Consider the following 54,817-nt stretch of genomic DNA (forward strand, 5'->3'; position numbering starts at 1 on the left):
TTGGCCTCGAAATAGGCGTCCAGGGTCCCCACGTCGCGCCAGTACAGGTTGGGGCCGGTCTGGCCGGGAATCGGGTTCTTGTGGAAGTCATAGGCCATCACGGTATAGCCGTCGGACAGCGCACGCGGAATCACGTCGCCGCCGAAGTCGAAGCCTTCCTCACCGTCGCCCATGCTGGTAACCAGCAGTTCTTCCAGGGCGCGGCGCGAGAAGATGTAGTTGCCCATGCTGGTCAGGCTGGTGCCGGGCTGCCCCGGAATGCTGGGGGGGTCCTTGGGCTTTTCCAGAAAGTCCGTGACCTTCCACTGCTCGTCCACATGCATGATGCCGAACTGGTGGGCCTGTTCCTGCGGCATGGGGTAGGCGGCGATGGTGATGTCGGCGCGGGTGTCGATGTGGGTCTGGATCATGTGCTCAACGTTCATCTTGTAGATGTGATCGCCCGAGAAGATCGCCACGTAGTCGGCCTTGTTGTTGTCCAGCAGGTGCAGGTTCTGATACACCGCGTCCGCCGTGCCGCGGTACCACACCGGTCCCAGTTCCTCGATGCGGTACATCTGCGCCGGCACCAGCGTGATGAAGTAGTCGCTGAGGAAGGTGCCGAAGCGCCAGCCGCGCTGGATGTGCTCGGTCAGGCTCTGGGCCTTGTACTGGGTCAGCACGTAGATGCCGAACAACCCCGAGTTGATGAAGTTGTTGATGGCGAAGTCAATGATGCGGTACTTGCTGCCGAAGGGCACGGCGGGCTTGGAGCGCTTCTGCGTCAGCGGGGCCAGTCGCGAACCCTGCCCCCCGGCCAGAATCATGCCTAGTACACGTGGTTTCATGTCTTACCCCCTGTTGAAAAAACGGTAAAGCAGGAAGGGTCTCCTTCCCAGAATAGCGGTCCCCGGATGGGGCTGAGCTGGCCTTGATCTCGCCCTCCACTCTACCCGTGCCGCACCGGACTCTTCTGCCCCGGTCTAATTAACATTCAGCTTATGGGCGGCCGTCACGTCCCCGCGCAGGCGCGTTTCGGCCTCGGGCGGGGTCAGGATGGTGGCCCCCAGCTGGCTGCGCATGGCAGTCAGCTGCCGCTTGGCGTACTGCCGTGAGGCCAGCACGATGCGTGCCGTCGCCTCCGGTTCCCCCAATGCCCCGGTGTGGACCGCCCAGGCCTCGCGGTAGCCCAGGGCCTGCCACGCGGTGGGACGCGGCAGCGTGGCGGGATCCAGGCGGGCGGCCAGCCACGCAGCCTCCCCTGCCCAGCCTGCGGCGAACATGGCCTGCACGCGCCGCGTCATGCGGACTTCCAGTTCCGGACCGGGGCGGGTGAAGGCGCTCACGGCGTACTGAAAGCGTGGCGGGCGGCTCCCGAACGAGCCGGGATACTGCCCGGTGCGGCGATAGACCTCGGTGGCGCGCACGACCCGGCGGGGGTTGCGCTCCATGCGGGCCGCCTCTGCCGGATCGCGGGCGGCGATGTCGGCCAGCAGGGCGTCCAACCCGCGCTGCGCCAGTTCGGCCTCCACGGCGGCGCGCACCTGTGGATCGGCAGGGGGGGTCAGCGGCAGGCCACGCAGCAGGGCAGCCAGATAGAACGTCGTGCCGCCCACCACCAGCGGCACGCGCCCACGCTCCAGCACACCCCCAATGGCGGCCTCGGCCTGCTGCACGTAACGGGCCACGTCGTAGCCCTCGCTCACCCCAGCCACGTCCAGCAGGTGGTGGGGTGCGGCCTGCTGCTCGGTGGGGGTGGGCTTGGCCGTGCCGATGTCCAGGCCCCGGTACACCGTGAAGGCGTCGGCCGAGACCAGCTCCAGACCAAGCTCCAGCGCCAGTTGCAGCGCCAGCGCCGATTTCCCGGCGGCGGTGGGGGCGGTCAGCAGGGGAATGCGCAGGGCAGGCGGCGGGGGCATCCCTCCCACTTTAGGCGCTGGTGTCCCCCGCAGCGCGGATGCTAGCGTGGACCGCATGAATGAGCCGGTCCTGGCACGCCTGCAACACCTGATGACCCTGCGGGAGGAAGTCGAGACCCTGGGGGCCGGGCCCTGGACGCCCGCCGCCGACTGGGCCGACGGCGACGCCCACCTGACGCTGTACCTGGACGTGCCGGGCATTGACCCTGAACGTCTGGAAATGCACGAGGACGGCGGCCTGCTGACCGTGGCGGGCGAACGTGCCGCGCCGCAGGGCTTGCTGAGCGCCGAACGTCCGGCCGGGGTCTTCCGCCGGGTGCTGTCCTTCCCGCGCGAGGTGCTGCCGCAGACCGGTGAGGCGCAACTGGCAGGCGGCGTGCTGACCGTACGCTTCCAGAAGAAACACCCCACGATTGATGTCCGGGCCGATGTTCAGGACATGAGGGACCGGTAGGACTAGGCGGGTCCAGCCCTCTCTCTTGCCCCCACGTGGCCGCCCCGGCGGCCGGCGCGTTGCCAAAGCTGTCACCCCCGGCCCCGGCTTTCGGGCTAAAATGGAGGCCTTATGAAATCCACACGGTCCCTTCTTCTGAGCGCCGCCCTGCTGGGAACGGCGTCCGCTGCGCCCATTACCATCACGGTGCTGCACACCGATGACCTGCACGGGCACCTGGAGCCCACCAAGATCGGCGAGAACATGTACGGCGGCTACGCCCGCCAGACCACCCTGATCAAGCAGTTCGGCGCGCAGGACCCCAACCCGCTGATCCTGTCGGGCGGCGACACCTTCCAGGGCACGCTGTTCTACAACGTGTACAAGGGGCTGGCCGACGTGCTGTTCATGAACTACCAGCGCTACGACGCGATGGCGGTGGGCAACCACGAGTTCGACGACGGCCCGGCGGCGCTGGCCAAGTTCGTGGACAAGGCCAAATTTCCCGTGCTGGCGGCCAACATTGACGTCAGCACCGAGCCGCTGCTCAAGGACCGCATCAAGCCCTACGCCATCCTGAACGTGGGCGGCGAGAAGGTCGGCGTGATCGGCGCAGTTACCCCCGATCTGCCGCTGATCAGCAGCCCCGGCGACAACGTCAAGATGCTGGACCTGATGAAAAGCCTTCAGGCCAGCGCAGACGTTCTCAAGGGCCAGGGCATCAACAAGATCTTCCTGGTCTCGCACCTGGGCTACACCCTGGAACAGGAAGTGGCCAAAACGGTTTCGGGCATCGACGTGATCGTGGGCGGGCACTCGCACACGCTGCTGGGCACCTTCAACAACAAGGACTTTCCGGCCAGCGAGGGGCCGTACCCCACCGTGGCCAACAACCCCGACGGCAACAAGACGCTGCTGGTCGCCGCCTGGGAATGGGGCAAGGTGCTGGGCCGCCTGCAGGTCAAGTTCGATGACGCCGGGGCCGTGCAGTCCTGGGAGGGCAACCCCATCCCCGTGTCCGCCGACATTGCCGAGGACGACACCGCCCGGCGCATGGTCGCCACCCTGACCGTGCCGATTGCCAGCCTGCGCCGGCAGGTTGTAGGAAATGCGCCGATCGGCCTGAACGGCAGCCGCGAGGTGGTCCGCAAGCGCGAGAGCGGCATGGCCAACGTGCTGGCCGACGCGGCGCTGGCCGCCGGCAAGCAGGCCGGGGCGCAGCTGGCCCTGGTCAACGGTGGGGGCGTGCGCGCCAGCATCGACGCTGGCCCCATCACCTTCGACGAGGCCATCACCGTGCAGCCCTTCGGCAACTCGCTGAGTCTGCTGGACCTGACCGGCGCGCAGATTCGCGCCGCGCTGGAACACGGCGTCGCCACCTGGAGCGAGAACAAAGGCCAGTTCCTGCACGTGTCCAAGGGCATGAGCTACACCTTTGACCTGTCCAAGCCTGCCGGCAGCCGCGTGACCGCCGTGACCCTGGACGGTCAGCCGCTGGACAACGCCAAGACCTACAAGGTGGCCACCAACAACTTCACGGCGGGCGGCGGCGACGGCTTCACCATGTTCAAGGGCGCCCCGCGCCTGGACACCGGCAAGCTGGACGTGGACATCCTGGTGGATTTCCTGAAGGCCAACCCCAATCTGCGGGCCGAGCCGGAAGGCCGCATCGTGCTGCTGAACGAGCCCAAGTAAGCCCTGAGCCTGACCCCTACCCATACAGACACAGACTCCCCCTCCTGCCAGCTGTGGCGAAGGGGGAGTTTTTGTGGGTGAAGCAACGTAAACCAGCTTGCCGGTGTCCAGGCGTGGGCCTATCCGCCCACCGCGCCCCGCAGTTCCCACCACGCGCAGGGCAGCATCAGCAGCTTGCGGGTGCCGCTGACATAGGCGCGACGGCGGAAGTTGTCGTAGCCGGCACGCTCCAGATCGTCCAGAATGCCCTCGTAGGCGCGGGCAGCAGTGGCGACGGCCAGCCGGGCACTGCCATGCAGGCAGGGAATGCCGGCGCGTCCCTCGGCGTACCAGTCGCGGGCCAGGGCGCACAGGTGGGCCATCAGGGCGCGGTACTCGGGGGTGACCACGCCGCGTTCCAGATCGGCGCGGCTCACGCCGTATTCGGCCAGCAGGCTCTGGGGCAGATAGACCCGCCCGCGCCCCAGGTCCTCGCCCACGTCGCGCAGGATGTTGGTCAATTGCATCGCCTGTCCCAGCATCAGGGCGTGATGCAGGGTCTTCTCGCCGCCGCTGTAGCCGCTGACCGGGGCAATCATGAACCCGATCACCCCGGCCACCCGCCGGCAGTACAGCGTCAGGTCGTCCATGTCGCGGTAGACGTGATCATTCAGGTCCATCCGCAGGCCCTCGTGCAGCTCCGCGAAGGCCGACAGCGGAATCGGGTAGGTGTGGGCGGCCCAGGCCAGCGCCGTGTCCACTGGGTCAGCCCCGGACCGCCCGGCAAACACATTCTGAATGCGGCCCCACCACGCGTCCAGCTCCGCCCCCACCGTCTGGGCGGTCGACTCGTCGACAATGTCGTCTCCGCCCCGGCAGGCCGCGTACACCGCCCAGACCGCCTGCCTCTGCCGCAGCGGAAACAGCCGCGATCCCAGGTAAAAGGTCTTGCTGTGCTCCCGCGTGACCTCCCGGCAATGGGCCATGGCCTGCGCCGGGGCAGGGTGACGGGAGGAGGGCAGGGAGGCATTGAACATCGGCATCATCCTTGTGGTGGGGCGCTGACTTCTGGCGGGGCTCTACGTTTCTGGCGAGGCTCTATGCGCGAGTCTAGGGGGTCCGTGAAGGCCAGACATCACACATTCTTACAGACTGTCGCCCATTCAGGGCGGGCACGGCAGCAAAAGACGAGACCAATCCTTTACACAGCCCCTCTTGACAAAGCGTCTGTTGTGGTCTCCCCTTTGAGTTCAGGCGCCGTCCTCGGTCACCCTCCGCCCCGTTTAACGTACCGCCCGAACCGCACCGCGCCGACACCCAGGCCATCGGTCAGGTCCAGGCCAGGCAACTGGCGCGCCACCCAGGCCGGATCGGGAAAGTTCAGGCCGCCCAGCGTGGGAACGGACAGCAGGCGCTGCAGGAGGCCGCCGGTGCGCGGCACGTACATCAGCCACAGCTGGCCGCCGGGGCGCAGCACGCGCGCCAGTTCGGACAGAAACCGCGCCGGGTCATGCGTCTCGTTCAGGGTGGCCCCCACCGCCACGCCGTCGAAGCTTCCATCCGGCAGACCGCTGTCTTCCAGATTCATCAGCGCCCAGTCGATGTTCGGGCTGTTCTCGCGGCGCTGGGCCTCGCTCAGCATCGGGGCGCTGAGGTCGGCGGCCAGCACCCGGCAGTCGGCCGCCGCCAGCACGCCCGCGTAGAAACCCGCGCTGGTTCCCGCGTCCAGCCAGTCCTGACCCGGTTGCGGGCGGCACAGTGCCCGGAACAGCCGGGCTTCCCGCGCCAGGCCAAAGGGGGTGCCGCTCAGCAGACCCAGCGACCGGGCGCGCCACAGAGCGTAACCACGCGCTGTCAATTCCAGCGTATTGCTGTGCTGGGCCGCGGTCAGGGCCGGCTGTGTGGGCGGGACGGGGTTCAGGTTTCCTTGCATCTGGGGCTTTTGTGGCACAGAAGTCATTATGCTGGGCGATATCTGGCCTGTCTGTTCACGTTGCTCAGGCGTGGGGCCGCTCCCCGGAGGGAATGCATGGAAGAACGCAAGAGTATGGGAGGGGCCATCGTCGACGTGTTCGATGCGGGCGTAACCCTCGTGAAATCCGAGATCAACGCGCTGGTCCGGAAGGTCAGCGACATCGCCAAGGCCAAGGGCATCGGTGTGGTGCTGCTGCTGGCCGCCACCGGTCCGCTAATTCTGGCGCTGATTTTCCTGATTCTGGCAGTGTTCTACGGCCTGATGCGCCTCGGGCTAGGGGCCTGGGCCGCCGCGCTGCTGATCGCCCTGTTCAGCTTTGTGGTCACCGGCGCGATGATCATGCTGGGCATCCGCAAACTGGGGGCGGAGGTCGAGACCGACGAGCCCCCGGTGCGCCGGAGTGGCCCCATGACCGAAGACGAGCGTCTGGAAGCGCAGTATCAGGCTGAACAGGCCGAGAAGGCTGCCCGTGAGCGCCGCGCCGCGCAGACTGCCTCAGCGCCGGCAACCCAGGTGCAGGCAGGCCAGAGCCGCGTCGCTGGCGGCGCCGCCAGCACCCCCACCAGCACCACGGTCATCTCGCCCAGCCCCACGCCACGCAGCGCAGCCGGAGCGTCTGGCCTGGGCGCATCAGACCTTGCCCAGGATCAGGATTCGCGCCAGCCGGCCCGCCGGACCTCGGTGGAAGTGCCGCGCGACACGGACCTCTACGCCGGCGGCGAGAACCGTGTGGTCGGCGAGGGCGGCCGGCAGGCCACCGTGCGCGTCGAGGGCGGCACCTCCACTGTGCCGGTGTACGAGAGCGAACCCGACGGCTCGGCCCGCATGTACGGCGGCTCGCTGAACGAGAAGCTGGACACCGGCGAGGTGCCCAGCGCCAACCGCGCCGAGATCGGCGCCCACCGCGACGCCCACCACGATCCGCTGCTGCAACAGCCTGTGGTGCTGGACGACGCTCCCGGCATCAGCGTCAGCACCACGCCCACCTACCATGACGACATCAAGAAAGGCGGAGGACATTCCTGATGGCTGACCATGACTTCAAGGACAACCTGACCGAGCGCGAGGCCGCCCGCGAGCGCCTGAAAGAAAGCCTGGACGTGCTGGCCGAACGCGCCAACCTGCAGGTGCAGATGCAGAAGGAACCGGTCAAGATGCTGGGCGGCGCATCTGCCGTGGGCGCGGTGATCGGCCTGCTGATCGGCACGCAGATCAAGCGCACGAAGAAGATCTACGTGGACGCCGGCAGTCCGGTCAAGCACCAGAAGGCGCTGGTCAAGGCCCAGAAGAGCCAGACGGGCGGAGGAGTGGGCGGCGCCCTGGTTGCCACCCTGGGCACTCTGGCGATCAGGACCCTGTCGGACCGCATGCTGACGCCCAAGCTGGAACAGCTGGCGAACAACATGCTGGAAAAGTCGGGGGAAACTCCCAGATCTGCGGCGCAGCCCAGGGCCATGCAGCAGTCGTCGGCTGGCCCATCACTGGGCAAGAGCGCAGCCCCCACAGCGGCGTCGGGCAGCGGCCCCCGCCCGGTGGGCACGGCGTCGACCAATCCCAGCGCCACCTCGTCGTTCCTCAAGCCCACCCCCACCGGGCAGGCCGAGAGCCACAACGCGCAGGCCGGCGCGGTGGGCAGTGCCCCGCCCGTCGCGGCCAGCCCCAGTCACCCCGGCGTGGTGCCCACCCCAAAAAGTGTGGTGGAGGCCAAGGCCCAGGGCAGCGCCATCGCCCCCGAGGAAAAGGGCAACCCCAACCTGCGCTGAAATTCCCACAGCCGACAGCCCACCGCGCAATGGTGGGCTGTTTTTTGATCTGGCCGGGCCGGGTCTGCTAGCCTCGGCGACATGACGGCCACCCGCAGCACCCGCCAGCGCGACGTGATCGCCCAGGTGCTGGGACGTGCGCCAGGACCGCTGGCCGTGACTGAGATCTTCGAACTGGCCCAGGGCGATCTGCCGGGCCTGGGCATTGCCACGGTGTACCGCACCCTGAAGCTGCTGACCGGGCAGGGCCAGATTCACCCGGTCACGCTGGACGGCGAGACGCTCTACGAGGCGTCGGGCAAGGGCCACCACCACCACTTTTCCTGCAACCACTGCGGGCGGGTCTTCACGCTACACACCTGCCCCGTCACGCTGCCCAGCGGCACCGTGTACCCCGGCGGCTTCGTGGTGGAGGCGCATGAGGTCACGCTGTACGGCCAGTGCCCGGACTGCGCCGGAAGCCAACCGGGCTAGGGCGACTGGCTCCGGGGATAAGAATCAGGCCGCAGCAGCGCCAGCAGACGCCGCAGCACCTCGGCATTGACGCCCGCCCCCGCATAGGGATTGAGATTTTTAGCCCGGCAAACCCGGTTGGTAGAGTGGGTTGCGGTGTGGGGGCTGGGGTTCGCCGCCACAAACCGTGAGCAGAGATAAGCTAAGGAGTAGGGCGCCGATTATCATTTTTCCCATACAAATCTTTGGGCAGCGCACTTACCACTTGCGGAGCCACACAACAGGTCAAACCAGCTGGAGGAACCGGGAACAGCCGCGCACTTCGGGCAAGGAAACGCGGGAAGTATGGTGCTCCCTAGCTACCACAGGGCCAGCAAATGCGGACGGTCCGGCTTTATCAAAATCTCACGCGACGGGCAGAGGCGCCGGGCACAACCGCCCGGCCCTGTCTACCTCCCGGCTTGACCTGCGCCCCTGGCAGCCGTTAACCTTTGTTCAGCTCCCGCGTGGAGCCACCCACTTCAGAGCGCCCGAGAGACCTGGCTCGTTGACGGCGCGGCAACCGGACCCCATTGCGTCACGGTGCCAAGGCCAGCCCCCCCGATATGCGGCTCAACGATGAGCGCCGCTGCTGGGCGGGACCAAGCGGGAAGGCCGACGCGGATGACGATATTCGCCCCTTCTCATCACCACAAGGAGAAGGGGCGCTGCCGTACTGGCGGCCCCCACCCAGCCCCCATGGGAGGCCACCCCGTATGCCCCAGAAGTTTGAAACACTGCAAGTCCACGCCGGCCAGAAGCCCGATCCCACCACCGGTTCGCAGGCTGTGCCGATCTACCCCACCAACAGCTACGTGTTCGAGTCACCCCAGCACGCCGCCGATCTGTTCGGGTTGCGTGCCTTTGGCAACATCTACAGCCGCATCATGAACCCCACCAACGCGGTGCTCGAGGAGCGCATTGCGGCCCTGGAAGGCGGCGTGGCGGCGCTGTCGGTGTCCAGCGGGCACGCCGCGCAACTGGTGGCCATCCTGAACGTGGCGCAGGCCGGGGACAACATCGTGTCCACGCCCAACCTGTACGGCGGCACGGTCAACCAGTTCCGCGTGACCCTCAGGCGGCTCGGCATCGAGGTCCGCTTTACCGGCAAGGACGAGCGCCCCGAGGAGTTCGCTGCCCTGATTGACGACCAGACCCGCGCCGTGTACCTGGAAACCATCGGCAACCCGGCGCTGAACATTCCCGATTTCGAGGCGATTGCGGCCGTCGCCCACGCACGCGGCGTGGCGGTGTTCGTGGACAACACCTTCGGCGCGGGCGGATACTACTGCCAACCGCTCACACACGGCGCGAACGTAATCGTGGCATCGGCCAGCAAATGGATCGGCGGCCACGGCAACGGCATCGGCGGCGTCATCGTGGACGGCGGCAACTTCGACTGGGGCAACGGGCGCTACCCGCTGATGACCGAGCCCAGCCCCAGCTACCACGGCCTGAAGTTCTGGGACACCTTCGGCGAGGGCAACCCGCTGGGGCTGCCCAATGTCGCCTTCATCACCCGCGCCCGCACCGAGGGCCTGCGTGACCTGGGTACCACGCTGGCCCCGCAGCAGGCATGGCAGTTTATCCAGGGCCTGGAAACGCTGTCGCTGCGGGCCGAAAGGCAGGCACAGAACGCGCAGGCGCTGGCGCAGTGGCTCTCGGCCCACCCCGACGTGACCCGCGTGACCTACCCTGGCCTGGGCAACCACAAGCACTACGACCGTGCCCAGCACTACCTGCCGCGCGGCGCGGGCGGCGTGCTGACCTTTGAACTGTCGGGCGGACGGGAGGCGGGCGAGGCGTTTATCCGCAGCGTGCAGCTCGCGCAGCACGTCGCCAACGTGGGCGACACCCGCACGCTGGTGATTCACCCGGCCAGCACCACCCACAGCCAGCTGGACGTGGAATCACAGACGGCGGCGGGCGTGACGCCGGGGCTGGTGCGCGTGTCGCTGGGCATCGAGCACATCGACGACATTCAGGAGGACTTCGCGCAGGCGCTGGCTGCCGCCCTGGTGGAAGCGCAGGAGGACGCGCCCCGGGAGGAGGTGTGACTGCCCTGCCACGCACCCTGTCTCCCCTGCCGCTGCCCCCCGAAGACTCGCGATGTTGCGATGGTGACCTGAAGGTCAAGACGGCGACGCTGTTCCGCACCGCACCCTTGCTGCTGGACTGCGGGCGGCCCCTGTCGGACGTGCGGGTGGCCTACCACACCTACGGCGAGGCGCAGGAGGAGGCCACGCTGGTGCTACACGCCCTGACCGGCAACAGCGCTGTGCACGAGTGGTGGCCGGATTTTCTGGGCGCGGGGCGGCCCCTGGACCCCACGCGGGACTTTGTCGTCTGTGCCAACGTGCTGGGCGGTTGCGCCGGAACGGACGGCCCGGCCCAGTGGCAGGGAACCGGCCTGGGGGACCTTGCCATTTCTCTGCGCGACATGGCCCGCGTGGGGCGGGCGCTGCTGGAACACCTGGGCGTGCGCCGGGTGCGCGTGATCGGCGCGAGCATGGGCGGGCTGCTGGCCTACGCGTGGCTGCTGGAATGCCCAGATCTGGTGGCGCGGGCCGTGGTGATCGGTGCGCCGGTGCGCCACTCGCCGTGGGCGGTGGGCCTGAACAGCGCCGCCCGCGCCGCCATCCGCGCGGCCCCCGGCGGCGAGGGCCTCAAGGTGGCCCGCCAGATTGCCATGCTGTCGTACCGCAGCCCTGAGAGTCTGGCCCAGACTCAGGCGGGACAGCGCAGGCCGGGGGTTCACGCCGTCACCTCTTATCTGGAGTACCAGGGCGAGAAACTGCTGGCCCGCTTCTGCGAACGCAGCTACGTGGCCCTGACCGGCGCGATGGACAACTTTCAGCCGGGCGACGCCGAGCTGGCCGCCGTCCGCGTGCCGGTGCTGGCGGTGGGCATCTCCAGCGACGTGCTGTACCCGGCGGCCGAGGTCCGGGCCGCGACCGACGCGCTGCCGAATGCCACGTACTGGGAACTGAGCAGCATCCACGGCCACGACGCCTTTCTGATGGATGCGGGCGAGTTGCCACAGCGGGTGGACGCCTTTCTGCGGGGAGAGGCGGAGTTCGGGCTCCACCCCTCTGGGTGATGAGGGGTCAGCCCCACTGCGCCAAGCGGGAGGGGCAATATCTTTTCAGACGCTGCCCCTCCCCTGCCCCAGAACCGCCTTACCGCAGGCTTTTTACACCGGGTGGTGGCCTCCCACGGCGAGAGGGTGCTGCCCGTGCTGGGCAGCGCCTTGCCCAGATCGCGGTCAGTCACAATGCCCACCCGCCGGGTGCCGTCCACCACCGGCAGGCGGCGTTTACCGCAGGATTTCATCGGGTGTGCCGCGTCCAGCAGCGACAGTGAGGACGGCACGACAACGGCGCGGACCCCTGCGACGCCCCCCTCATGTATCCCCCACCGCCCGGAGGCGTGCTTTACTTCCGGCATGCAACTTGTGGATCAGCTGGAGCACACTGACCTCTCACTGGCCTTCACGGGAACGGGTGCGGACTGGCCCGACCGCCTGACCCGTGGCCTGGACGCGGGCGAGGTGCGGCTGGTGTCGCGCGGTGCCGGCGGTGACGCGGCGCTGGCCCTGGCTCCCGCATCCGCGCAGGACGCCCGCGACCTGGGCATGGCGCTGGCGAAACTGGCCCGCGAGCTGAAGGCCGGGACCGTGAAGGTGGCCGCCACGGGCCACGCCGCCCCCCTGGCTGCCGCCGCGCTGGCCGCCGGCTGGCAGGACCGCCGCTATAAGGGCGGGGACAGCCCGAAGGCAGACATGCAGCTTCAGGTGGACGGATTGGACGCTGCCGCCTCGGCACGCCTGCGGGGCATGGCGGCGGGCGTGACGTTTGCCCGCGAACTGGTCAGCGCCCCCGCCAACCACCTCAACCCGGCCAGCATGGCGCGTGAGGCGCAGACGCTCTCCGCGCACGGCGTGGAGGTGGAGGCCTGGGACGGCCCCACCATTGAGGCGCGGGGCATGGGCCTGCTGGCGGCGGTGGCGGCGGGCAGCGTGACCGGCCCTCGCCTGATTCGCCTGACCCTGCCCGCGCGCGGCGAGACAACGCGGGTCATTGCCCTGGTGGGCAAGGGCATCACCTTCGACACCGGGGGCTACAGCCTCAAGACCGGCGCCGGCATGTACGGCATGAAAAACGACATGGGCGGCGCGGGCGCGGTCCTGGGGGCCATGCGCGCCCTGGCCGAGCTGCGCGGCAGCATTCCGGACGGCACCGAGGTCCGCGCCTATGTGGCCGCCGCCGAGAACATGGTGGGGCCGCACGCCATGCGACCCGGCGACGTGTACCGCGCCGCCAACGGCAAGACCGTGGAAGTCACCAACACCGACGCCGAGGGCCGCCTGGTGCTGGCCGACGCCCTGGCTGTGGCCTGCGACGAGGGGGCCACCGAGCTGGTCGATCTGGCGACCCTGACCGGCGTGAAGGTGGCCGCCCTGGGCAACGACATGGCCGCCCTGTTCTGTTCCGACGCGGATCTGGCCGCGCGCCTGAAGGCCGGCGCGGAGGCCGCCGGGGAACTGCTGTGGGAACTGCCGCTGCACCAGCCGTACCTGAAGTCCTACCGCAAGAACACCATCGCGGACCTGAAGAACAGCGACATGGTGCCGGCCGGAGGCAGCATCAAGGCGGCCCTGTTCCTCCAGCAGTTCGTGACCCGTCCGTGGGCGCATCTGGACATCGCCGGCAATGCCGCGAAAGAAGACGTGGCAACCGGCTGGGGCGTGGGCACGCTGGTGGAATACGTGCTGGCCGGCCAGACGCAGGGCTGAGCGCACCGCCGCCGGCCCTACATCGCCGGGTCGAGCTTGCCGCGCAGCAGCAGCCGCATGCGCTGGCCCAGGCGTTTGTAGACCGGGGGCGAGTGGCGCTTGCCGAAGTCGCGGGCGGCCTCCTCGCTGCCCACGTCGTGGCCGTACTGCTGGGTCAGAAAGTAACGGTGGTCCATGGTCCACAGGTACAGGTCCGCCTCGGTGCGGCCCGGAAAGCGGAACATGACGTGGTGCAGGTCCAGGTTTTCCACAATCCGCAGGTACAGGCGGGTGTACCAGCTGAGTACCGCCTCCTCCCAGGTCACGGGCGGCAGGCCCGCACGCTCCGGCTTGCGGTCCAGAAAATACTGGCGGGTGCGGATGTGGTCCAGCAGCTTGTCGTAGCGGCCCGGCGTGGTGAACAGGATCTCGCGGTGGCCCGGCACCAGCATATCGAGCCCGGTGTCCCGCAGGAACTGCGCGTACTCACCCTTGATGATCAGGTCGACCAGGGTGTCGCTTTCCTCGGGCGGCACGGTCACGTTCAGCTCGATGACGTGTGCGTCGATGTACGCCTGCCCCTGACGGCGGGCCACCGAGACGCGGTGGTTGCCGTCCTTGACGAAGTACAGCTCCCCCACCTTGTACACCTGAATGGGCGGCAATTCCTTGCCCTGGAGCTGCGCGCTACGGACACCGATCCAGCGCTCGTCCAGGTGCTTTTCCTTGGGCAGGTAGTGGCGGTCAAATTCGCGGTAGCGGTCCACCGAGCCGATGATCTGGTCCACTTGAATGGCCTGCACGCCTAGGCTGTGTTCACCCAGCGGGGCCAGATGCTTCATCCACTCGAAGGGCAGCAGCTCATTGGGCTGGCGGCGCAAGATCGCCACCAGATCGCGCACGTCGCTCATCAGGCGGGCGCGTTCCACCTCGCCACGCGCCGTGCTGCGGGTCCTGGACATGGTCTGCGGTGAACCGGAGTCTGAAGAAAACATAGGGCTGGCACTCTCCTGGCGCGCGGGGCGCAAGTGGCCGGGGCCTTGAAGCGTCGGGGAATGGAGGAACCCCGGAAACGTACCGCCAGAATACCGCAGCCGCCCGTGAGAGCGGTACGGGCAAGGGTCCCGGCCGCGCCTGCCGGGGAGGTGGCTCAGCCACAACAGGAGTGCGCCTCCAGACGCGGCCCCGGTGACGCGCTAGAATACCCCCATGACCGTCTTCCTTACGCCCACCTAGCGAGAGTCGAGGACGTCCGTTTTGACCCCTACACTCTCAACGCAAGCGGCGCTGCTCCACAGGCTGCCGCAGGAGCCACCCATGACCACCACCGAACCCAACCCCAGCCCGGGTCAGACCCCTCCTGCGGCTCAGGCCGCCGCCGTCCCGGACGCCGTGCTGGAGGCTGAGATCGCCCGCCGCCGGACCTTTGCCATCATCTCGCACCCGGACGCCGGGAAAACCACCATCACCGAAAAGCTGCTGCTGTACGGCGGCGCGATCCTGGAGGCCGGGTCCGTGACGGCCAAGGAAGGGCGCGCCCACACCAAATCCGACTGGATGAGCATCGAGCAGCAGCGCGGGATCTCCATTTCCAGCTCGGCGCTGACTTTCGAGTACGAGGGGCGGCACATTAATCTGCTGGACACCCCCGGCCACCAGGATTTTTCCGAGGACACCTACCGCACCCTGACCGCCGCCGACAGCGCCCTGATGGTGCTGGACGCGGCCCGTGGCGTGCAGATGCAGACCGAGAAACTGTTCGCGGTGTGCCGCAACCGCCACGTGCCGATCCTGACCTTCGTGAACAAGATGGACCGCCCGGCGCTGGACCCCTTTGATCTGCTGCAGCAGCTGGAAAACGTCCTTCAGATCACGGCAGTGCCGCTGACGTGGCCCATCGGCGACGGCCCGGATTTCAAGGGCGTCTACGACCTGCAGACCGGGCAGGTGCTGGCCTTCGAGCGCACCTCCGGCGGCAAGCATCGCGCCCCGATGCAGACGGCAGGCCTGGACGATCCGCGCCTGATCGGGCTGGTAGGCGCCGATCTGGCCGCCAAGCTCAAGGAGGACGTGGAGCTGATCGAGGCCGCCATGCCCGAATTTGATCCGGCGGGCTTCCTGTCGGGTGAACTGACCCCAGTGTTCTTCGGCAGCGCCATGAATAACTTCGGCGTCGAGCATTTCCTGAGCAACTTCGTGGAACTTGCGCCCCCGCCCGGTCCCACCCAGACGACGCTGGGCGAGCGCGACCCGGACGCTCCGTTTGCGGGATTCATCTTCAAGCTCCAGGCCAACATGAGCAAGCACCACCGCGACCGCACGGCCTTCATGCGCGTGATGAGCGGTCATTTCGTGCGTGGTATGGACGTGACCCATACTCGCAGCGGGCGCAAGCTGCGGCTGTCACAGGCGCACACCCTGTTTGCCCAGGACCGCGAGAAGGTGGAAGAGGCCTATCCCGGCGACATCGTGGGGCTGGTCAACCCCGGCGTGTTCCAGATCGGCGACGTGATCAGCCTGGAGGCGAAGGTGGCGCTGCCGGGCTTCCCACGGTTCACCCCTGAGACCTTTGCCACGCTGACCCTCAAGGACGTGGGCAAGCGCAAGGCATTCATGAAGGGCCTGACCCAGCTGGCCGAGGAAGGGGTGGTGCAGGTCTTTTTCCCCACCGATGGGGCGCGTGATCCGTACCTGGGCGCGGTCGGCCCCCTCCAGTTTGAGGTCTTCCAGGCCCGCTTGCAGGAGGAATACGGTGTGGATGTGGAGCTGAACATCACCGGCTATGGGCTGGTGCGCTGGCTGGCTGGGGACGCCGGATCGGTGGCCCGCTTTGCCCGCCATGTTGAGGACGATCAGGGCCGCCCGGTGATGCTGTTCCGCAGCAAGTACGATCTGGAATACACCGCCGAGCAGCACCCGGAGATTGAGTTCCTGCCGTTGCCTAAAGACCTGACACGGGTGTAGTTCGGACACCTGGGCTGAGAGTCTGAGAGTCACGGGCGAATCAGCCGGGTCTACCAGCACACCAACCTGTCGCCACTTCTCGTTTTCCCGACTCTTTGATCAGAGTCTCGGCACACACGGGAAGGTCCCCTGTGGACGCTCACCAACGTAAGTCCTGGCGTGGGCACGATTACGCCTGGACACGCCTGCCCTACAGTCTGCGTTTTCAGGACGGCGCGGTGACGGCCAGCACAGGCTGTCATCCCCTGGAAGACAGCTTTCAGGGACGCGGTCAGGCCATACGGTTCAGAAACATCGACACTGAACCTAAGCATCCCCGCCTCGATCACGCGCTGGGTCTGCGCGAGGATTTCACGACGCTGCTGCCCAGGCCACGCGCTACCCCATGCAGGGCGGGCGGCCCACGATCTATGCCGGGAAGGGCAGGCTGAATTTCAGGGGGCAGTGGCTACCCACCAGGCATTATTCCGGGCCGTACTGGTGTTCGGTGGGCAACGCCACCCCATCGTGTACGGCCTGGGCAATCCGTGCCGCCTGCGGGAAGTCCACCGCCGCGTACCAGCCTTCCTCCAGCCCCTGCGGCGTCTGGCGGTACACGCACAGGCTGGGGCCGTAACTGCACGAGCCCAGGCACCCGCTCTCGGTCAGGCGGATGCTGCCGCCCGTCTTGTAGTACGCCAGTGAGGCGCGTTCCAGGTGATTCCACAGCGCCTTGTACAGCAGCGCTGAGCCGCGTGCCTGACAGTTCGGCCCCTGGCAGACCAGGATGTGACCGGAGGTTTTGAAATACTTGGGGGCCATAACTTTCAATCCTCCGGGATGACCAGCAGGCGGTCTGCATCCCGCACCACTCTTGCGCGCACGCCGTAGGCGGCCAGCAGGTTCCCCGGCGTCAGCACCGTTTCAGGCGGGCCTGCCGACAGCACTTTCCCCTGGTGCAGCAGCAGCAGCCAGTCGGCCCGCGCCGCCAGATTCAGGTCGTGCAGCACGGCCACCACACCCAGGCCACCGGCCACCTCGCAGCGCAGGTAACGGATCACTTCCAGGGCGTAGGCCAGGTCCAGGTGGTTGGTGGGTTCGTCCAGCAGCAGGAAGCGCGGCTGCCCGGCCAGGGCGCGGGCCAGCGCCACCCGCTGCCGCTCGCCGCCGGACAGTTCAGTCACTTTGCGTGCCTCGAAGCGGCGGGTGTCGGTGCGGTCCAGGGCGCTGTCCACCGCCGCCTCGTCCGCGTCGGTCCAGGGACGGGTGGGCAGCAGGCCGAAGCGCCACTCGCCCGCGCCGCGCCCTAATGCCACCACATCGCGGACCCGCGTGGCGTCGGGCAGGCCCTCGCTCTGGGCCAGGTAGGCCAGCGCCCGCGAACGTTCCGGGCGGCTCCAACCCTGCAGCGGACGCCCGAACAGGCACACCTCGCCGGATTCGGGCCTGTTCAGGCCCAGCAGCGCCCGCAGCAGGGTGGACTTGCCCGCGCCGTTGGGACCGATCACCGCCGAGAAGACCCCGGTCTCAAAGCGGGCACTCACCCCACGCACCGCAGGGAAAGTTCCGGCGTGGACATGCAGATTGACGGCCTCCAGGGTGTCGGCGGGTGCAGTGGGGAGCCCTGGAGATTGCGGCAGTGTCCTCATATGTCCTTCTCCCGGCGCAGCAGCCACAGGAAGAAGGGGCCGCCCAGCAGCGTGGTCACGATGCCCACCTGTGACAGCGGCGAGGTGCGGGCCAGCAGGTCCGCGTAGACCAGCAATGCGCCGCCCAGCAGCGCCGAGAGCGGCAGCAGGATGCGGTGACTCGCCCCAAAGGCCAGCCGGACCATGTGCGGCACGATCAATCCCACGAAGCCGATCACGCCCACATAGGCCACCGCCCCGGCCGTGGCGACGCTGGCGGCGATCACCACGATCAGGCGCAGGCGTTCCACCGGCACGCCCAGCGAGCGGGCGGTCAGGTCTCCGAGTTGCAGGGTGTCCAGCGCGCGGGCCAGCAGCAGCAGCACGCCGCAGCCCAGGCCAGCATAGGGCAGCACGGTCAGCACGTCGCGCCAGCCGCTGAAGCCCAGATCGCCCAGGGTGTAGGCCAGCACCTGCCGGGCGCGGTCCTCGCCGCGCAGGATCAGGGCAGTGGTGGCGGCACTCAGGACGCTGCCCACCACCACCCCGGCCAGAATCAGGCGGGTGGGTGGGAAACGGCGGCCCTCACGCGCCAGCGACAGCGTGGCGGCCACCGCCAGCAGCGCCGCAAAGAGCGCCGACACCGGAATCAGAGGGCGCGGCCAGTTCAGCACGATCGCCAGGGTGGCCCCCAGCGCCGAGCCGCTGGCCACGCCCAGCAGGTACGGATCGGCCAGCGGGTTGCGGAACACGCCCTGAAATGCGCCGCCACACACCGACAGGCTGGCCCCCACCAGCACGCCCATCATCACGCGCGGCAGGCGGATCTGCCACACGATCACGTCGTTGCTGCCCAGTTCCGCCCCGGTGAACTGGCTGGCGAGACCGCGCCACAGCGCCCCCAGCACCTCGCCCGGCGCAATGGTCACGCTGCCCAGCCCGGTGCCCAGCACGATGGCCGACAGCAGCAGCAGGAGCAGAAGCAGGGTGCGCGGCCACACCCAGCGCGGTTCAGCAGCCAGGGCAGCAGCCGGCAGCGCCTCAGCGCGCGGGGCGTCCCGCTGCGCGTCACTTCCCATCTCCCCTCACCTCCCCCGTCCTGGCGCGGCAGAACATACGGTGACCTGCACCCTCCACCCGAACGGCCAGGACCTACTTGAACAGTTCCGGATGAATGAGCCTGGCCAGCCCGGCCAGCGCCTGCGGCATGCGCGGGCCCGGGCGCGAGAAGATCGTGTCCAGTTCCTTGGGCAGCGCCATTGCCTTGCCGGCCTTGACCGCCGTCATGCTGCCCCAGCCGGGCCGGGCCGCTGCCACCTTCGCGTCCACGCCCAGAATGAGCTGCGGGTTGGCCTTCACGATGAACTCGGGGTCCACCTTGGGAAAGTCGCCCATGCTGGCCGGAATGATGTTCCGCCCGCCTGCCTTGGTCAGCAGCACGCCCATGAAGGAGTTGGGGCCGATGCTGTACGGCGTGGGATCCACCTCAACGTAGACGCTGGGCTTCTTCACCGCATTCTTGGTCAGAATCTCGGTACGGGCGATGTCGCGGCGCATCTGCGTGACCAGATTTTTGGCCTGTGCTTCCCGGTTGACGATCCGGCCCAGCACCAGGGTCTTGGCAAACACTTCCTCATAGGTTTCGGGATTCACGGCAACCACAGTGATGCCCGCCTGGGTCAGCGGCTCCACAATCTTGCCGTACCTGCTGACCAGCACCAGATCGGGCTTCAGGGCCACAATGGCCTCGATCCTGGGATCGTACAGCCCGCCCATCTTCGGCAGGGTGGTGACCTTCTGCGGGTAGTCGCTGTAATCGTCGACGCCCACCAGCTTGTCGCAGGCCCCAATCGCGCATAGCGTTTCGCTGTCGCTGGGCAGCATGCTCACGATGCGCTTCGGCTCGGCCCTGAGGGTCACCTTGCGGTTCAGGTCATCGGTCAGGGTCAGCGGGTAGGTGGTGGCGGCGGCCAGGCCCGTCAGGGCCAGCGTCAGGGTCAGCGTGCGGGTCAGGATGGGTTTCATGTTGGCTCCTTGGCCTAGCCCCACGCACAGAAAAACCGCCCCGGAACTTGGGGCGGAAAGCAGAAGCGTCCGTCACGGTGGGCCACCCGACACAGAGGGCCACGCACGGGCGTTCCCTCCTTTCCGCGAGAGGTCAGCCGCACGTTCCCGTGGGTGGGAACGTGGACGGGCCAGGTGTTCGGACTCTCCGCCCCCGGAGTCCATCAGAGGGCGGCTTACCGTTGCGCGACAGTGCCGGAATGTGCCTGGAGGCTGAAGTCTCCTGCGGCAGTCACCGGCTTTCCCCACGCCCGTCGGCCCGAGTATACGGCAGGGCACAGGGGCACAGCGAGGCGCGTTGGTTGCGGCCCGGCTCAGGCGCCGCCCCATGACCAGCGGTGACCAGCCCTTCCCTATCTGACGCCGCTGTAGCCGCCTGAGCAGGCCGCGCCGCGCTCGGGGGCCGTCGGTCCCTGCTCGTACTTGTCCAGAAAGGGCTTCAGGCGGGCGTCGTCCGGACTCTCCACCTTGATCTGCGCACCCCAGGCACTCGCGGCGATGGGCGTGTCCATGCCCGCGTAAGGGCTGAGCAGCGTGTAGGGGCGGCCGTCGACCAGGGCCCTGAGTTGCGCCACCCCCGCCGCGTCCAGATCGGGACGGTAGGTGATCCACACGGCGCCGTGTTCTAGGCTGTGCACGGCGTATTCGCGGTACAGCTCCTGGCTGTAGACGCCGCAGTTCTGCCACAGCGCGTTGTGGGCCCCCCCGGCGGGCGGGTTCTCGGCGTACACCAGCGAGCCGCTGCGGTGATCGCCCGCCGCGTAGGTGAAGGTCTGAAGGCCCTCCAGCTTGGTGCTGTTGCCGCAGGCGGTCAGGGTCAGGAGAAGGAAAGAAAACAGGGCGCGTTTCATCGCTGACCAGCATAGCGGCGCCATGTTAAGGATTAATGGCCGCCCTTGACCTCTGCGCCGGTCGGTTCAGGGTCCGGCACAAGACCCGGCGGGCGGCCCCCGCTGAAGCCGCTGCCTCGCAGGTCCACCATCTGCCGGTCCGGCACGATGTCTCCCTTCAGGCCGAGCGAGGCGAGGACCGGCAGAAAGGCCTGCATCACGGGAACCTCGCCGTGAACCAGCCAGACATGGGGGGTTCCAGCCGTCTCCAGAAAGGCCAGCAGATCGTCCTGATCGGCGTGGGCGGAAAAGCCGCCGATGGTGTGGACCCTGGCCCGCACGGCGATGTCCTCGCCCATGATGGGCACCGTCTCGGCCCCGGCCACGATGCGCCCGCCCAGGCTGAGCGGCGACTGGTACGACACGATGATCAGGCTGGTCCCCGGTTTCCACAGGTGGTGGCGCAGGTGGTGCTGGATGCGCCCGCCGGTCATCATGCCGTTGCCTGCCAGGATGACGGCTGGGCCGTCGTAGCGGTTGATGCGCTGCGACTCGTCGCCGGTCAGGACCACGTGCAGCGTGCTGGGCGCAAACGGGTCCTCGCCGGAGCGCAGGGCGTCACGGACCTCCGGGATCAGCTCGTCGCCGAACTCGAAGTACGCGCGGGTGGCGCGGGCGGCCATCGGGGAATCCAGAAACACCGGAATGCGCGGCACCTCGCCGGACTCCATCAGCTTCCGCAGGGTAGAGAGAATGGCCTGCGAACGTTCGATGGCAAAGCTGGGAATCAGGATCTTGCCGCCGGCCCGCACCGCCTGCCGCAGGGCGGCGCTGAACTCGGCCAGGGTGGCGGGCCACGCGCGGTGGCGGCGGTTGGCGTAGGTCGTCTCAAGGACCACCGCGTCGGCCTGCGGCGGGGGCGTGAAGTCGGGTTGCAGACCGCTCTCACGGTGGCCCAGATCGCCGCTCATGAGCAGCCGCCCGTCTGCCGATTCCAGCAGCAGATACGCGCTGCCCAGGATGTGCCCGGCCCGCCCGGGGGTGACGCGCAGGCCCGCCAGCGTGACCGTCTGCCCAAATTCCAGCACCGGGCGCAGCAGGGCCAGGGTTCGGTGAACGTCCTCCTCGTCGTACAGCGGCGGCAGAACCTCCTCCTCGCGGGCCTGCCTGCGGGCGCGGCGCAGGTCCTGGCGGTAGCCCTCCACCTGCAACCGGGCCGAATCCAGCAGCACGGTCCCGGCCAGCGCGGCAGTGGGCGGCGTGCAGTACACCGGCCCCCGGTAGCCCCGGTTCACCAGCAGCGGCAGGCGGCCCACGTGGTCCAGGTGCGCGTGGGTCAGGATCACCGCGTCCAGGTCCGCCGGGTCAAAGGGGTAGGGCTCGTGATTGCGGACCTCCAGCGCCTCGCCGCCCTGAAACAGTCCGCAGTCGATCAGGATGCGCCGCCCGCCGTCCAGGGTCAGCAGGTGCATGCTGCCCGTGACCGTACAGGCCGCGCCGAAACTCTGGAGTCGCATGGGGGATTTTAGCGTGGGGATGGGGGCAGGAAATACTTCTGGTGTCTGCCCTGAACGCTGCCCTAGAACAGTTCGTCCAGCACGCGGTAGTACGCCAGCCTGTCCGGATCGACCAGGTCGCGCCCGTACAGGTCCAGAAACTGCTCGGCGTAACCGGGGCTGAGGTTGCGGCCCAGGCTGCGGTGGGTCAGGGCCAGATCGGCGTGGCGGTCCGCAATGCCGGCGCGGCCCACGTCGATCAGGCCGTCGATGAACTCGCCGTTCACGATGACGTTGGGCAGGCAGGCGTCGCCGTGGGTGACCACCAGATCCTCTGTGTCAGGGCGGGTGCGGGCCAGCTCGTTGAAGACGCTGACCGCCGTGCGGCCCTGGCGTTCGCGGTCAAAATCGCTCTCGTCGACCACCCCCGCCGCCACCCGCTCGCGGGCGCGGGCCAGGGCCACGCTCAGGGACATGTTGAAGGGGCACTCGCGCAGCGGCAGGGCGTGCAGCTCACGCAGGGCGCGGGCCAGCAGGTTCACCAGCCGGTCCGGGTGAAACAGCACGTCGGGGTGCGAGGCGTCCAGGCCCGGCACACGGGTCATGGCGAGGTATTCCAGACCACCTTCCACCTCGTACCCCACCACACGCGGCACCGGCACGCGGCCCGCAAACCAGCGCAGGCGTTCGCGCTCCTGCTGCAGGGTGGCGGGAAACTGCAGCCCCGGGGGCTGGGGGCCTGAGGACGGGAGGCCGCCCCGCGCCTGCACCTTGACCACGAACCGCTGCGACTTCCACACGCCCGCCCCGCTTTCGCCGGTCGTGACGCGCTCCCAGCGGGCGGCAGGCAGCACGCGGCGCAGTGCAGGGGGAAGGCTCAGACTTTCGCGGGCGTCAGCAGGCACGGGGGGCAGGATAGAACATGCAGTCGCGGCCCGGCCGGACACTGCATCATGGGCGCGTGACCTCCACCCGACCGAAAGACCGTCCCCGCGCCGCACAGCCGCGCCCGCAACGCCAGACCGACTGGTTTTCCGCCGTCATCGGGCGCACGCGCTTTGTGGTGCTGATCGCGGTGGTGGCGGTGCTGCTGGTGTCGTTCAGCCTGTTTCTGCAGGGCACGGTCCTGGCCGTCTCGACGCTGTACGACTCCTGGCACGACACCTTTACCAGCGGCATTCAGAGCCAGCGCGGCAGCCTGGCGGTGGAGTTCCTGGAGATCGTGTCCACCATGCTCAAGGCGGTGGTGTTCTACCTGATCGGGGTGGGCCTGTACTCGCTGTTCATCTCGCCGCTGAACCTGACCAGCGCCCTGGGCGTAGAAAGTCTGGCGGACCTGGAACAGAAGATCATCTCGGTGATCGTGGTGATTTTGGGCGTGACCTTTCTGGAGCATTTCGTGCGCTGGCAAGACCCCCAGGAAACGCTGTACTTCGCGGGGTCTCTGGCGCTGGCCGGCGGAGCGCTGATCTTCTTCCAGCGGGTCCACCACGGCCAGGGCAGTGACCTGCAGCAGCCCGAGGCCAAGCTGCGCGCCCGCCGCGAGCTGTTCGAACACGACGACGAGCAGCGCCACATCGAGGAAGAGGACGTGCAGCGGGCCGCGGAGGTCACCGAGGGCAAGGCCAAGGGCCAGGTGCAGGCCGACGCCGGGGCAGAGGGCTAGGGTCAACCTCATCGTTCCGCCGCATTCAGTCTCTGCCGCGACGATTTGAAGCCCGGTCCAGCCGACGGACCTGCCAATAGAGAGAGGCGCGACTTCTCCAGCGCCCGCGCCGCGTAGACTGCGGTCAATGAGAGTTGGCCTGTTAAATTCCCCCGCCTCGCGCCTCCGGGCGTACTGGGCGGCGTACCTTAAAGAACTGGACGTGGAGGCCGTGACGCCGGCCGTGGACGACGCAGAGGCCCTGGCGCTGGGCCAGCAGAGCCTGCCGGACGAGCCGACCACCGTGCAGCTGGCGCTGGGCCGCATCCTGGCGCTGGAGGCCGTGGACGCCGTGCTGGTCCCACAGTGGCCCGCCGTGTCGGGCGACGCCTGGAGTGAGGCCCTGACCGAGCTGCTGCCCCGGCGCATCAGCGGGCTGCCCACGCTGATCGCGGTGCCGGACAGCGGCGGTCCCGAACTGGAAGGCCACGCGGCCGAGGTGGGGCTGCGCGTCTCACACAACGGCGGCGCGGTGCGCGGGGCGCTGGCCAAGGTCCGCCCGCTGGCCGCCGAACCCCGGGTCAATATGCCCGCGCTGGGCCGCGCCGGACTGCCCACGGTCGCCGTGATCGGCCCGCGCACCCTGCTGGCCGAGGACGTGTTGGCGGGCGGTCTGCGCCCCGCGCTGGAGGCGGCGGGCCTGCACGGCGTTTTCTCGACCGAGCTGCCGCAGGGCGACGTGCTGCGCCGGGCGGAGCGCATGGAGAACGCGGCCAGGGTTCCGGCCGGCGAGCGCGAACTGTTCGGCGCGGCCTCGCTGCTGGCGGGCAAGAGCGCGGTGCGCGGACTGGTGCTGGCTTCGGCCGCCCATGACGGCGCAACAGCGGCGGCCCTGGACCGGATTGCCGCGAAGATGCACCTGACCACGCTGCGGCTGGACCTGCAGCCCGGTCAGGCGGAGTTTGACGGCCTGGAGGCCTTTGCGGCCCGGATCAATCCCACCGCGCTGCCCCCCCAGGAGACTCCATGAACCTCTGGCGCTGGCTGACCACCCCCGATCCCGATCCCGGCTTTAACTGGATCAAGATGCTCAAGCTGTTCACCCGCGTGATCCTGTTCGCCACCGTCGCCACGCTGATCAGCAGCCTGCTGTCGCTAACGCCGCTGCGGCCGTACCTGAATACCTGGTGGGGCAGCCTGATCTTCATCCTGATCCTTTACGTGCCGATGGCGCGCTTCCTGCTGGTGGATTCCTTTGCGCCGCGCCGCGCTGCCACCGGCACGGCCAGCAGCAAGGCCGGCAGTGGCCTGAGCAGCGCCCAGCGCCGCAAGGAACGCAACCGCTACGCCGGGGTCAAGAAGGGGCCGCCCAAGTACGGGGGGCGGCGATAGGCCGGAAAAGACCACATTCCAGCCTCGCACAGACGCGCAAGAAACGGCCTGCCGACGAACGCCTCAACGAGCGGGTCTACCGCCCGCTGGCGCAACGGCTGGTGGACCCGCTGGCCCGCCTGAACGTATACCCCACCCATGTGGTGCTGTTCCACACGGTGCTGGGGGTCTCCGCCGCGTGGCTGATCCGGCGCGGCGGCCCGTGGTGGCGCTCGCGCCTCGCCCCCGCGCTGCTGCTTCAGCTCAAGACCGTGCTGGACAATCTGGACGGCCAGCTGGCCCGCGCCACCGGGCAGACCACCGAAACCGGCCGCTACCTGGACACCGAGATGGATCTGGCGGTCGATCTGGCGCTGAACGTGGCGATTGCAGGCCGGGCGGGCGTGCCCCTGACCCTCCTGCAAAGCCTGATCCTGACCACCGATTTTCTGTGGGAGCGGGACCACCGCGCCGCAAGGGGCGAGGTCTTCCGCGAGGCGGCGGCGCAGGCCGGCGATAATCCGCGCGTGCTGGCGGCCCTGAAAGCCGTGTACGCCGCCTATTTTCTGCCGCAAGAGCAGGCGCTGGGCGGGTGGTTCGAGGCGCGGCTAAGGGTGGTGGTGGGCGACTCCCCGACCCCCGAGGACCGCCGGGCCTACACGCCGCTGCCTATTACGGCGGTGGCGGCCAATCTGGGGCTGACCACCCAACTGGCGTTTCTGGGCCTGTGTCTGCTGGCGGGTCACCCCCGGCTGTACACCCGCTCGCTGCCGGCACAGGCGCTGGTGCTGCTGGGGGTACAGCGGTGGCGCGAGGGGGAAGTCAGGCGGGTGGGGGCGCAAGACACGCGCTGACGGTCTCTACTCGCCCAGCCGGTACTGCCGGTCGCCCTCGGCCTGCAGCACCACGCCCACCCTGCCCCGGTCCACCGTCACGTCGCAGTCCAGGATGCCGCGCGGCAGCGGGCCCGGCAGCGCCGTGACGCATTTGAGCCCGTAGGACGCGTTCGCGGACGGGTTGGTGGCCTGGACCGCCTGCATCACCCGCCCGCCGTAGTCGCGGGCGGCGCGGCCCTGGAACGCCAGCGTGGCAACGATCACGCCGATGCCCGCCGCGAACGCCAGCAGAATCAGAAAGAAGCTGCGCGTGGCCCGCCCGCGTTCGGCGGGGGTAATCTCGCGCATCTCAGCGGTCCTGATGGCGGGTGTGCCGGGGCGTTTGCCGGAGTGCTGGTCCGCTTGTTTCGTGGGGCGAGGACGCTTGCTCATCTGCCCGCCAGCCTATCCCGAGCGCTCCCCAAACCGCCGCCGCGCTACACTCCGGCCCATGAGCAAGGTCATCATTATCGGAGCGGGCGGCGTGGCCAACGTCGTTGCCAAGAAGTGCGCGCAGAACGACGGCGTGTTCACGGAAGTCCTGATCGCCACCCGCACGGTCCGCAAGGCCGACGCGGTCGTGGCCGAGATTCACGAGCATCTGCCGAACAGCCAGACGCGGTTCAGCACCACGACGGTGGACGCCGACAACGTGCCGGAACTGGTGCGGGTGATTCGTGAGTTCGGCCCGGAGATGGTCATCAACGTGGCGCTGCCGTACCAGGACCTGACCATCATGGACGCCTGCCTGGAAACCGGCGTGCATTACCTGGACACTGCCAACTACGAGCCCAAGGACGTGGCGAAGTTCGAGTACTCCTGGCAGTGGGCCTACCGCGAACGCTTCGAGAAGGCCGGCCTGATGGCGCTGCTGGGCTGCGGCTTCGATCCCGGCGCGACGCAGGTGTTCACGGCCTACCACGCCAAGCACCACTTCAAGGAAATCCACTACCTGGACATCGTGGACTGCAACAACGGTGACCACGGCAAGGCCTTTGCCACCAACTTTAACCCCGAGATCAACATCCGTGAGATCACGGCCAACGGGCGCTACTGGGAAAACGGCCAGTGGGTGGAAACCGCGCCGCTGGAAATCAGCCAGGACATCTACTATCCCAAAGTGGCCACCCGCAAGAGTTTCGTGCTGTACCACGAGGAACTGGAATCACTGGTGGTCAACTTCCCCACCATCAAGCGTGCCCGCTTCTGGATGACCTTCGGCGAGGCGTACATCAAGCACCTGAACGTGCTGGAAGGCATCGGCATGACCTCTATCGAGCCGATTGATTTCAGGGGTCAGCAAATTGCCCCCATCGAGTTCCTGAAAGCCGTGCTGCCCGCGCCCGAGTCCCTGGCCGCCAACTACACCGGGCAGACCTGCATCGGCGTGCAGGCCAAGGGCATCGGCCAGGACGGTGAGGAAAAGGTGCATTTCGTCTACAACGTCAGCGATCACGCCGAGACGTACAGGGAAGTGCAGGCGCAGGGCGTGAGCTACACCACCGGCGTCCCGGCGATGATCGGCGCGATGCTGATGCTGACCGGCGTGTGGAAGAAGGCGGGCGTGTACAACGTCGAGGAGTTCGATCCCGATCCCTTCATCGACGCCATGAACACCTGGGGTCTGCCGGTGGACGAACTGGCCGGCATCGAATTGGTCAAATAGAGGGTAAGACCAGAGCCGCCGCACCGGACGCGCCGCCCCTGTGCCGCTGAGGCTGGGCGGCGCGTTCATCACGGCCCAACGTCAAGACCCGCTTTTAAGACAGAACAGGCCGGGCGGCATGCGCGATACTGGGCCATGCTGCCTCCTGTCCCGTCTGCTTTCCTGCTGTCCGGCGGCGCGTGACCTCCGCCGCCGATCTGACCGATCCCGCCGCCCTGCAGGCCGCGTTCCGGGTGCAGGGTTACGTGGCCGGAGACGCGCTGGCCACAGCCCTGCGTCTGGTTCCGGCGCTGCAAAAGCCGCTGCTGCTGGAAGGCCCGGCGGGGGTGGGCAAGACCGAGGCGGCCAAGACGCTTGCACTGGCGCTGGGCACCCGGCTGATCCGGTTGCAATGCTACGAGGGGCTGGACGCGCAGGCCGCGCTGTACGAGTGGAACTACGCCCGCCAGCTGCTGTACCTGCGCTCGGCAGAGATCAGTGGGGGCCGGGTGGACGACGACGAACTGTACGGCGAGCGCTTTCTGATGGCCCGCCCGCTGCTGCAGGCCATTCAGCAGGACGTGGCCCCGGTCCTGCTGATCGACGAGATTGACCGTGCCGACGACGCCTTCGAGGCCTTCTTGCTGGAACTGCTGGCCGAGTGGCAGATCACCGTGCCGGAACTGGGAACCATCACCGCCCGCACGCGCCCGCACACGATTCTGACCAGCAACCGCTCGCGCGAGCTGAGCGACGCGCTGCGCCGCCGCTGTCTGTACCACTGGGTGGAATACCCCACCGCGCGGCAGGAGCTGGAGATCGTGCAGGCGCGGCTCCCCGGCATCGACGCAGCGCTGGCCCGGCAGGTCACCGACGCCGTTCACGCCCTGCGCGCCCTGCCGCTGGGCAAGCCGCCGGGCGTGGCCGAGACGCTGGACTGGGCGGCGGCGCTGCTGGCCCTGCACCGGGACCATCTGGACGCCGCCAGCATCGAGGCCACCCTGGGCGCGGTGCTGAAGCTGCGCGAGGATCAAGTTCTGGCCGCGCCGACGCTGCGGGGGGTGGCGGGCCGAGCGGAGGCGGGGTGACGCCCCATCCCCCCGAAACACTGCTGCCTGCCGAGCTTTCCGCAAAAATCACCGCCTTCGTGATCCGGCTGCGCGTGCGGCACGGCTTCCTGGTGGGGCCGGGCGAGGCTGGCGACGCACTGAGGGCCGCCGGGGTGGTCGACGTGCTGAGCAAACGGCAACTGCGCGACGCCCTGCGCGCCGTGCTGATCGCCTGCCCGGAACAGGCCCGCATTTTTGACCACGAATTCAACACCTTCTTCCGTGCGGAAGGCAGCCCTGCCCCGCCCGAACTGCCCCCGCTGCTGCCCGAAACCGAGGCTCCCGGCGCGGAACAGGACACCGAGACGACTCCCAAAAAACAGCAGGAAGGCGAGGGACAGGCGCCCGCCCCGGCCGCACCCCAACCCGGCGAGCAACCGGAACTGACCCCCGTACAGGCCCAGCCGCAGAGTGAATCGAAGGATGACCCGGACGACTCCGGCGGCGACGTTCAGACCATTCAGACCCGCCTCAGCCCGAATGCGGGGGCGGGGGGCGAGGTGCGCGCCGAAGAGGGAGAATTGCGGGAGCTGTTGCGCGCTGCCACGGCGCTGATCCGGGCGGTGGAGTTGGGGCGGTCAAGACGACTCAGGCCGCTGGTGCGGGGGCCGAAGCTGGACGCCCGCCGCACCCTGCGCGCCGCTGCCCGCACGGCAGGCGACCCGGCGCTGCTGCGCTGGCTGGGCCGCCAGCGCCGCTCGCCGCGCTTCCTGCTGGTGCTGGACGGCAGCCGCAGCATGGGCCGCGACGCCGCGCTGCTGCTGCGCTTTGCCCAGGCCCTGTCGCTGCGCACCCGCCGGGTGGAGGTCTACGCCTTTTCCACCGGGCTGCGCCGCCTGACCCCCTACCTGCGTCAGGCGCTGCCAGGCCAGGCATTGACCCTGCCTGACCTGGGTGAGGCCTGGGGCGGCGGCACCCGCATTGGCGAGAACCTGCTGCACCTGACCCGTCACGAACGCGAACGGGTGAACCGCGACACGCTGGTCCTGATCCTCAGTGACGGTCTGGACACCGGGGAACCCGAGGTGCTGGAACGCGCCCTGCGTGACCTGAAGGCGCGGGCGGGCCGGGTGGTGTGGCTCTCGCCGCTGGCCGCGCTGCCGGGCTACCAGCCGGTACAGCGGGCCATCCGGGCGGCGCTGCCGCACATCGACGCGCTGCTGCCTGCCGGAGACATCGACGATCTGCATCGTCTGGGCCGCCGCATCGGGCAGCGAAACTGAAGTTCCGACTCGCCTGCCCACAGGCAAACATTCGGGGACAACACCAATGGGCCGGTTGACTCGCCGCTCATTTTAGGCTAGCCTAAAACATATGATCCGCTCACCGAGAAACCTGTTTTTGGCTGGCCTTCTCGCTGTTGCAGGTACGGCCCAGGCCGCCGCAGCCGGAGAGAAGAAGACCGTTCTGACCACCTTCACCATCCTGGCCGACATGGCCAAGAACGTCGCGGGCAACCGCCTGAACGTCGTGTCCATCACCAAGCCCGGCGCCGAGATTCACGGCTACCAGTTCACGCCCAGCGACCTCGTGAACGCACGCGGGGCGGCCCTGATCCTGAACAACGGACTGGGACTGGAACTGTGGTTCGAGAAGTTCACGCGGCAGCTGGGCAAGGTGCCCAGCGTCACGCTGACCGACGGCATCAAACCCGTGAGCATCAGCGCCGACGCCTACAAGGGCAAGCCCAACCCGCACGCGTGGATGTCGCCTAAAAACGCCCTGATCTATGTGGAGAACATCCGCAAGGCGTTCGTGAAGCTCGATCCCGCCGGGACCAGGGTTTTCAACGCCAACGCGAAGGCGTACAGCGATCAGATTCGCGCGGTGGACGCCCGGCTCAAGACCCAGCTGGCCACCCTGCCCAGAAATCAGCGGGCGCTGGTGACCTGCGAGGGAGCCTTTTCCTACCTGACGCGCGATTACGGCCTGTCCGAGCATTACCTGTGGCCGGTCAACGCGGAAGAGGGCCAGGGCACGCCCCGGCAGATCAAGGGCGTGATCGACGTGGTGCGTGCCGAGAAAATTCCGGCCGTGTTCTGTGAGAGCACCGTGCCGACGCGCGGCATGCAACAGGTGGCCAAAGAGGCCGGGGCCCGGTTTGGCGGCGTGCTGTACGTGGACTCGCTGACGGACGCCAAGGGGCCGGTGCCCACCTACCTCAAGCTGCTGCAAAAGGACGCCGACACCATTCTGAAGGGCCTGGGCGGGCAGAAATGATCGCGCTGGACGTTCAGGACGTGAGCGTGGCCTACGGCGGCGGACGGCTGGCGCTGCGGCAGGCCAGCCTGCAGGTGGGGGTCGGCAGCGTGTGCGGCCTGGTGGGCATGAACGGCTCGGGCAAGAGCACGCTGTTCAAGACCGTGATGGGCTTTCTGCCGCCCCTGCGCGGCAGCGTACAGGTGTTCGGGCAGCCGGTGATCCGCGCCCAGAAGGCCGGGCTGATCGCCTACGTGCCGCAGAGCGAGGACGTGGACTGGAACTTCCCGGTCAGCGTGCGCGAGGTGGTCATGATGGGCCGCCAGGGCAAGATGAACTGGCTGCGCCGTCCGGGCGCCGCCGACCACACGCTGGTCAATGAAAGTCTGGAGCGCGTGGGCATGGGTGCCTTCGCCGACCGTCAGATCGGAGAACTCAGCGGCGGACAGCGCAAACGCGCCTTCCTGGCCCGCGCCCTGGCGCAGGAGGGCCGCCTGCTGCTGCTGGACGAGCCGTTTGGTGGGGTGGACGTGGGCACCAGCGAGGCGATCATCGCGCTGATGGGCGAGTTGCGCCGCGAGGGCCGCTCGATGCTGGTCAGCACCCATGACCTGGGCACGCTGGAGACCTTCTGCGACGAGGTGGCCCTGATTGCCGACCGCACCGTGCTGCTGTACGGCCCCACTGACGAGGTACTGACCGCCGGGAATCTGGCCCATACCTTCGGGGGCCGCTCGCCGCTGCACGCGTCCCCCACCCCCAAACTGGAGGCCCGCCCATGAACTTGGAACTGCTGCTGGCCCCGCTGCAATACGACTTCATGACCCGCGCCCTACTGGTCAGCGCCCTGGTGGGCACGGTCTGCGCGGTGCTGTCCTGCTTCGTGATCCTCAAGGGCTGGTCCCTGATGGGCGACGCCGTATCGCACGCGGTGCTGCCCGGCGTCGTGATCTCGTACCTGCTGGGCCTGCCATTCGTGATCGGGGCCTTTGCGTTCGGGCTGCTGAGCGTCAGCGCCATCGGCTTTATCCAGTCGCGCTCGCGCGTCAAGGAGGACACGGTGATCGGGGTGGTGTTCACGGCCCTGTTCGCGCTGGGACTGGTGATGATCTCCAAGATTTCCAGCGACGTCCACCTGAGCCACATCCTGTTCGGGGACGTGCTGGGCATCGGCGACTCGGAGCTGTGGCAGACGGTGATTGCCGGGGCCATCGCGCTGGTGGTCACGCTGATGCTGCGCAAGGACCTGCTGCTGTACGTGTTTGACCCCACCCACGCCCGCTCGATTGGCCTGAACACCGGCGTGCTGAACTACGTGCTGCTCACCATGCTGGCCCTGACCATCGTCACCGCCCTGCAGACCGTGGGCGTGATTCTGGTGGTTGCCATGCTGATCACGCCGGGGGCCACCGCCTACCTGCTGACCGACAGGTTCTCGAAGATGCTGTGGATTGCCGTGGCCTGCGGGATTCTGTCTGCCGTCATCGGCACCTACGGCAGCTACTTTCTGGACGGCGCGACGGGCGCATGCATCGTGCTGGTGCAGAGCTTCTTTTTCCTGCTGGCCTTTGTCTTCGCGCCCAAGCACGGGCAGCTGGCCCGCCGCCGTCAGCAGCTGGCCGAACGCGAGGACGAGCTGGGCGAGGGTGGCCCCACCGCCACGCCGCGCACGGTCCTGACGCGGGTCCGGAACTCTGGCAAGGAGCCGGCCCGCGACTGAGGCCGCCCCGTCCCCAATCGGTCCTCTTCCCAGTGGAGAGGGCTTTTTCTTGGTGGGAACGCCGACACAACAGGTGGCCCCTCTCCACCGGGAAGAGGGGCCGTGTGCTTCGCGGGGGTTGACCGTCCCCTACAGGTCCCGCCGACTGAAGCGCCACATCGCCGCCGCCACGGCCAGAGCGGCCAGCACGGCGGCCCACAGGGCCAGGGCCGGCGCAATCGGGTCCGAGCCGAAAAATGGATTGGCCCCGCGCGCCGCCGTGCTCAGCTCCAGCAGCACCGGGGGTTGCAGCAGGTAACTGGCCCCCAGCCACAGCGCGTTGGTGGGCATCACCACGTTGGCGACACTCCCCAGCGTGGTCAGGATGGGCGTGTCCGAGAGGGTACCGATGGCGCTCAGGATGCCGCCAGTAAAGCCCGCCCCGTACAACACAAACACGCCGATGCCGTTGGCCAGCGTGGTAAACAGCGTGCTGCCCAGCACCGTCAGGGCGGTCAGCAGCGTCACGGCCAGCAGGATCAGGCCCAGGGCCGGCAGCGGCGAGGGCGGCAGGTAGCCGGTGATGGCGTACACGCCGATCAGGAGCGCGGCGCCCAGCAGGGCCACGTACCCCACGTTCACAGTCGTGAAGCCGATCCAGCGCCCCAGCACCAGTTGTGCGCGGCTGATCGGGCGGGCGATCACGCTCTGCATCACGCCGTTCTCGATGTCGCCGCTGACCGCGCCCACGGTGGACAGCACCGCCATCAACGCTCCCAGGAAGTACACCAGATACATGCCGAACATGGCCGCGTACATCACCGGCAGGTTCGACAGTCCGGAGGTGCTGCGTCCGTCCAGCCCGGCGTCCACCGCCCGCTCGTCCAGATTCAGCTCCAGGCGGTAAATGCCGAACAGGTAGAACCCGATGAACAGCACGCTCAGGATCAGCAGGACGCTGACCAGCCGCTTGCGGACGGCCTCGCGCAACGACAGTTCGGCGATCAGCAGGGCGTTACGCACGGGCGGCCTCCGGGGCAGCGTTGGACGCGGGAGCGGGCCGGTCCTCGATCAGGTCCAGGAACATCGTTTCCAGGTCTGGGCGGCGCGGGGTCAGGGCATGCAGACGTGCGCCGGACGCAAAGATGGCGTCGGCCACCGCGGGCACCGCGTCCGCCTCCGGCAGCCACAGTTCGATCTCGGCACGTCCGGGGGTCTGGGTGTCGGTGTGGCGGACCTCGCCCAACCGGGCCAGGGCGTCCAGCAGTCCAGGCTTGATGGCGTCTACCCGGATGCCCACCGGAATCACGCCGCCCATCAGCTCCTGCATGCTGCCCTGCTGCAGCACCCGGCCCTCCTTGACGAAGGCCACGCGGTCACACACCTGTTCCACCTCCGAGAGCAGGTGGGAGTTCAGGAAGACGGCCACGCCGTCGGCGCGCAGGCCCTCAATGATCTCGCGGACCTCCACGCGGCCAATCGGGTCCAGGGCGCTGGTCGGCTCGTCTAGAAACACCAGTTCGGGCCGCGCCAGGATCGCCCCGGCCAGCCCGCAGCGCTGCAACATGCCCTTGCTGTAGCCGCCCAGCGACTCCTGGCCGCGCCCGTCCAGCCCCACGGTTTTCAGCACCTGGGGAACGCGGGCGCGCAGTTCATCCGCCTTCATTCCGGCCAGCCGCCCATGAAAGTTCAGGAATTCCTCGGCGGTCATCCAGGTTTGAAAGCGGAACTGCTCGGGCAGGAAACCCAGTTTCGCGCGCACGGCGGGATCGGCCGGCGAGCCGCCCAGCACGCGCATCTGGCCGCTGGTGGGCAGCACCAGCCCCAGCAGCATCTTGACGGTGGTGCTCTTGCCCGCACCGTTCGGCCCCAGGAAGCCGAAGACCTCGCCGGGCAGCACACGCAGGTTCAGTCCGTCCACCACCGCGCGACCCCGGTACTCCTTGCGGAGGTCCTGCGTTTCGATGATGCGAGGGGGGGGAGCGCTCATGGGGGCAGCATAGACGCGCAGGCGGTGCGCCGCGTGCGCTGAAAGTTGCAGTTGGGTCCTGTGGTGGGCGCAGGCCCGCGGGGGTGAGGGCCGCCCTGCCTCCGCCCACCCACGGGGCTGGCCGTCTCAATTCGGCCTCTCCCCCGCCGTGCTAGCCTCCCGGTCATGCCCGAGCCACACCTGCCCAACGCGCCCGTGACCCCCGCGCCGCTGTTCAGGACGGCGGTGGTGGCCGGGGTGGGGCTGATCGGCGGCAGCGTGGCCATGGGCCTGCGTCAGCGCTTCCTGGCCCAGCGCGTGATCGGCCTGGACGCCAGCATGGACGTGCTGCGCGAGGCCGAGGCGCTGGGACTGGTGGACGAGGTGCGCCCCAGTGCCGGCGAGTGGCTGCGCGGCGCCGATCTGGTGATCCTGGCGGCCCCGATGCGCGCCCTGATCCCGCTGGCGGGCGAACTGGCCCCCTTCCTGAACCCGGCGGCGCTGGTCACCGACGTGGGCAGCGTCAAGGGCGGCATTGCCGCCGAGATGGAGCGGCTGGGGGTCCGGAATTTCGTGGCCGGACACCCGATGGCAGGCAGCGAGCGCGGCGGGGTCACGCACGCCAACGCGGCGCTGCTGGAAAACGCCGTGTGGGTGCTGACCCCCACCGAACAGACGCCGCTGACCGCCCTGAGCCGCGCCCGCACCCTGGTCGAGGGCCTGGGGGCCGCCCCGGTGGTCATGCCGCCCGACGCGCACGACGCGCTGGTGGCGACGGTCAGCCACCTGCCTTACCTGGCGAGCCTGGCCCTGACCCACATGGTGGCCCGCGACGAGCGCCTGAGCCTGCTGGCCGCCGGAGGCTTCCGCGACCTGACCCGCGTGGCCAGCGGCGACCCGCGCATGAGCCGCGACATGGTGGTGGAGAACAAGGCGGCGCTGCGCGAGGCGCTCAGACGCTTCAGGTTTCAACTGGACCGCCTGGAGGCTGACCTGGAGGACCCCGAGGAACTGCTGGCCGCCGCCCACGAGGGCAAGCGCACCCGTGACAGCCTGCCGGTGGTGCGCCGCAGCCTGCTGCCGCAGAAATATGATCTGGTGGTGGCCGTGCCGGACAGGCCCAACCAGATCGGCCTCGTGACCCAGACGCTGGGGGCCGCCGGGGTCAACATCAAGGACATTGAAGTGCTGGCAATCCGCGAGGAGGGCGGGGCGCTGCGCCTGGGCCTGGAATCCACCGACGCCGTGGCGCAGGCCACCAGCATCCTGCGTGGCGTGGGCCTGGAGGTTCGCGGGCGGGGCTGAGCGCTGACCGGCGCCCGGGCGGGGACAGCGTCCAGACGCCCGCTTCCGGGCATGCTCAGCCGGGCAGGCCGCCGCTTCCGGCAAATCCACTAGACTGCCTCCAGCGCACCCGTGATTTCCCATGACCCAGACCCGTTTTCCCCCCTCCGCTGAGCCTGAGCCGCAGTCGCTGCCGCCCATGCGGGAGGATCCCGACTTCGACCCGGATGTCGAGGGACTGATTCCCCCGTCGGAGGCCGAACCCGGCGGCGCGGACGACACGGGCCTCAAACTGACCGCCATCGACCTGTTCCGTGGCATCACCATTCTGGAAGTGGTGGCCCACCACACCTCAGGCCTGGCCCTGCGCTACGCGGTGCCCGACACCCTGAGCTTCATGCTGCTGCAGATGGTCAACCGCACACTGCATTTCGCCGTGCCCGCGTTCGTATTTCTGTCGGCGGTGGTGCTGACCCGCAGCCTGCTGAAGAACTTCCGGCCCGGACGGTATTTCTGGCGGCGGCTGACGCGCGGGGCGTGGCCATACCTGCTGTGGAGCGCGCTGTACATCGGCTGGTACGTCTGGACCGGGCAGCGCCCGGCCAGCACCCTGACCGATCCCGACAAGTGGCTGTTCTACCTGCAGTACGGCAAGGCCAGCTACCACCTGTATTTCCTGCTGGTGGCGCTGGAGGTGTATCTGGTGATTCCGCTGCTGCTGCCGCTGGCCCGCCGCAGGCCCCCGATTGGGCTGGCCCTGCTATTCGGCGCGGCGCTGCAACTGGGCATCTATTTCCTGAACCGCGAGTACCTGCGCCTGCCCTTTCCGGCCAGCAGCGTGTTGTGGTACATGCTGCCCATCACGGTGGGCGCAGCGGTGGGCGCAAGGCTCGACGAATTCCCGGCGTGGTGGCGCAAAAACCGCGTGTTCCTGATCGCGGCGGCGGCGCTGGCCTACGCGCTGTACCTGCCGCAGGCGCTGGCCTACGTGCGCGGCGAGCCGGTGGTCAGCGTGGTGTACTCCAGCCTCAGCTGGGCCTACACCACGCTGATGTCCCTGACGGTGCTGGGGGTGGCCTACAGCCTGCAGCGCCTGCGGCAGCCCTGGCGGGTCTTGCTGGGGACCACCGGCATGTTCAGCCTGCAGATCTACCTGATTCACCCGGCCCTGCTGCAGACGCTGGAGCGCATGCACGCGCCGGGCGGAGACCCGCTGGTCTTTGCCCTGACCACCGTAGGCTACTTTCTGGCCGCCCTGATCGTGCCGGCTCTGGTGGCCCTGTTGCTGGTGGACACTCGCCTGAGCCGGCTCGTGTTCGGGCGGTGAGGCGGGATGAACCGGCAAAGATCAAGGGCCGGTCAGTGTGGTGTCAGGCGCGGCGCGCTACATTCGGCAACGTTGTGAGTCGGTTTCTTTTCCTGATTGCGGTCCTGGCCCTGGGCGTTTCCCCGGTGGCGGGGGCCGCCGCACCGCCGCGGACCCCCACCGGCACGCTGGCCCAGCCGGTCGACTGGCTGCCGCTGGGTCAGCCGGGGCGCGAGTCGTTGCTGCGCATTCCAGACAGCTGTACCTACCTGCCCTGCCCGCTGGTGGTGGTCTCGCACCCCCGCAACCAGAGCGCGGCGCGGCTGCGCGACAGTGACACCTTCCAGGTTCTGACCGACACCCTGCTGGCCTCGCACTTCGCGGTGCTGCTCAGCGGCGACGGTGGCCCCACCACCTGGGGCAGCCCCCAGGCCCTCAAGGAGGTGGGCAAGGTGCACGCTGCGGCCCTCAAGCGCTTTGCCTGGAACGGCCACACCTACGCGCTGGGCATCAGCATGGGCGGCCTGATGGCGCTGCGCAGCGCCCTGCCCGGCAGCCCCTACCGCGTGGATGGCGTGGCCCTGATCGACGCCTGGACCGATCTGCGGGCGGCCTGGAACGCCTCGGCCAGCCGCCGTGCCGAGATCAGCGCGGCCTACGGCCTGCAGGGCGAGCCGCCGCCCAGCCTGGACCCCCTGATGCAGACCTTCAAGGCGCCCTACCTGCCGCTGTTCGTGGCCGCCAGCGTCAGCGACGGCACGGTTCCGGCCCTGACCAACGGTGAACGCCTGTTTCCGCACGCCTCCCTGGGCAGCAGCGAATTCGTGTCGCTGAGCGGTCCGCACCTGGGCGGCAACCGCTTCACGCGGGAGATGGCGCAGCGGCTGGTGGGCTTTTACAAACGGCTGGAAGACCGCGTGGCGATGAAATAGGGCAATGGGCCGGGGACACCCCCAGTCCATTCATTGGTGAGGTTCTCAGCGGAAAAGCGGCAGGGGGCTTCAAGGTCCCCTGCCGCTTGACCCGTCAGGTGGCCCGCCTCACATCGCCGCCGGAACCTCGATGCCGATCAGGTCCAGCGTTTCCTCGAAGGCCTGACGCAGACGGGCCACCAGCGCCAGCCGGGCCTCACGCAGTCCCTCCTCGGATTGCAAGACGTTGGTGGCGGGTTTGCCCTGCCGGTCCTTGGCGTTGTACCACGCGTTAAACGAGGTGGCCAGGTCCAGCGCGTACTGCGCCACCACATGCGGCGAGTGAACGCGCACGCTCTGGGCGACAACCTCGGGCAGCTTTGCCACCTGCTTGGCCAGAGTGAGATCAAGGTCCGGCACCATGTCCCAGTCGGCCCCAGTGCCGCCCACGGCAAAGCCTGCCTCCTGCCCCCGGCGGAGAATGTTGGCGGCGCGGACGGCGGCGTACTGGATGTACGGCGCGGTGTCGCCGTTCAGGGCCAGCGCCTGCTCCCAGCGGAAGTCGATCTTGCGCGTCGGCTCGGCCTTGAGCATGGCAAAGCGGATCGCGCCCAGGCCGATGCGGCGGGCAATCTCGTCGGCCCCGTCCTGCGCGCCCAGTTCGGGATTGACCTTCGCCAGCTCGATCAGGGCGCGTTTCTGCGCCTCGTCCATCGCGGCGTCGGCGCTGACGGTCACGCCCTTGCGCCCACTGATGGTCTGGCCTTCCAGGGTGACGAAGGCGTACGACAGGTGGACGCTGCGCTCCTTCATCCCACTGTGGCCGGCCACGCCCAGCGAACTGCGGACCACGGTCTGCGGGTGGTCCTGGCGCGAGTCGATCACGTTGATCACTTCCTCGGCGTGTCCGAAGCGCTTCTCCGTGTCCGGCTGACCGTCCGGCGCACTGGTCCAGACCGTGTGGCCCTCGGGGTCGGCCGTGAAGGGCCTGAATTTCATGCCCTCGAACAGCCCGAACTTCCAGAACTGGTAGCCGATGTCCTTGGCGGCGTACATGGCCGTGCCATCGGTGCGGATCAGCACGACCTGCGGCTCTTCCAGCCCTGGCATGAACTCGGACACGTCCATCACAAAGGCCCCGGCGTACTTGCCCTCGTTGGGGTAGGACGTGTATTTGCTGTCCTTCAGGATGGTCATGGCCTTGCTGAGAAACCCGCTGCCCACCACGTCGGACTCCCAGTTCAGCAGGTCGTAGCGGGCGCCCAGGCGAAAGCAGGTGTCCAGGTGGGCATGCACCACCTTCTCCACCTCTGCACGCAGTTCCCCGGCCTCCAGGCGGTGCATGATCTCGCGGATGCCGGGTTCCAGCTCCGCCTTGGCCGGATCGGCGTTCAGGCGCACGTAGCCCTCGCCCAGCCAGTGGTCGTACTTCTGCACGCCGTCCCACTTCAGGCCGTAATGCCCCACCGCAAAGATGGATTCGGCAGCCTGACGCCCGGTGTCGTCGATGTAATTCTGCACTTCCACGGTATGCCCGGCGGCGCGGAAGATGCGGGCCATGCTGTCGCCCAGCACCACGTTCCGCAGGTGCCCGACGTGCAACTCCTTGTTGGGGTTGACCGAGGTGTGCTCGATCACCACCTTGCCGCTCAGGCGGGGCATCTCGAAGGGACGCTCCACCACACCGCGCACGAACGCGCCCACGTCCACGAAGAAGTTCAGGAACGGCCCCGCCGCCTCGACCTTCCGGATGCCCGCGGGCAGTTGCACCGTCTGGGCCAGCTGCGCGGCGACCTGCGCGGGATTGCCGCCCACCGCCTTGGCAATCAGAAAGGCGGCGGGGGTGCCGTAATCGCCCGCCTTGCCTGCCGGGGTTTCCTGAATTGCGGCGTCCACCGCCGCGCCCATCTGCTGGGCCGCGGCTTCCACGGCGGTTTTGAGCTGTGCCTTGAGGTTCATAACGCCAGAGTCTAGAGCAGATAAAGCACTGACCCTCCCCTGCGGCGGCGGCATGGCCGGCCCGGCTTCCCGTAGCATACGGTTCATGCCTGAGCTGCCCACCTCTGAGGCCCCGTCCGTGGCGGTGGTCATTCCGGCCTACAACGAGGCCGACACGGTGGCGGACGTGGTGCGCGTGGCGCTGCAGCTCACGCCGCAGGTGGTGGTGGCCTCTGACGGCAGTGACGACAACACGGCCGCGGTGGCGCGTGCGGCGGGGGCCAGGGTGGTGGAACTGGCCGAGAACACCGGCAAGGGCGCGGCCCTGGCCTCGGCGCTGGCCGCCACCGCCGCCGAGTACATCGTGATGCTGGACGCCGATCTGACCGGGCTGACGCTGGACCATCTGCGGCGCATGCTGCGCCCGGTGATCAGCGGGGACCTGGACATGTGCATCGGCGTGTTTGAGGGCGGCGGCTTTGTCACCGACTGGGGCAACAAACTGACGCCCAACCTGAGCGGGCAGCGGGTCTGCCGCCGCGACTGGCTGATCGCCGTACCGCACCTGGGCGAGGAACGCTGGCCCGAACCGGCCATCACCCGCCACCTGAAAAGCACCGGGGCGCGCTGGGATTACGTGGAGTTGCCGCAGGTGGGACAGGTCTTGAAGGAAAAGAAGCGCGGCTTCTGGAACGGCGCGTGGGCCAGAACCCGCATGTACGCCGACCTGCTGACCTTCCGGGCGCGGCGCAAGAGACCGTGATGGGCCTGCTCTGACCTGACGCCTCTGTCTGGCCTGAGCGGCCCGACGCCTGCGTTAGCGCCCAGCCCCCGTCCGGGTCCTGATCAGCCCTCGTCGATCTGACGCAGCTTTTCCATGCGTTCCGCCAGTTCCGGCAGGTCCAGGGCCCGCAGAGATTTAACGGCGCGGCCCAGACCCGGCCCGTCGATGCGGTTCTGGTTCCAGCCGGCGATCAGCATGGCCAGGCCCTGCAGGGCGTCGCCCATAGTCTCCTTGTGGAACATGGCGGCCAAGTTCCCCGCCTGCGCGGGCTGGGTCTGCTGCACCTGCGCCTGCACGTCCAGCACCACCTGCATGAACACGGGGTCCAGGCGGGCGCGGTCATCGGGGGAAATGGGCTTGCTGGCAGCGGTCCGGGCGTCCTGGGTCATGCGGGCAGTGTAGAGGCTCGCGGCGGCAACGCAGCTCACGTCTCTCCTCTGCCTGTCATTCCAGCGTGAGGGCCAGCATGAGAGACTGGCCCCCGTTATGCTGGATATCCTGCTGGTTCAACTGTCCAAACCCAGCGTGTGGCTGTGGCTCGCCATTGCGCTGGTCATCTCCTACGCCATCCACCGTTTTGGCCGCCTGCTGCTGCGCATGCTCAGAGACCAGATCGGCGCCCGCATGATGCTGGTCCTGAACTGGCTGTGGCTGCTGGTGGTGGTGGGCAGTTACGTTGCCTACGCCACCTACAAGATCTACCTGCCCAACGTCCCGGTGCTGTTCGCGCTGGGCCAGAACATCGCCGAGGGGTTCCGCAACACCGCCGGACAGGCCGTGGTGATCGTGGCGCTGGCGCTGATCGCGTGGCGCATGGTGGGCAACTTCAGCGACCGCATCGTCTCGGACGACGAGTTCAACCGCCGTAACGTGCGCGTCCAGACCCTCAAGGGCGTGGTGGAAAGCACCCTCAAGGTCATCATCATCATCATCAGCCTGATTGCGGCCCTGCAGGCCCTGGGGGTCAACGCCACCAGTCTGCTGGCCGGGGTCTCGGTGCTGGGCCTGGCGGTGGGCTTCGGGGCACAGAGCCTGATCAAGGACGTCTTCACGGGCTTTTTTATCCTGCTTGAAGACCAGTACGGGGTGGGAGACGTGATCACCGTCAACAGCGGTACCCTCAGCGGCAACGTGGAGCAGCTGAACCTGCGCGTCACAGTTCTGCGCGCCCTAGACGGCACGGTACACATCGTGCCCAACGGTCAGATCAACACCGTCAGCGTGAGCAGCAAGGACTGGAGCCGGGTGGTGGCCACCGTGGACGTCACCTATCAGGCCAACATCAACGAGGCCCTGCGCGTGCTCAAGGCCGTCAGCGATGAGCTGTACGCCGAGGAGGAGTGGCGGCGCTACTTCCTGGAAGAGCCTGAGATTCAGGGCGTCACGCAGCTTGCCCCGGACGGCGTGACCCTGCGCGCCCTGTACAAGGTGCTGCCCAAGAGCCAGTACGCCGTGGGACGCGAGTTCAACCGCCGCATCAAGATCGCCATGGATCAGGCGGGCATCGAAATTCCCTTCCCGCAGCGCAGCCTGAACTTCGGCGGCGCACCCATCGAGATCCGCTTGACCCGCGACGACAGCGGGCACGGGCCGCCCGAACAGAACCGCACCCAGTCACCCGTCAAGCCCAGCGAAACGCGTGACCCGGAGGAGGAGGACTGACGGTGGCCGCGGGGGTGGGACGCACGCAAGACATTATCCGCTGCGCCCCATCCCTCTAGGACAGCTTCACGCCAGGCTGGCGGTCCCCGGCTTGCTGAGGCTGACAGGCGCGGGATCGGCCAGCTGACCGCCGGCCAGCAGAGTGGAGAACTCCTCGCCGTAGAGGGTTTCACGCGCCATCAGCACGCGCACGATCTCGTGGACGGCGGCCAGATGCTCGCGCACCAGGGTCAGCACCCGCCCGTAGGCGGCGTCGATCAGGGCGCGCACCTCCTCGTCGATCTGCTGGGCGGTGGCTTCCGACATGGGCTGCATCTGTGGGCCGCCGCCCAGGTATCCGGTCCCATCGGAGGCCAGCGCCACCTTGCCGATGCGGGCGCTCATGCCCCACTCGGTGACCATGCGCCGGGCGATGCCCGTGGCCTGCTGAAAGTCGTTCTGCGCGCCGGTCGTGACCTCGCCGTAGATGACCTCCTCGGCGGCGCGGCCCGCCAGCGCCACGGCAATCATGTCTTCCAGCGCCGGGCGGGTGACGTGCAGCCGGTCGTCGGCGTCGGGCATCATGAAACCCGCTGCCCGGCCCCGCGGCACCACCGTCAGCTTGTTGACGCGGTTGGCGTGGGGCAGCAGCTGGGCGGCCAGGGCGTGGCCCACCTCGTGGTAGGCCGTGACCTTGCGGTCCGCCTCACGCACCACCAGACTGCGCCGCTCCGGGCCCATCAGCACCCGGTCTCTGGCCTCGTCCACATCCCGCCCGGTGATGCGGTTGCGCCCCTGCCGGGCCGCCTGCAGGGCGGCCTCGTTCAGCAGGTTCTCCAGATCCGCCCCCACCATGCCCGCCGTGCGCCGGGCAATCACCCCCAGGTCCACGCTGACGTCCAGCGGCTTCTTGCGCGCGTGGATTCTCAGGATGTGTTCGCGCCCGCGCACGTCGGGGGCGTCCACCACCACCTGACGGTCAAAGCGTCCCGGACGCAGCAGCGCGGCGTCCAGCACGTCCGGGCGGTTGGTGGCGGCCAGGATAATCACCTCCTGGCCGCTGGAAAAGCCGTCCATCTCGACGAGCAGCTGGTTGAGGGTCTGCTCGCGCTCGTCGTTGCCGCCCTGCATGCTGACCCCGCGCTTGCGGCCCACAGCGTCGATCTCGTCGATAAAGACGATGCAGGGGGCACTCTTGCGCGCCTGCTCGAACAGGTCCCGGACGCGGGCGGCGCCGACGCCGACGAACATCTCGACGAAGTCCGAGCCGCTGATGGAGAAGTACGGCACCTTGGCTTCCCCGGCGACGGCCTTGGCCAGCAGGGTCTTGCCGCTGCCGGGAGGACCGACGAGGAGAACACCGTGGGGAATGCGGGCGCCGAGCTGGTGGTACTTCTCGGGCTGGCGCAGGAAGTCGACGACTTCCTGCAGGTCCTGCTTGGCCTCGTCGCAGCCCGCGACGTCGGTGAAGTTCAGCTTGATCTGCCCCTCGGCAATCACCGCTGCCTTCGATTTGCCAAAATTGCTCGCGGCGTTGCTGCCGCCGCCCGCGCCGCGCATGCTGCGCCACAGCACCACCAGGATCAGGGCAATCAGCACCAGCGGCAGCGCCTGGGTGATCCAGGCAAAGGGTGAGCCCCCCGCCACCACCCGCAGCGGCACGTTGGCCGCGCGGATCCGCTCCAGCGTCGCGCCGTCCGGCGGCACCACCAGCGCCCGCACCATCGGCGAGGACGTCGGGCTGGCCAGGAAGGTCACGCTGGCGTTGCCGGCGCTGTCCAGCCGCACCGAGCCCACCCGGCCCTCCTCCAGGTCATTAAAAAACCGGTTGGTGTTGTAAGGCCCCGCACTGCTGGGGCCGCCCAACACGGCCGAGGGGGCAGCGCTCGGCTGTGCGGCGCTGGAAAACGTCCCTTCCCCCTGGGCCAGGGCTGTAGACGGCGCGGCACAGCACAGCAGCGACAGCAACACCAGGGAACGTGCGGCGCGGGTCATGCGTCATGCTATGCCAGCCGCGACGGCGCCAACCGTCAGCGGGGGCAGTATCTCCCGCCCGGCTGCAGCCCTGGAAACGCCCGACTCTGAACTGTCCGCCGCCCTGCTCTCAGCTTCCCGTCAGGCTCGCCGCCTATGCTGCGAGGTATGCGTACACTCCTTCTGCTCGGCACGCTGGCCCTGGGGCTCAGCGCCTGCACCGTGACGGTCCGGCCCGATGCCAACGCCAGCGTTCAGATTCAGGGGCAGCGCAGCAACCTGATCACTGGCCTGCGGCCCGACCGGGGCGAGGGCAGCACCTACGCCGTGGGCGAGGCCGTGCGCTTTCAGTTCAGTGCCCGTACCCCCGGCTACGTGACCCTGATCGCCCTGCAGAGCAACGGCTACGCCAGCGTGCTGGCCCAGAACGTCTACGTGAACGCCGGAACCACCTTCTTCCCGCGTGCCCAGGACGGCGTGATGTACAACCTCGCCGAGCCGCGCGGCATCCAGCGTGTGCGCGCCATCTTCACCCGTGTGCGCCCCACCACCAACATTGTGCTGAGCGGCACCTACGACGGCAACCGCTGGAACTCGGTGACCACCACGTACTTGGATCCCTACGCGGTGGGAGACCGCGACGTGCAGGAAACGTTCCTCTATATCCGCTAGAAACCCTGTACATCCGCCAGAAACGAGGCCTGAGCATACCCCCTCCGCCATGGAGGGGGCTTTTTTTGCTCCGGTCTGCCCGCGCGCTAGCCTGCGGGCATGACCCCGCCCCTGACCTTTGCCGACGCCAGCGCCCGTGTGGACGCGTACATCTCGCAGTTCAGGGAGGGGTACTTCCCGCCGCTGCTGCTGATGGCCCGCCTGACCGAGGAGGCGGGCGAGGTGGCCCGCGTCATTGCCCACGAGCACGGCAAGACGCCCAAGCCCGGCGAGGGGGCGGGCGATCTGGAACTGGAACTTGCGGACCTGCTGTTCGTGATGATGTGCATGGCCAACGAACGCGGCATCAGCCTGGAGCGCGGGTTTGCCCGCATGATGGACAAGGTGGAAACGCGCGACGCCCACCGCTGGACCCGCAAGGACGGAGAGGGCGCGTGAGGGCCGATCCGCGCTATCCCCTGGGGCCGATGCCCACGCCGCTGGAATTGAGCGTGCAGGAGCGCCAGACAGCCCTGGAGCACCTGCGCCGCCTGTCGGGCGACCTGCGGGCCGCCGTCGCCGGCCTGAGCAACACGCAACTGGACACCCCCTACCGTGACGGCGGGTGGACCGTGCGGCAGGTGGTCCACCACGTAGCCGAGAGCCACATGAACGCCTTTGTGCGGGTCAAGCTGGCGCTGACCGAGGAGAACCCCACCGCCAAGCCCTATGAGGAAGACCGCTGGGCGGCGTTGCCGGACCGCCTGCTGCCACCGGAGGTCAGCCTGACGCTGCTGGAGGCCCTGCACGCCCGCCTGCTGCCGGTGCTGGAAGGCGTGGCCGTGACCGACTGGCGCCGCCCATGGACCCACCCCGCCCAGGGCCGCACCTACACGCTGGACACGCTGCTGGCCATGTACAGCTGGCATGGGCGGCACCACGCCGCGCACATCACGGGCCTGCGTGAGCGCCAGGGCTGGTAATGCAGCACGGCGAGAAGACGCACGTTGAAGTGCACCTGAAAGCCGCCGGGGTGGTCATCCTGAATGCGGCGGGCGACATCCTGCTGGTACGCGAACTCGGGACCGCCGGGCAGATGGACAAGGCCGGGCTGTGGCACATTCCCAGCGGCACGGTGGAGGTCGGCGAGAACCCCGAGGACACCGCCGTGCGCGAGGCTTACGAAGAAACCGGCTTGCGGGTCACGCTCACGCGCTTTCTGGGCGCGTACCTGGGCCGCTTTCCGGACGGCGCGTTTGTCCTGCGGCACGTCTGGCTGGCCGAACCCCAGCCGGGGCAGACGCTGCGGCCCACCTTCGCCCATGAGGTGGCGGAGGCCCGCCACGTGGCCCGGGCGGAGTTTGACGCGCTTTACGCTGCCGGACAGATCCGCATGTACCAGACGAAACTGTTTTACGACGATGCGCTGCGGGAAGTGGCGAGGACCTGAGCGTCAATCCCACCCACCTCTCCATTCTGCCCCCGGCGACACGGTAGGCTGCGCCGCATGACCCGCGCTGCCCCTGCCCCCACCGATCCGGTCACGGCTCCCGTGCAGCGGGCCTACGACCGCTACGGGCGGCAGGCCGACAAATGGCAGGCGGGCTACCGCGCACGCGGCGGCAAGATCTTCTGCGGCGCGGGGTGCTTTCAGTGCTGCAACATGCCCATCCGGGTCTCGCTGGCCGAGGCGATCATCACCGCCCGCGCCATCGACGGCGCACAGGCGGTGGCCGTGGAGGCGCACGCCCGCGCCGCCCTGAAGAATGCCCGCACCGCCAGGGACGACGCCCAGTACGTGCAGCGTCACCGGCAGGAGGTGGGGTTCTGCCCGCTGCTGGACCGTGAGAACGGGGCCTGCACCCAGTACGAGGCGCGGCCCACCCGCTGCCGCGACACCTTCAGCGCTTTTCCGGCCCACTACTGCGCCGAGGGCACCTGGGAGGCCATGAACGCCCGCGAGAAACGCGAGTACCACCGCGAGGTGGCGCGCACCCCAGGCACCGACGGCGAGTGGCACTTTATCGCGCCGCTGGAACACCTGTCGGAGCCGGTCTGGGTGGCCGCGTCCAAGAGCATGCGTGCCGCGTGGGGGCTAGAGGTCTGGGGCGACTTCTGGCTGCTGACCACGCTGGCGGCCGACGCGGGTTTCATGGCGCGGGTGCAGCGCGGCGACGGGCGCGGGGCGTGGCAGGTGGCCAGCGGACGGGGGCTGGCGCACCGCGAACTGCTGCAAATCGAGTAGTGTTCCCGGCCCGCTAGGCCCGGCGACTTCTTGAGCGGCCTGAGCGGGGGCGGGAGCGCTGAACCCGCAGCTTCCTCACGCCCTGCCGCAACCCGTGATCGGGCCGGATGCCGTCGGCAATCAGGTGCAGCCACTGGCTGAGGAAGTAGCCCAGCACCAGCGGCAGGATGAATTTCAGGCTGATCGGCTGCGGAATGGCAGGCAGCGTCAGGCCGGGAACGGCGTAGCGCAGCACCCCCACAATCAGCGTGAGCAGCAGGGCGAGGTACGCCAGACGGGTCAGCGGGCCGATCACCCAGCTGTGCGACAGGCCCCGGTGCCGGAACAGCTTGCCGTACGGCACCCACAGGAAGCCCAGCAGCCCCCAGTAACGCTTGCTGTCCACCCGTCCGTCGGCCAGGTCCAGGTCCGGCGACAGCAGAAATGTCCCGGCAGCGTAGGCCACGGTGAAATTCAGCGCCTGCACCGGCGTGACCGTCAGCAGCTCCTGGCGGCTGAGGATCAGGGCAGCGGCGGCCAGCACGCTGTAGGCCGCGATATTGATCAGGTTGTGGACACGTCCGCTGGGCACGGCCCCATTGTGCTGTGCTGGAAGGGGATTGTGCCAGCCTACCCGCCGCGCCTCCCCCCCGGCCTCCCCGGCGCGGAGGCGCGGCAGGTTCACGCAGCGCCCACGCCGATACGCCATGCTGGGCACAGATGGCCCGCACCTCTCTGCCCACCCTGACCGCGCTGATGTCCCTGAGCCTGGTGTTGTCTGCCTGCACCCCGGCTGACGCGCCGCCACTCCCCCCCACCGCGCTTGAGGACCTGGCGCTGAACCTGGGGGGGGCGCCCAGCACCCAGGCCTCGCGGCCGTTCACGGGTGAATGGACCGTGACCGACGTGCCCGACTGGCTGCAGGTCACGCCGCGCTCGGGCCAGGGGGACGTGGGCCTTCGGGTCAGCGCCGACCGCGGGGCAGGCACGCCCCTGGCCGCGGACCAGCCGGTCCTGAGCGGCCAGATCAAGATCACCTGGAAAACGGGAACTGGCACGGCACAGGGCGGAACCGCCACTTGGACCGTGAAGGCCGACCAGTACGTCCTGACGGGCCGACTGCGCGAGGAGGCCAGCGCACAGGGCCAGGATCTGCGCGTGGGCCCTGGCGCCGGCACCCCTCCATCCAGTACACCGCAGGCGCGCGGCATCATCGTCAAGTACCGGGAGGCGGGGGATGCCGCCGGGGTCAGGGGGCGAGGCGCGGTGACCGAACGGGCGGGCACCCTGCTGCGGGCGGCGGCCCTGAACGTGACCCTCAGCCGCCCGCTGTCGGGGCGCAGCGTGGAGGTGCAGGTCGGGGACGTGGCGGCGGCCCTGCGGGTGCTGCGTGCCGATCCACAGGTGGAATACGCCGTTCCCAACGCCATCCTGCATGCCCAGACCGTGCCGCGCCCGCCCGGCAGCCAGAAGCTGCCGCTGGTTCAGCCGCTGGAACCGTCGGACCAGTACGCCGCGTTGCAGTGGCCCTTCCGGCTGCTGGGTTACCCCGCCGTGTGGCGCGACATGGAAGGCGGCGCGTACACCCGGCCCGTGACGGTGGCCGTGGTGGACAGCGGCGTGCGCTACGACCACCCGGACCTGGCCGGCATGCTGTGGAAGCCGGGTGAGGGAGCCCTGGACCTGCTGACCGAGGCCGACAACGGGGATGGGGACGGCGTGGACACCGACCCTACCGATGCGGGCGGGCGGACCCGCCAGACCAGCAGCCACGGCACCCACGTGACCGGGATCATCGCGGCGCGCTGGGGCCAGAACGCGCCCTCCTGCGCGGCCTGCAGCCCCACCGGCGTGGTGGGCGCGGTCCGGCGGGCCAACGTCCGGGTGCTGCCCATCCGGGTGATCGACGCGGCGGGCAACGCGGCCACCAGCGACGTGGTCCTGGCCGTGCGCTACGCCGCCGGACTGCCCATCACGCTGCGTGACCCGGCCACCCAGCAGACCACCACCCTGGTCAATCCGCGGGTGGCCGCCGTGATCAACCTGAGCCTGGGTGCCCCCATCAGCGCCGACACGGCGCGGCCCATGTGCGAGGCCATCCAGGCCGCCAGCGACGCCGGAGCGCTGGTGATCGTGGCGGCAGGCAATGGATACGACACCACGCCGTATTACCCGGCCGCCTGCGCGTCGGCGGTGGCGGTGGGCAGCGTGACCTTGTCCGGCGGCAGCGCCCCCAAGCATGCGGTCTACAGCAACGCCTACCCGGCCGTGCAGCTCAGCGCGCCGGGCGGCACTGATCCGGTGCGCGACCCCGGCACCTTCAACGGCGGCGTCTTCAACGGTCAGCCGTTCCCCGATCTGGTGCTGTCCACCGGCTGGGACTACGCCCGCAACGAGCCGAACTACATGGCCGAGGCCGGCACCAGTCAGGCCGCCCCGCAGGTGGCCGCGCTGGCCGCGCTGCTGCTGAGCAAGGGCGTGACCAGCACCGCCGCCTCCACCCTGGCCCGCCTGGGCGCCACCGCCACCGATCTGGGCGCGGCCGGGCGCGATCCGCTGTATGGCCTCGGCATGATCAATGCCGCCGCCGCGCTGGGGGCACCGGCCATCAGCGACACGCTGGGCCTGCGCCTTCAGGATTCACGCGGGCTGGTCTTCCAGCCCGCCGTCGACGCCCTGGGCCGCTTCCGTGCCTACCTGGGCGACGGCACCTACAACGTCATCGGGGGCCGCGACCGCGACGCCAACGGCATTTACGGCGAAGTGGGCGAGCCCCGCGCCGAGCGGTCCGTCACCCTGGAACCGGCGACCCCGCAGATAGACGTGGGCGACCTGCTGCCAGAATAAGGCAGTAGACAGGCTGGCCCGGGCAAGATCCCGCATCTGCTGTCCGGCAAAGAAACCCCTGAGACAAACAGGCTCAGCCGTTGACGTCGATCACGGTGCGCCCCCGCACCTGCCCGGCCAGAATCTGCGGGGCCAGTGCAGTGACCTCCGACAGGCCGTGCGTGCGGGTCACACTGGCCAGTCTGGAAGCGGGCAGGTCACGGGCCAGACGGGCCCAGGCGGCCTCGCGGCGGGGCTGCGGGCAGGTCACGCTGTCGATGCCCAGCAGGGACACGCCGCGCAGAATCAGCGGAAAGACGGTGGTGTTCAGCCCGGTGCCGCCGGCGATGCCGCAGACCACCAGCGCTCCGTGCGTGCGGGTGGAGGCGTACGCGCCCGCCAGCGTCTCGCCGCCCACACTGTCCACCACGCCGCTCCAGCGCTCCTTTTCCAGCGGGCGTTTCATGGCTGGCAGCTCCTCGCGGGGGATGATGGTGGACGCGCCCAGTTCGCGCAGGTACGCCTCCTCCCCGCTGCGCCCGGTGCTGGCGGTGACGGTGAAGCCGGCGGCGCTCAACAGGGCGATGGCCGTGCTGCCCACACCGCCCGCCGCGCCCGTGACCAGGACCTCGCCGTCGCCGGGACGTACGCCCGCGTCTTCCAGGGCCATCACCGCCAGCATGGCCGTGAAGCCCGCCGTGCCCACACTCATGGCCCAGACGGCGTCGGTGCCGGCCGGCTGACGCACCAGCCAGCCGGCCTCGGCGCGGGCGTGCGTGGCGTAGCCGCCGTCCTGCCGCTCGCCGATGCCCCAGCCGGTCAGGATCACGGCGTCGCCCGGCGCGTGGATGCCGCTGCGGTCTTCCAGCACTGTGCCTGCCAGATCGATGCCGGGGGTCATGGGCACGCTGCGCAGGATGCCCTGCCCGGTCACGGCCAGCCCGTCTTTGTAGTTCAGGCTGGAGTACGACACCGCGATCAACACGTCGCCGTCGGGCAACGCGGACAGGGGAAGGGTCTGCAACTCGGCGCGGCGGCGCTCGCCGTCCTGGGTGACGCGCAGGGCGCGGTAGGTGTCGGGGGGGGTGGGCATGGACATGGGGAACCTCCAGGGGGAAGGCGGTAAAGGGGGGGTGGCCGAGGCGCAGAGTAGCGCCTGCAGCGCGGCCCCGCCCGTCCACAATTCCAGGCCGGGCGGCGGCCCCGGTGTGTTACACTTTTTGCTGCTATGGAGCCTCCCAGTTTCGGCTCTTCCCTAGTGCCCGGTGAAACCCGCCTCAGGGCGGCGTTTTTGCTGTGGCAACGCAGTTGTGTACTGCGGCAGCACAGGTCCTGGATCACGCAACATCACCGGTCACCGACTCCCCTCCTCGCGGAGCGGGCGGGCAGCATGTGCCATGCGGATGACCGGGGCGCGGTTACGGAGCGCGCCCATTCATGAATGACATTCTCGGAATAATCGCGTTGTTCGCCCTGGTCCTGATGAACGGCTTTTTTGTGGCCGCAGAATTCTCGCTGGTCAGCGTGCGCCGCACGCGCATTGACCAGCTGGCCGATGAGGGCAACGCCACCGCCAAGATCACCCAGCGGGCCCTGAAAAACCTGGACCTGTACATCGCCGCAACCCAGCTGGGCATCACCATGGCCAGTCTGGCCATCGGCTTCGTGGCCGAACCGGCCATCGAGCATCTGGTGGCCCCGCTGCTGTCGGGCACCTCGCTCAGCGAGGGCCAGATCCGGGGCATCTCCTTTGGAATCGCCTTTGCCCTGAGTACCATCCTCCACATCGTGTTCGGCGAGCTGGCCCCGAAAAGCTGGGCGCTGCAGCGGGCCGAGCAGGTGGCCATGGTGGTCACGCGCCCCCTGCTGTTCTTCACGGCCCTCTTCAAGTGGGCCATCATCCTGCTCAATGCCATGGGCAACGGCGTGGTGCGGCTGTTCGGCCTGCGCGGCGTGGCCGGGCATCACGCCGCGTACTCGGAAGAGGAGATCCGCATGATCGTCGGCGCGTCGAGCCAGGAAGGCGTGCTGGAAGACGGCGAGCGCGAACTGGTCTACAACGTCTTTGACCTGTCGGACACCACCGTGCGCGAGATCATGACCCCGCGCGTGGACATGGTGGTGGTGGACGGCGCCTCGCCGCTGCGCCGCATGCTGGAGCTGAACGCCGAGCACAGCTACTCGCGCGTGCCGGTGTACCAGGACACCGCCGACAACATCGTGGGCATCGCCCACAGCAGCGACGTACTGCGCCATCTGGACGAGCTGGACACCATGACCATCTCCGACGTGATGAGGAAGGTCTTCTTTGTGCCCGAAGGCATGAAGATCAAGGACCTGCTGGCCAAGATGCGCGAGAAGAAGTCGCACCTGAGCGTGGTGGTTGACGAGTTCGGCGGCACGGCGGGGCTGGTCACGCTGGAAGACGCCCTGGAGGAGATCGTGGGCGAGATCTACGACGAGACCGACGAGGAAGAACTGCCGCTGTTCGAGCTGGTGGGCGAGGGCGTGTACCTGATCGACGGCGGCATGATCGTGCACGAGGTCGAGCAGATTCTGGGCAGCAACCTGGAAGACGGCGAGGCCGAGTTCGACACCCTGGGCGGATTCATGACCTCCCATTTCGGGGACATTCCCGAGGTGGGCTACACCTTCCTCCACGAGGGCTGGGCCTTCACGGTCGAGGAGGCCGACGAGCGCCGGGTCAGCCGCGTGCGCGCCGAGCGGGTCACCGATCCCGGCCCGCTGGCCCTGACCGAGGAGGCAAGCAATGGCAAAGACTGATGGAGACCCCAACGCCCTGGGCCTTGCCCCGGACCCGCACCTGCTGGCCGCCGCGAAAGCTGCCTTTGGCCGGGCCTACGCCCCCTACAGCAAATTTCATGTCGGCGCGGCCCTGAGAACCCCCGACGGACAGGTCTTCAGCGGCGCCAACGTGGAGAACGCCAGCTACGGCCTGGGCCGCTGCGCCGAGCAGTCGGCGGTGCAGGCCATGGCCACGGCGGGGGCGCGGACCTTCACGGATCTGGTGGTCTACGCCGAGTCCAGCCCGCCCGCCAGCCCCTGCGGCGCGTGCCGTCAGGTGCTGTACGAGTTCGCCCCCGACGCCCGCGTGGTCTGTGTCAATGCCGGAGGCGAGATCGTGAGCGGCTTGGTGCGCGACTTTCTGCCGCACGGCTTCCGGCTGGAGGAACGCGACGACGGGCACGGGGTGGGAACGCAGTAGCGAGCCGCCTCTCCAGCCGGCTTCCCCCCTTGCGGCCCCCTGGCCCAGAGGGGGCTTTTCCTTTTCGGCTAGCGCTCCCCCGTCTCCTCCAGCCGCCGGTCCAGCAGCGCCGCCTTGCCCAGCGCGTTCCACTCGTCCGGGCCTTCCAGCAGCGGCTCCAGCCCGCGCAGGTAGGCGGCCTGCGCGATCAGGTAGGCGCTCAGGGGCGTGGTCAGGAACTGAAACAGCAGCACCGCCGCCAGCCTTGAAAGGGCCTCGGTCTGGGCGAATTCCAGACTCACGCCGATGAAGATGCCTGCCGATCCCAGCGTGATCAGCTTGCTGCTGGCGTGCAGCCGCGAATACAGGTCTGGAAAGCGCACCAGCCCGATGGCCGCCGTCAGCACGAAAAAGGCCCCCAGCAGAATGGGGATGTCACGGGCCGCGTCGAAATCGCTCATGGCTGGCCCTGTGGCTTCACGGGGTTTCCGGCACTCAGAGCCTGCCTCACTTCATCACCCGGCCCAGCAGCAGGTAGCGCGTCAGGGCCACGGTGCTGAGAAACCCCAGCAGACTCAGCACCAGCGCGGCGTCCAGCATGACGATCAGGCGGAACTTGACGGCGATCAGGGCGATCAGCACCACCAGATTGACGCTCAGAAAATCGAAGGCCATGATCCGGTCCCCCCAGCTGGGGCCGCGCAGCACGCGCACCGTGACCAGCAGGACCGACAGCGTGACGATGCCCAGGGCCAGATTGATGATCATGCGGTGTCCTCCTGAAGTTCGGCGCTCTGGCCGTACAGCGGCAGCAGGGCGTCTTCCACCTTCTTGAGACTGGCCCGCGCCTCGCGCACGCTGCCCATACCGATGGTGTGGGCATACAGCACGGTCCGCTCGGGGTTGAAGCCCATCGCCACCGAGCCGGGCATCAGCGTGATGGTGGCGGCCAGGAGCGTCTGCCCGTTGTCGCCGCGCAGGCGCAGCGGGTAGGCGATGATCATGGGGTGCAGCGGCGGATGCGGGCGCAGGGCAAACAGCGCCACCTGCACGTTCGCCGCCGTCAGCTCGCGGATGAAGAACAGCGCGAAACGGACCACCGCCAGGGTGCGCCGCACGTACCCGCCCGTGCCCAGCGACAGCGGAAAGATACTCAGGATGGCGAAGCCCAGCAGCACGCCGATGGCCAGCTCACGCAGGCTGAATTCCCCCACGAACAGCGTCCACACGATGGCCAGCAGGATATTGAGCGACAGGCCTCTCATGGTCCGTCCTCCGGCTCCTGGACCTCGTCACCCTTGGGGCGGTCCGGCAGGTTCAGGGGCTGGTCGCCCAGCACGCCCAGAATGTAATGGCCGTTGCTGCCCAGTTCATCGGCGGTGCCGCGTGCGTAGCCCAGCAGCGGCCCGGCAAACAGCGCCAGCGCGGCCACCAGCGCCGAGGCCAGGTAGGCGGGCAAACGTTCCGGCCAGCGGACCCGCCGCACAGGCTCGCTGACCGGATGACGCCCCCAGAAAAAGCCGCTCCAGACCCGCAGCAACGCGTACAGCGTGATCAGGCTGCTCAGCAGGGCGCTGGCGGTGGCGACGTA

The 54,817-nt window shown here is 68.5% G+C and carries 56 protein-coding genes, 1 pseudogene and 1 riboswitch (2 of these 58 only partly in view); of the genes and pseudogenes, 32 read left to right on the plus strand and 25 right to left on the minus strand.

Translation table 11 applies throughout. The annotated features are described in order from the left end of the window. On the minus strand, positions 1–827 hold the 5' portion of the coding sequence (glgC, locus tag IEY31_RS01090) for a glucose-1-phosphate adenylyltransferase (RefSeq protein ID WP_188968157.1). The gene continues 415 nt to the left of window position 1, outside the view; 827 of the gene's 1,242 nt are visible here — the first part of the coding sequence; the start codon lies at positions 825–827; the stop codon falls past the left edge of the window. 135 nt (positions 828–962) lie between these two features. After that, on the minus strand, positions 963–1,898 hold the full coding sequence (gene miaA / locus IEY31_RS01095) for a tRNA (adenosine(37)-N6)-dimethylallyltransferase MiaA (protein ID WP_188968160.1): 936 nt from the start codon (positions 1,896–1,898) through the stop codon (positions 963–965). Positions 1,899–1,953: 55 nt separating this feature from the next. Between miaA and IEY31_RS01100 the strand changes: the two genes are divergently transcribed. After that, complete coding sequence (locus tag IEY31_RS01100) at positions 1,954–2,352, plus strand: Hsp20/alpha crystallin family protein (RefSeq protein ID WP_188968161.1); 399 nt, start codon at positions 1,954–1,956, stop codon at positions 2,350–2,352. A 111-nt stretch (positions 2,353–2,463) separates the two neighbouring features. Then, positions 2,464–4,026: a bifunctional metallophosphatase/5'-nucleotidase gene (locus IEY31_RS01105; RefSeq protein ID WP_188968163.1), complete on the plus strand. Its 1,563-nt coding sequence runs from the start codon at positions 2,464–2,466 to the stop codon at positions 4,024–4,026. Between the two features lie 119 nt (positions 4,027–4,145). Here the strand turns inward: IEY31_RS01105 and IEY31_RS01110 are convergent, their stop codons facing one another. Then, the gene (locus IEY31_RS01110; protein WP_373289087.1) at positions 4,146–5,042 is read right to left on the minus strand and encodes a phytoene/squalene synthase family protein; all 897 of its coding nucleotides are present in this window, start codon (positions 5,040–5,042) and stop codon (positions 4,146–4,148) included. 230 nt (positions 5,043–5,272) lie between these two features. Beyond that, on the minus strand, positions 5,273–5,965 hold the full coding sequence (locus IEY31_RS01115) for a class I SAM-dependent methyltransferase (RefSeq protein ID WP_373289088.1): 693 nt from the start codon (positions 5,963–5,965) through the stop codon (positions 5,273–5,275). 69 nt (positions 5,966–6,034) lie between these two features. On the opposite strand from IEY31_RS01115, the gene IEY31_RS01120 reads away from it, so the two are divergent. From IEY31_RS01120 to IEY31_RS01140, 5 genes are all read left to right on the plus strand, one after another. Beyond that, positions 6,035–7,006, plus strand: coding sequence for a phage holin family protein (locus tag IEY31_RS01120; protein ID WP_188968167.1), 972 nt, complete (start codon positions 6,035–6,037; stop codon positions 7,004–7,006). Beyond that, on the plus strand, positions 7,006–7,743 hold the full coding sequence (locus IEY31_RS01125; RefSeq protein WP_188968169.1) for a hypothetical protein: 738 nt from the start codon (positions 7,006–7,008) through the stop codon (positions 7,741–7,743). The genes IEY31_RS01120 and IEY31_RS01125 overlap by 1 nt, the downstream gene beginning before the upstream one ends. Positions 7,744–7,824: 81 nt before the next feature. After that, entirely contained in the window at positions 7,825–8,217 is a 393-nt protein-coding gene (locus IEY31_RS01130) for a Fur family transcriptional regulator (RefSeq protein WP_188968171.1), read from the plus strand. A gap of 492 nt (positions 8,218–8,709) precedes the next feature. Next, a riboswitch (SAM riboswitch) is annotated at positions 8,710–8,821 on the plus strand. A 130-nt stretch (positions 8,822–8,951) separates the two neighbouring features. Then, entirely contained in the window at positions 8,952–10,292 is a 1,341-nt protein-coding gene (locus tag IEY31_RS01135) for an O-acetylhomoserine aminocarboxypropyltransferase/cysteine synthase family protein (RefSeq protein WP_188968173.1), read from the plus strand. Beyond that, positions 10,289–11,335, plus strand: a complete 1,047-nt coding sequence (locus IEY31_RS01140; protein ID WP_188968175.1) for an alpha/beta fold hydrolase — start codon at positions 10,289–10,291, stop codon at positions 11,333–11,335. The genes IEY31_RS01135 and IEY31_RS01140 overlap by 4 nt, the downstream gene beginning before the upstream one ends. 155 nt (positions 11,336–11,490) lie before the next feature. Here IEY31_RS01140 and IEY31_RS19005 read toward each other — a convergent pair. Continuing rightward, positions 11,491–11,682 (minus strand): annotated as a pseudogene (locus tag IEY31_RS19005) (CBS domain-containing protein); the annotation flags it as partial. Between IEY31_RS19005 and IEY31_RS01145 the strand changes: the two are divergent. Continuing rightward, positions 11,681–13,030 (plus strand): M17 family metallopeptidase, encoded by a 1,350-nt coding sequence (locus IEY31_RS01145; protein WP_188968177.1) that lies wholly within the window; start codon positions 11,681–11,683, stop codon positions 13,028–13,030. The pseudogene IEY31_RS19005 and the gene IEY31_RS01145 sit on opposite strands and share 2 nt — an antisense overlap. A gap of 17 nt (positions 13,031–13,047) precedes the next feature. On the opposite strand, the gene IEY31_RS01150 is transcribed toward IEY31_RS01145, so the two are convergent. Beyond that, on the minus strand, positions 13,048–14,004 hold the full coding sequence (locus IEY31_RS01150) for a DUF4032 domain-containing protein (RefSeq protein ID WP_229723235.1): 957 nt from the start codon (positions 14,002–14,004) through the stop codon (positions 13,048–13,050). A 322-nt stretch (positions 14,005–14,326) separates the two neighbouring features. Between IEY31_RS01150 and IEY31_RS01155 the strand changes: the two genes are divergently transcribed. Continuing rightward, complete coding sequence (locus tag IEY31_RS01155; protein ID WP_188968181.1) at positions 14,327–15,973, plus strand: peptide chain release factor 3; 1,647 nt, start codon at positions 14,327–14,329, stop codon at positions 15,971–15,973. Positions 15,974–16,435: 462 nt separating this feature from the next. Here IEY31_RS01155 and IEY31_RS01160 read toward each other — a convergent pair whose 3' ends face one another. From IEY31_RS01160 to IEY31_RS01190, 7 genes are all read right to left on the minus strand, one after another. After that, on the minus strand, positions 16,436–16,774 hold the full coding sequence (locus IEY31_RS01160; RefSeq protein ID WP_188968183.1) for a (2Fe-2S) ferredoxin domain-containing protein: 339 nt from the start codon (positions 16,772–16,774) through the stop codon (positions 16,436–16,438). 5 nt (positions 16,775–16,779) lie between these two features. Next, positions 16,780–17,601, minus strand: coding sequence for an ABC transporter ATP-binding protein (locus tag IEY31_RS01165; RefSeq protein ID WP_188968186.1), 822 nt, complete (start codon positions 17,599–17,601; stop codon positions 16,780–16,782). Beyond that, positions 17,598–18,659 (minus strand): FecCD family ABC transporter permease, encoded by a 1,062-nt coding sequence (locus IEY31_RS01170; RefSeq protein WP_188968188.1) that lies wholly within the window; start codon positions 18,657–18,659, stop codon positions 17,598–17,600. The genes IEY31_RS01165 and IEY31_RS01170 overlap by 4 nt, the downstream gene beginning before the upstream one ends. A gap of 73 nt (positions 18,660–18,732) precedes the next feature. After that, positions 18,733–19,605 carry an ABC transporter substrate-binding protein gene (locus IEY31_RS01175; protein WP_188968190.1) on the minus strand — a complete coding sequence of 291 codons (873 nt, stop codon included), beginning with the start codon at positions 19,603–19,605 and terminating at the stop codon, positions 18,733–18,735. Positions 19,606–19,997: 392 nt separating this feature from the next. After that, complete coding sequence (locus IEY31_RS01180; protein WP_188968192.1) at positions 19,998–20,495, minus strand: DUF3105 domain-containing protein; 498 nt, start codon at positions 20,493–20,495, stop codon at positions 19,998–20,000. Between the two features lie 32 nt (positions 20,496–20,527). Continuing rightward, entirely contained in the window at positions 20,528–21,991 is a 1,464-nt protein-coding gene (locus IEY31_RS01185) for an MBL fold metallo-hydrolase RNA specificity domain-containing protein (RefSeq protein WP_188968194.1), read from the minus strand. Positions 21,992–22,053: 62 nt separating this feature from the next. Continuing rightward, entirely contained in the window at positions 22,054–22,875 is an 822-nt protein-coding gene (locus IEY31_RS01190; protein WP_188968196.1) for an APH(3') family aminoglycoside O-phosphotransferase, read from the minus strand. A 56-nt stretch (positions 22,876–22,931) separates the two neighbouring features. On the opposite strand from IEY31_RS01190, the gene IEY31_RS01195 reads away from it, so the two are divergent. The 4 genes from IEY31_RS01195 (at position 22,932) to IEY31_RS01210 (ending at position 25,840) form a co-directional block, all read left to right on the plus strand. Continuing rightward, a complete protein-coding gene (locus IEY31_RS01195; protein WP_229723236.1) occupies positions 22,932–23,636 on the plus strand; it encodes a YqhA family protein in 705 nt (234 codons plus the stop codon). Between the two features lie 127 nt (positions 23,637–23,763). Then, positions 23,764–24,645 (plus strand): hypothetical protein, encoded by an 882-nt coding sequence (locus IEY31_RS01200; RefSeq protein ID WP_188968201.1) that lies wholly within the window; start codon positions 23,764–23,766, stop codon positions 24,643–24,645. Further along, a complete protein-coding gene (locus IEY31_RS01205) occupies positions 24,642–25,007 on the plus strand; it encodes a hypothetical protein (RefSeq protein WP_188968203.1) in 366 nt (121 codons plus the stop codon). The genes IEY31_RS01200 and IEY31_RS01205 overlap by 4 nt, the downstream gene beginning before the upstream one ends. 101 nt (positions 25,008–25,108) lie before the next feature. After that, positions 25,109–25,840, plus strand: coding sequence for a CDP-alcohol phosphatidyltransferase family protein (locus tag IEY31_RS01210; RefSeq protein ID WP_229723237.1), 732 nt, complete (start codon positions 25,109–25,111; stop codon positions 25,838–25,840). Positions 25,841–25,846: 6 nt separating this feature from the next. On the opposite strand, the gene IEY31_RS01215 is transcribed toward IEY31_RS01210, so the two are convergent. Continuing rightward, positions 25,847–26,254 carry a hypothetical protein gene (locus IEY31_RS01215; RefSeq protein ID WP_188968205.1) on the minus strand — a complete coding sequence of 136 codons (408 nt, stop codon included), beginning with the start codon at positions 26,252–26,254 and terminating at the stop codon, positions 25,847–25,849. Between the two features lie 58 nt (positions 26,255–26,312). Here IEY31_RS01215 and IEY31_RS01220 point away from each other — a divergent pair, with 58 nt between their 5' ends. The 6 genes from IEY31_RS01220 to IEY31_RS01245 all read left to right on the plus strand — a co-directional run bounded on the left by IEY31_RS01220 (position 26,313) and on the right by IEY31_RS01245 (position 32,534). Then, the gene (locus tag IEY31_RS01220; RefSeq protein ID WP_188968207.1) at positions 26,313–27,527 is read left to right on the plus strand and encodes a saccharopine dehydrogenase family protein; all 1,215 of its coding nucleotides are present in this window, start codon (positions 26,313–26,315) and stop codon (positions 27,525–27,527) included. Positions 27,528–27,706: 179 nt separating this feature from the next. Beyond that, positions 27,707–28,594: an AAA family ATPase gene (locus IEY31_RS01225; RefSeq protein WP_229723238.1), complete on the plus strand. Its 888-nt coding sequence runs from the start codon at positions 27,707–27,709 to the stop codon at positions 28,592–28,594. After that, positions 28,591–29,838: a vWA domain-containing protein gene (locus tag IEY31_RS01230; protein WP_229723239.1), complete on the plus strand. Its 1,248-nt coding sequence runs from the start codon at positions 28,591–28,593 to the stop codon at positions 29,836–29,838. Before IEY31_RS01225 ends, IEY31_RS01230 begins: the two co-directional genes overlap by 4 nt. Before the next feature lie 91 nt (positions 29,839–29,929). Continuing rightward, on the plus strand, positions 29,930–30,835 hold the full coding sequence (locus IEY31_RS01235) for a metal ABC transporter substrate-binding protein (RefSeq protein ID WP_188968209.1): 906 nt from the start codon (positions 29,930–29,932) through the stop codon (positions 30,833–30,835). Next, positions 30,832–31,596 carry a metal ABC transporter ATP-binding protein gene (locus IEY31_RS01240; protein ID WP_188968211.1) on the plus strand — a complete coding sequence of 255 codons (765 nt, stop codon included), beginning with the start codon at positions 30,832–30,834 and terminating at the stop codon, positions 31,594–31,596. Before IEY31_RS01235 ends, IEY31_RS01240 begins: the two co-directional genes overlap by 4 nt. Further along, a complete protein-coding gene (locus IEY31_RS01245) occupies positions 31,593–32,534 on the plus strand; it encodes a metal ABC transporter permease (RefSeq protein WP_188968213.1) in 942 nt (313 codons plus the stop codon). The genes IEY31_RS01240 and IEY31_RS01245 overlap by 4 nt, the downstream gene beginning before the upstream one ends. A 129-nt stretch (positions 32,535–32,663) precedes the next feature. Here IEY31_RS01245 and IEY31_RS01250 read toward each other — a convergent pair whose 3' ends face one another. Both IEY31_RS01250 and IEY31_RS01255 read right to left on the minus strand, forming a co-directional pair. After that, on the minus strand, positions 32,664–33,536 hold the full coding sequence (locus IEY31_RS01250) for an ABC transporter permease (RefSeq protein WP_188968215.1): 873 nt from the start codon (positions 33,534–33,536) through the stop codon (positions 32,664–32,666). After that, positions 33,529–34,503, minus strand: coding sequence for an ABC transporter ATP-binding protein (locus tag IEY31_RS01255; RefSeq protein WP_188968217.1), 975 nt, complete (start codon positions 34,501–34,503; stop codon positions 33,529–33,531). The genes IEY31_RS01250 and IEY31_RS01255 overlap by 8 nt, the downstream gene beginning before the upstream one ends. A gap of 165 nt (positions 34,504–34,668) precedes the next feature. Here IEY31_RS01255 and IEY31_RS01260 point away from each other — a divergent pair, with 165 nt between their 5' ends. The 3 genes from IEY31_RS01260 to IEY31_RS01270 all read left to right on the plus strand — a co-directional run bounded on the left by IEY31_RS01260 (position 34,669) and on the right by IEY31_RS01270 (position 38,004). Then, the gene (locus tag IEY31_RS01260; protein ID WP_188968219.1) at positions 34,669–35,787 is read left to right on the plus strand and encodes a prephenate dehydrogenase; all 1,119 of its coding nucleotides are present in this window, start codon (positions 34,669–34,671) and stop codon (positions 35,785–35,787) included. A gap of 121 nt (positions 35,788–35,908) precedes the next feature. Further along, on the plus strand, positions 35,909–37,093 hold the full coding sequence (locus tag IEY31_RS01265; protein ID WP_229723240.1) for an acyltransferase: 1,185 nt from the start codon (positions 35,909–35,911) through the stop codon (positions 37,091–37,093). Positions 37,094–37,167: 74 nt separating this feature from the next. Continuing rightward, entirely contained in the window at positions 37,168–38,004 is an 837-nt protein-coding gene (locus IEY31_RS01270; protein ID WP_188968221.1) for an alpha/beta hydrolase family protein, read from the plus strand. A gap of 108 nt (positions 38,005–38,112) precedes the next feature. On the opposite strand, the gene IEY31_RS01275 is transcribed toward IEY31_RS01270, so the two are convergent. Next, positions 38,113–39,942, minus strand: coding sequence for an arginine--tRNA ligase (locus tag IEY31_RS01275; RefSeq protein ID WP_188968223.1), 1,830 nt, complete (start codon positions 39,940–39,942; stop codon positions 38,113–38,115). Between the two features lie 85 nt (positions 39,943–40,027). Here IEY31_RS01275 and IEY31_RS01280 point away from each other — a divergent pair, with 85 nt between their 5' ends. Further along, complete coding sequence (locus tag IEY31_RS01280) at positions 40,028–40,684, plus strand: glycosyltransferase family 2 protein (protein ID WP_229723241.1); 657 nt, start codon at positions 40,028–40,030, stop codon at positions 40,682–40,684. A gap of 83 nt (positions 40,685–40,767) precedes the next feature. Here the strand turns inward: IEY31_RS01280 and IEY31_RS01285 are convergent, their stop codons facing one another. Next, positions 40,768–41,094, minus strand: coding sequence for a hypothetical protein (locus IEY31_RS01285; RefSeq protein ID WP_188968227.1), 327 nt, complete (start codon positions 41,092–41,094; stop codon positions 40,768–40,770). A gap of 97 nt (positions 41,095–41,191) precedes the next feature. Between IEY31_RS01285 and IEY31_RS01290 the strand changes: the two genes are divergently transcribed. Further along, the gene (locus IEY31_RS01290; RefSeq protein WP_188968229.1) at positions 41,192–42,367 is read left to right on the plus strand and encodes a mechanosensitive ion channel family protein; all 1,176 of its coding nucleotides are present in this window, start codon (positions 41,192–41,194) and stop codon (positions 42,365–42,367) included. A 66-nt stretch (positions 42,368–42,433) separates the two neighbouring features. On the opposite strand, the gene ftsH is transcribed toward IEY31_RS01290, so the two are convergent. Continuing rightward, positions 42,434–44,341: an ATP-dependent zinc metalloprotease FtsH gene (ftsH, locus tag IEY31_RS01295; RefSeq protein ID WP_188968231.1), complete on the minus strand. Its 1,908-nt coding sequence runs from the start codon at positions 44,339–44,341 to the stop codon at positions 42,434–42,436. A 147-nt stretch (positions 44,342–44,488) separates the two neighbouring features. Between ftsH and IEY31_RS01300 the strand changes: the two genes are divergently transcribed. From IEY31_RS01300 to IEY31_RS01320, 5 genes are all read left to right on the plus strand, one after another. After that, a complete protein-coding gene (locus IEY31_RS01300) occupies positions 44,489–44,992 on the plus strand; it encodes a DUF4384 domain-containing protein (RefSeq protein WP_188968233.1) in 504 nt (167 codons plus the stop codon). Between the two features lie 99 nt (positions 44,993–45,091). Beyond that, complete coding sequence (locus IEY31_RS01305) at positions 45,092–45,430, plus strand: nucleotide pyrophosphohydrolase (RefSeq protein ID WP_188968235.1); 339 nt, start codon at positions 45,092–45,094, stop codon at positions 45,428–45,430. Further along, a complete protein-coding gene (locus tag IEY31_RS01310; protein WP_188968237.1) occupies positions 45,427–45,954 on the plus strand; it encodes a YfiT family bacillithiol transferase in 528 nt (175 codons plus the stop codon). The genes IEY31_RS01305 and IEY31_RS01310 overlap by 4 nt, the downstream gene beginning before the upstream one ends. Next, on the plus strand, positions 45,954–46,421 hold the full coding sequence (locus IEY31_RS01315; protein WP_188968239.1) for a Nudix hydrolase: 468 nt from the start codon (positions 45,954–45,956) through the stop codon (positions 46,419–46,421). The genes IEY31_RS01310 and IEY31_RS01315 overlap by 1 nt, the downstream gene beginning before the upstream one ends. 57 nt (positions 46,422–46,478) lie before the next feature. Continuing rightward, positions 46,479–47,216, plus strand: coding sequence for a YkgJ family cysteine cluster protein (locus IEY31_RS01320; protein ID WP_188968241.1), 738 nt, complete (start codon positions 46,479–46,481; stop codon positions 47,214–47,216). Positions 47,217–47,229: 13 nt separating this feature from the next. On the opposite strand, the gene IEY31_RS01325 is transcribed toward IEY31_RS01320, so the two are convergent. Continuing rightward, entirely contained in the window at positions 47,230–47,787 is a 558-nt protein-coding gene (locus IEY31_RS01325; RefSeq protein WP_188968243.1) for a metal-binding protein, read from the minus strand. 128 nt (positions 47,788–47,915) lie between these two features. Here IEY31_RS01325 and IEY31_RS01330 point away from each other — a divergent pair, with 128 nt between their 5' ends. Then, the gene (locus IEY31_RS01330; protein WP_188968245.1) at positions 47,916–50,042 is read left to right on the plus strand and encodes a S8 family serine peptidase; all 2,127 of its coding nucleotides are present in this window, start codon (positions 47,916–47,918) and stop codon (positions 50,040–50,042) included. Between the two features lie 73 nt (positions 50,043–50,115). Here the strand turns inward: IEY31_RS01330 and IEY31_RS01335 are convergent, their stop codons facing one another. Then, positions 50,116–51,120: an MDR family oxidoreductase gene (locus IEY31_RS01335; protein ID WP_188968247.1), complete on the minus strand. Its 1,005-nt coding sequence runs from the start codon at positions 51,118–51,120 to the stop codon at positions 50,116–50,118. Between the two features lie 338 nt (positions 51,121–51,458). Between IEY31_RS01335 and IEY31_RS01340 the strand changes: the two genes are divergently transcribed. Together IEY31_RS01340 and cdd are read left to right on the plus strand one after the other, a co-directional pair. Next, positions 51,459–52,805, plus strand: a complete 1,347-nt coding sequence (locus tag IEY31_RS01340; RefSeq protein ID WP_188968249.1) for a hemolysin family protein — start codon at positions 51,459–51,461, stop codon at positions 52,803–52,805. After that, positions 52,792–53,247: a cytidine deaminase gene (gene cdd / locus IEY31_RS01345; RefSeq protein WP_188968251.1), complete on the plus strand. Its 456-nt coding sequence runs from the start codon at positions 52,792–52,794 to the stop codon at positions 53,245–53,247. The genes IEY31_RS01340 and cdd overlap by 14 nt, the downstream gene beginning before the upstream one ends. A 68-nt stretch (positions 53,248–53,315) precedes the next feature. On the opposite strand, the gene mnhG is transcribed toward cdd, so the two are convergent. The 4 genes in view from mnhG to IEY31_RS01365 are tightly spaced (at most 46 nt apart) and all read right to left on the minus strand, a layout consistent with a single transcriptional unit that may run on beyond the window. Beyond that, on the minus strand, positions 53,316–53,687 hold the full coding sequence (gene mnhG, locus IEY31_RS01350) for a monovalent cation/H(+) antiporter subunit G (RefSeq protein ID WP_188968253.1): 372 nt from the start codon (positions 53,685–53,687) through the stop codon (positions 53,316–53,318). Between the two features lie 46 nt (positions 53,688–53,733). After that, entirely contained in the window at positions 53,734–53,994 is a 261-nt protein-coding gene (locus IEY31_RS01355) for a monovalent cation/H+ antiporter complex subunit F (RefSeq protein ID WP_188968255.1), read from the minus strand. Then, entirely contained in the window at positions 53,991–54,491 is a 501-nt protein-coding gene (locus IEY31_RS01360; RefSeq protein ID WP_188968257.1) for a Na+/H+ antiporter subunit E, read from the minus strand. Before IEY31_RS01360 ends, IEY31_RS01355 begins: the two co-directional genes overlap by 4 nt. Continuing rightward, positions 54,488–54,817: the 3' portion of a proton-conducting transporter transmembrane domain-containing protein gene (locus tag IEY31_RS01365; RefSeq protein WP_229723242.1), read on the minus strand. Its footprint extends 1,227 nt past the window's final position; the window shows 330 of its 1,557 coding nt (coding positions 1,228–1,557); its start codon lies beyond the right edge, outside the window; the stop codon is at positions 54,488–54,490. Before IEY31_RS01365 ends, IEY31_RS01360 begins: the two co-directional genes overlap by 4 nt.

This window comes from Deinococcus aerolatus, from assembly GCF_014647055.1.
GTDB classification, from domain to species: domain Bacteria; phylum Deinococcota; class Deinococci; order Deinococcales; family Deinococcaceae; genus Deinococcus; species Deinococcus aerolatus.

Excerpts from the sequence above, each read along its gene's own strand:
- miaA (WP_188968160.1), bottom strand. The coding sequence starts at position 1,898 with ATGCCCCCGCCGCCTGCCCTGCGCATTCCCCTGCTGACCGCCCCCACC.
- IEY31_RS01100 (WP_188968161.1), top strand. The coding sequence starts at position 1,954 with ATGAATGAGCCGGTCCTGGCACGCCTGCAACACCTGATGACCCTGCGG.
- IEY31_RS01105 (WP_188968163.1), top strand. The coding sequence starts at position 2,464 with ATGAAATCCACACGGTCCCTTCTTCTGAGCGCCGCCCTGCTGGGAACG.
- IEY31_RS01110 (WP_373289087.1), bottom strand. The coding sequence starts at position 5,042 with ATGTTCAATGCCTCCCTGCCCTCCTCCCGTCACCCTGCCCCGGCGCAG.
- IEY31_RS01115 (WP_373289088.1), bottom strand. The coding sequence starts at position 5,965 with ATGACTTCTGTGCCACAAAAGCCCCAGATGCAAGGAAACCTGAACCCC.
- IEY31_RS01120 (WP_188968167.1), top strand. The coding sequence starts at position 6,035 with ATGGAAGAACGCAAGAGTATGGGAGGGGCCATCGTCGACGTGTTCGAT.
- IEY31_RS01125 (WP_188968169.1), top strand. The coding sequence starts at position 7,006 with ATGGCTGACCATGACTTCAAGGACAACCTGACCGAGCGCGAGGCCGCC.
- IEY31_RS01130 (WP_188968171.1), top strand. The coding sequence starts at position 7,825 with ATGACGGCCACCCGCAGCACCCGCCAGCGCGACGTGATCGCCCAGGTG.
- IEY31_RS01135 (WP_188968173.1), top strand. The coding sequence starts at position 8,952 with ATGCCCCAGAAGTTTGAAACACTGCAAGTCCACGCCGGCCAGAAGCCC.
- IEY31_RS01145 (WP_188968177.1), top strand. The coding sequence starts at position 11,681 with ATGCAACTTGTGGATCAGCTGGAGCACACTGACCTCTCACTGGCCTTC.
- IEY31_RS01150 (WP_229723235.1), bottom strand. The coding sequence starts at position 14,004 with ATGTTTTCTTCAGACTCCGGTTCACCGCAGACCATGTCCAGGACCCGC.
- IEY31_RS01155 (WP_188968181.1), top strand. The coding sequence starts at position 14,327 with ATGACCACCACCGAACCCAACCCCAGCCCGGGTCAGACCCCTCCTGCG.
- IEY31_RS01160 (WP_188968183.1), bottom strand. The coding sequence starts at position 16,774 with ATGGCCCCCAAGTATTTCAAAACCTCCGGTCACATCCTGGTCTGCCAG.
- IEY31_RS01165 (WP_188968186.1), bottom strand. The coding sequence starts at position 17,601 with ATGAGGACACTGCCGCAATCTCCAGGGCTCCCCACTGCACCCGCCGAC.
- IEY31_RS01170 (WP_188968188.1), bottom strand. The coding sequence starts at position 18,659 with ATGGGAAGTGACGCGCAGCGGGACGCCCCGCGCGCTGAGGCGCTGCCG.
- IEY31_RS01175 (WP_188968190.1), bottom strand. The coding sequence starts at position 19,605 with ATGAAACCCATCCTGACCCGCACGCTGACCCTGACGCTGGCCCTGACG.
- IEY31_RS01180 (WP_188968192.1), bottom strand. The coding sequence starts at position 20,495 with ATGAAACGCGCCCTGTTTTCTTTCCTTCTCCTGACCCTGACCGCCTGC.
- IEY31_RS01185 (WP_188968194.1), bottom strand. The coding sequence starts at position 21,991 with ATGCGACTCCAGAGTTTCGGCGCGGCCTGTACGGTCACGGGCAGCATG.
- IEY31_RS01200 (WP_188968201.1), top strand. The coding sequence starts at position 23,764 with ATGAGAGTTGGCCTGTTAAATTCCCCCGCCTCGCGCCTCCGGGCGTAC.
- IEY31_RS01205 (WP_188968203.1), top strand. The coding sequence starts at position 24,642 with ATGAACCTCTGGCGCTGGCTGACCACCCCCGATCCCGATCCCGGCTTT.
- IEY31_RS01215 (WP_188968205.1), bottom strand. The coding sequence starts at position 26,254 with ATGAGCAAGCGTCCTCGCCCCACGAAACAAGCGGACCAGCACTCCGGC.
- IEY31_RS01220 (WP_188968207.1), top strand. The coding sequence starts at position 26,313 with ATGAGCAAGGTCATCATTATCGGAGCGGGCGGCGTGGCCAACGTCGTT.
- IEY31_RS01235 (WP_188968209.1), top strand. The coding sequence starts at position 29,930 with ATGATCCGCTCACCGAGAAACCTGTTTTTGGCTGGCCTTCTCGCTGTT.
- IEY31_RS01240 (WP_188968211.1), top strand. The coding sequence starts at position 30,832 with ATGATCGCGCTGGACGTTCAGGACGTGAGCGTGGCCTACGGCGGCGGA.
- IEY31_RS01245 (WP_188968213.1), top strand. The coding sequence starts at position 31,593 with ATGAACTTGGAACTGCTGCTGGCCCCGCTGCAATACGACTTCATGACC.
- IEY31_RS01255 (WP_188968217.1), bottom strand. The coding sequence starts at position 34,503 with ATGAGCGCTCCCCCCCCTCGCATCATCGAAACGCAGGACCTCCGCAAG.
- IEY31_RS01260 (WP_188968219.1), top strand. The coding sequence starts at position 34,669 with ATGCCCGAGCCACACCTGCCCAACGCGCCCGTGACCCCCGCGCCGCTG.
- IEY31_RS01265 (WP_229723240.1), top strand. The coding sequence starts at position 35,909 with ATGACCCAGACCCGTTTTCCCCCCTCCGCTGAGCCTGAGCCGCAGTCG.
- IEY31_RS01275 (WP_188968223.1), bottom strand. The coding sequence starts at position 39,942 with ATGAACCTCAAGGCACAGCTCAAAACCGCCGTGGAAGCCGCGGCCCAG.
- IEY31_RS01280 (WP_229723241.1), top strand. The coding sequence starts at position 40,028 with ATGCCTGAGCTGCCCACCTCTGAGGCCCCGTCCGTGGCGGTGGTCATT.
- IEY31_RS01285 (WP_188968227.1), bottom strand. The coding sequence starts at position 41,094 with ATGACCCAGGACGCCCGGACCGCTGCCAGCAAGCCCATTTCCCCCGAT.
- IEY31_RS01290 (WP_188968229.1), top strand. The coding sequence starts at position 41,192 with ATGCTGGATATCCTGCTGGTTCAACTGTCCAAACCCAGCGTGTGGCTG.
- ftsH (WP_188968231.1), bottom strand. The coding sequence starts at position 44,341 with ATGACCCGCGCCGCACGTTCCCTGGTGTTGCTGTCGCTGCTGTGCTGT.
- IEY31_RS01300 (WP_188968233.1), top strand. The coding sequence starts at position 44,489 with ATGCGTACACTCCTTCTGCTCGGCACGCTGGCCCTGGGGCTCAGCGCC.
- IEY31_RS01305 (WP_188968235.1), top strand. The coding sequence starts at position 45,092 with ATGACCCCGCCCCTGACCTTTGCCGACGCCAGCGCCCGTGTGGACGCG.
- IEY31_RS01315 (WP_188968239.1), top strand. The coding sequence starts at position 45,954 with ATGCAGCACGGCGAGAAGACGCACGTTGAAGTGCACCTGAAAGCCGCC.
- IEY31_RS01320 (WP_188968241.1), top strand. The coding sequence starts at position 46,479 with ATGACCCGCGCTGCCCCTGCCCCCACCGATCCGGTCACGGCTCCCGTG.
- IEY31_RS01330 (WP_188968245.1), top strand. The coding sequence starts at position 47,916 with ATGGCCCGCACCTCTCTGCCCACCCTGACCGCGCTGATGTCCCTGAGC.
- IEY31_RS01335 (WP_188968247.1), bottom strand. The coding sequence starts at position 51,120 with ATGTCCATGCCCACCCCCCCCGACACCTACCGCGCCCTGCGCGTCACC.
- IEY31_RS01340 (WP_188968249.1), top strand. The coding sequence starts at position 51,459 with ATGAATGACATTCTCGGAATAATCGCGTTGTTCGCCCTGGTCCTGATG.
- cdd (WP_188968251.1), top strand. The coding sequence starts at position 52,792 with ATGGCAAAGACTGATGGAGACCCCAACGCCCTGGGCCTTGCCCCGGAC.
- mnhG (WP_188968253.1), bottom strand. The coding sequence starts at position 53,687 with ATGAGCGATTTCGACGCGGCCCGTGACATCCCCATTCTGCTGGGGGCC.
- IEY31_RS01355 (WP_188968255.1), bottom strand. The coding sequence starts at position 53,994 with ATGATCATCAATCTGGCCCTGGGCATCGTCACGCTGTCGGTCCTGCTG.
- IEY31_RS01360 (WP_188968257.1), bottom strand. The coding sequence starts at position 54,491 with ATGAGAGGCCTGTCGCTCAATATCCTGCTGGCCATCGTGTGGACGCTG.